Here is a 57671-nt window from a genome sequence, read left to right on the forward strand (position 1 = left end):
GCGCGGCCACGGCGGCAGCAACCCAGGGCCGGCGGTGAGGTGCTCGGCGACCACCGGCAGTGCGGGGTCGCCGAGCAGACCGTCGGCGAGCTCCGCCGCCGCGATACCGGAGCCGAGAAACGCCGCCAGCTCGGCCCCCGCGGACGTCCCAACGATCATGTCGGCCGACCTGGCGTCCCAGCCCAGCTCGCGTTCGGCCACGATCAGCGCGCCCACAGTCCAGGCGAAACCGACCGGCCCTCCACATCCCAGCACCAATCCACGGCTCATGCTTTCGGATACTAACGGTATTTGGATACTGTGGGAAGGTGAAGGCGGGATTGACGACTAAGCTGTGTGCTGTGCCACGGATGAACCGCGCCGACAGCCAGGCGCTGACCAGGGAGAAGCTCATCGCCACCGCGACCGAGCTGTTCCTGCGCGACGGGTACGCGGCCACGTCGCTGGACAAGCTCGCGGACGAGGCCGGGTACTCCAAGGGCGCGGTGTACTCGAACTTCGCCAACAAGGACGAGGTCTGCCTGGCCGTGGTCGACGCCATCCGGGCGCGTCAGATCGGGCGGATGCTCACGTACATGTCCGGCGCGGACACCCTTGACGGTCTCCTCGACGGTTTCCAACGCTGGGCCGACGTCACCATCGGCGACCAGGCCTGGACCGACTTCGAGGCAGAGTTCGCCACCCGGGCCCGGCACTCCGACCTGGTCCGGCGCGAACTCGCGCAGCGCAACCGCGCTGTCCGCGACGCCGTCGCGAGTCTGCTTGACGTCCACTCCCGCGAGCTCGGCATCGAGCTGCCGATGTCGGCCGCCGACTGCGCGACCGCCGTGCTCAGCCTCGGCGTCGGGCTAGGCGTGCAACGAGCCATCGACCCCGAGATCAGCATCTCTGTACTGCCCGGCGTGATGAGGCTGCTCGCCGGACAGCCAAAATCACGCTGACCCAGGGACTTTGGAGTCTGCGCGGACCGGTCATCACTGTGTGCCTGTTCAGCGACGTTTTGCGTGTGTGGACTCAGCGTCGGCCGGGGCCCGACGGAGCAGCCGCAGTTCGACTGTGCAGTAGGGTTCGCAGTGGTGTGCCGGGAAGTCTGGTCGGCGATTGCTGATGCATGTTCCGACGAAAGGCGCACGGTATGGGCTCCCCGCAAACTGGCCGCGGTGGTAAAAGGGCAGGTTCAGCGGCGGTGTTGATGCATAGCCGGCCGGTGCTGCTATTCGCGTTCGCGTTCGCGGTGATGGCCGATCCGGTGTCGTCGGTGGCTTATGCGATCGAGGCGGCGCTGCGGGCGCTCCACGGCGATCTGGCGTTGCTGCTGCCAACGATGGGCTTGGTCGTCGCGATTGTGGTGCTCGTCATCGTCAACTATCACCAGCTGGTTGCCCGCTATCCGCAAGGCGGCGGCGCCGCGGCGGCCACTGGTGAGGCATTCGGCGAGGGGGCGGCGTTCGTGCCGATCGGTGCGCTGATCGTCGACTTCGTTCTCACCATCGCCATCAGCTCTGCCGCCGGCGCATCAGCGGTCATCGCGTTCGTTCCGGCGCTCGCACCGTGGCGGGTCCTGCTCGCGGTTGCGCTGGTCGCTGTTGTTGCGGCAGGCACCTGGTTCGGGCACCTCGGCCGGACGGTGTTCGCGGTCATGACGGTCGTCTTCATCGCCTTGACCGTGGTGATCTTGGTGTCCGGACTGTTCGTCGCCCCGCAACCAACCGGTGTCACTACTGGAGACCCAGGCCATTCGCCACTGCTAGCGGTCGCGTTGGCGTTTCCGGTCGCGATGGCGCTCGCGACAGGGATCGAGGCCCCGTCATCAGCGATCGCCCAGTTGGGGCAGCTCGACGACCCCGGGCGGCGCAGGTTCGGCCGCGTCACGCTATGGCTGACTCTCGGTGTTGTCGGCACGCTGACATTGGGCCTGACCGCGCAGGCGGTCCGGCTCAGCATCGGTGTTCCACACGAGAACACCACCCAGATCGCCGAACTCGCCCGGGCCGCGGCCTCCGGGCCGGTGTTCGCCGCGTTCCAGCTGGCCACCGCACTGCTGCTGTTGTCAGCGGCCAGCTCCTCCTTCCAGGCCGGACCCGGTCTGTTCAAGGCTCTGGCCCGCCGCACCCATCCCAACGGCCCCAGCACCGGTATCCTGCCCGGCTGGGTCGGCCGGACCAACACCCACCACACCCCGTACTGGGCTGTCGTGGTGTTCGCAGTCGCGGCCGGAATCGTCACCGCCGCAGCCGGAGGCCGCGACCAGCAACTGGTCTTGTTCTACGCCGCCTCGGTGTTCGTCAGCTTCCTGGCCGGCTTGGTCGCAATGGCCCGCTTCTCGCTGCGTGAACGACACCACGGGTTCCTGATCATCAACCTGCTGGGCGCCGTCGCGGTGACCTTCACCCTCGTAGTCAACCTGACCCGAGGAGACCCCATCATCTCCATCGGCGCAGCGCTGGCCATCGCCGCCGGCCTCTACCGTTTGTGGGTCCGATCGGGCAGGCCACGCGGCATCCGCAACATCGCAGCCGAGGCCGAACTCGCGGATTGACCGCCCCCGCTACGGGCGAGTCGGCGGGGTTGGCTGTGACTACCTCAACTTCATCCGCTCACGAGTGCTGGCAAGCACGCTACCGCGGCGGCGGTCCCGCCGTTCCCTCCAGCGAGTGGGCGCACGGCAACAGGATCTGCCGGTCATAATCGCCGTCCGGATCGGTCAGCAGAGTCGTCAACAACCGCACCGCCCGGCGGCCCATCGCGTTCCGCGGAATCCGGAGGGTTGCCCACGGCATCGAGCTGATCTCGTTCTCGTCGTCGACCAGCAGCACGACCGACAGATCGCCAGGCACGCTCAATCCCCGCAGGCTGATCATCGCCGCGAGCACCCGCAGCAGGCTGACCGACTCGACCAGGATCGCCGTCGTTCCAGCTGCCAACGCTTGATCCAGCCAAGCAGTCGTCACCCCGGACGGCTGATCGAACACCGGCGACGGCACCGGCAGATCGAACCGCTCCAGCGCACCAGCGAACCCGGACCACCGATCGACCTGTGGCTCGTCCCGCTCGGCCTCACCGAGGTACGCGAACGCCCGGTGCCCCAACGCCACCAGATCGTCGACGATCTCCCCAGTGGCGGTCCGGTAATCACCCCCCACATAGCTGATCGACGCACCCGGCACCTCCCGATGACCGATGTACACGAACGGATACCCCTCGAACGCGAGCCGCGCGAGATCCTCCCGATCGGCGTGATGACCCAGCAACAGACTCCCGGACGCCTGCCGGAGACGATTCGTGTCGTCCGCGAAGATCCGTCGTACACCGGCCTCGTCGGGAGCGGCCGTGAACAGGACGAGATTGCACCCGTCGACCGCCGCCTGCTCCTCGATCCCGCGCAGGAACTCGAAGTAGTAGTCGCGCGAGCTCGTAGGGAAGATCGGCTCGAACGTGTGCACGCCGAGCAGGTGCGGGCTCGTCCGCGGGACCGCCCGGCGCGGCCCGGTCGGCGCGTACTGCAGTCGCCGCGCCGCATCCATCACCCGTCGCTGCGTCCCCGCGGAGATCCGGCCCAGGTCGGCGGTCCCGTTCATCACCATCGAGACGGTCGACTGCGACACCCCGGCCGCCTTCGCCACGTCCGCCTGCCGTGAAGCCGAGCGCTTCATGCCGCCTCCCCTCTGGGCCACCCAACGATGCCACCTGCTCCGGTCAGTTCGCGCCGGAGGTCGTCGTACGCAACCTCCTGTACGGCGACGCCCGCCGCGACCGCGGACGCCGCCGCGCATCCGGCCGCCTCACCGACGGTCATGAACACAGGCTCCATCCGCACCGAGGAGAACGCCACATGCGACGCCGAAACGGTCGCCGCGACGAGCAGATTCGTGCACTCTTCAGTACGCGGAACGATCGCGCGATACGACACTCCGAACGGCTGGGCCAGCGGTGCCTGCACGTTGCCCTCGTTGCGCGGATGCCCGTCCACGAGCACGCGCTTCGCGTTGTGCGAGTCCATCACGTACGACGCGACCGCGATCGGGTCGGGTACGACGGTCCGCCCGGTCGCCTCGTGTTGCGTGATCACATGCCCGGATACCATCCGCCGACCCTCCCGGATGTAGAGCTGATGCGGCCACTGCGACGTTGCCTCGAACTCACCCGGCGCCAACCCGAACGCACCCGTCGCCTCCCGAACGTCGGCCGGCAACTCGAGCGAGGTCGAGAGGTAGTGCAGAAGGCCGGCCTGGTAACGGACATGGTCCTGGAACAGCGCTTCCCGGCCTACGTAATCGGCCTCCGGCCATTCATCGCTCGCTCCGATGTGGTCGGAGGAGAAGGCGCCGTGGTTGTTCATGTCGAACACGTTCCCATGCACCCGCGTGGTCCGTCCGAACAACTCGTACACGCCGGCGTCGATGTACCGACGCAAAAGCTCGTACCGGGAAGCGTCGTACCCCTCCGGCCGCGGGAACGGCAGCCGACCCGGCCCGTTGGTCACATGCAAGCGGAAGTTGTACGCCTGCACGTGCCGATCGCCGGACCCGATCGGCCCGTGCGGCTCGGCGGAGATCCCCGGCAGCAGCCCACTCGACGGCTGTCCCGGTACGACGTACGGATCGACCGGCCGCTCGAATTGGTGGTTGATGCTCCGCTGCACCCCCGCCAGCGGTTCGCCGTACACGTCGGTCGCCTCACGGCCGACCACGTACGAAACCCCAGCCGCTGCCAGCAGATCCCCTTCGTACGACGCGTCGACGTAAACCTTCCCGCGGTACGTCGATCCGTCGTCGGTGCGGAGCTCCGTGATGCGTCCACCCTGCCGACTCACCTCCAACAGGTGGCGTCGGCGGCGCATTACGACCCCCGCATCGACCAACCAGCGCAGGAAGATCTCCTCAGCCACACCCGCCTCGACCTTCCAGTGCGGACTCGGCGCCTTGTACACGGCCGCGACCTCGGCATAGAACGAGCGCGCCAACCCGCCGACAGTCGCCGGATCGCCCACATCGGTCTCACCCAGGCCGGACGCGGTCATGCCGCCGACCCGGTCGTCGAACGCGAGCAGAACGACACTCAGACCGGCCCGGGCGGCCCGGACCGCGGCAATGACCCCGCCGGAGGTCGCGCCGTACACCACGACGTCGGCGTCCAACTGATCGATTGGTTCGGACACGGGCGGCAGCCGGTGGTAGTGGAGACCTTCGAGAGCTGGCGTCATGCGAACCGTTGTATCACTCGAGCTGCTGATAATCAGCAAATACTTCATAGCGCCGAAATGCTTCTGCAACGAGGTATTGACACGGACCGGCGGTCCGAGCGTACGCTGATCCGCAATTCTCCAAGACAATTATGCTGAAGTATTAGCAGATATGAGGACGGTTCTGTGAGTGATCGTGAGCTGAGCGCCAGCCTCCTGGTGGTGGGCGGCGGCCTGGGCGGTGTCGCGGCGGCCCTGACCGCGGCCAAGCTGGGGCACCAGGTGGTGCTGACCGAGGAGACGAGCTGGCTCGGTGGCCAGCTGACCTCGCAGGCGGTGCCGTCCGACGAGCACCCGTGGATCGAGAGCCGGCACATCTCGTCCGGCTACCGCGAGCTGCGGACCCGGATCCGCGACTACTACCGCCGCAACTATCCGCTGACTCCGGCCGCCGCAGCTGAGCCGAAGCTCAACCCCGGTCTCGGCAACGTCAGCCGCCTCTGCCACGAGCCGCGCGTCGGCGTCGCGGTCATCGACGAACTCCTCGCGCCGTACATCTCCGCAGGCCGGATCATCGTCCTCTACCACCACGTCCCGATCGCAGCGACGACCGACGGCGACCACGTCACCTCCGTCACGCTGGACAACAACGGCAACCTGGTCACCGTGACCGCCCAGCTTATCGTTGACGCAACCGAGCTGGGTGATCTGCTCGAGCTGGCCGGCGTAGAGCACGTGCTCGGAGCCGAAGCGCAGAGCGAGACCGGCGAGCAGTTCGCCGCCGGGACCGCGGACCCGATGGACCAGCAGGCGATCACCTGGTGCTTCCCGCTGGAGTACCGGCCCGGCGAGGACCACACCGTCGACCGGCCGGCGTCCTACACCCACTGGAAGACCCACGTCGACCCGTTCTGGCCGAACCCGCAGCTGTCGTGGCGGAAGATCGACATCCGCACGATGGAGGGCCGGGAGAACCGGATCTTCGAGGTCGACCTGGATCTCCCGTACGCCGCTGACCTGTGGCACTTCCGCCGGATCCGCGCCCGCAGCCAGTTCGACCGGTCCGTGATCGACACCGACATCTCCCTGGTCAACTGGCCGAACGTCGACTACTGGGAGTCCCCGCTGATCGGGCCGGGCACCGACAAAGAGCGTGCGCTCGAGCGCTGTCGTGAGCTGTCCCTCTCCTACCTGCACTGGATGCAGACCGAAGCGCCCAACCACGAAGGCGGCCAGGGATACCCGGGCCTCAAGCTGCGCCCAGACCTCACGGGTACGGCGGACGGCCTGGCCATGGCGCCGTACATCCGCGAATCCCGCCGGATCCGCGCGCGGAAGACGATCCTGGAGCAGCACGTCGCCGTCGTGGACCGCCCCGAAGGCCAAGGCGCCGAGTTCTTCCCCGATGGTGTCGGCGTCGGCCACTACAACATCGACCTGCACCCGAGCACGGCCGGTGTGAACTACGTCAACCTCGAGGTGTACCCGTTCCAGATCCCGCTCGGTGCGCTGATCCCGCAACGGGTCCGTAACCTCCTGCCGGCGAACAAGAACATCGGCACCACCCACCTGACGAATGGTTGCTATCGGCTCCATCCGGTCGAGTGGAGCATCGGCGAGGCCGTCGGCGCGCTCGCGGCCCAGTGCCTGAGCACCAACTCCGAGCCGCACGCCGTCGCCGACGCAGCGCAGCAGACCGAAGATCTGCAGCGCACCCTGACCGGTACTCTCGGCGTGCCGGTGAAGTGGCCGGACGACATCGCCCGCACCCGGCCGTCACAGGCATCCAACCCGACCCCGGTGCATGCCGCACCGGAACGCCGCGTGAAGGCCGGCTGATGGATCACGACTACGACATCATCATCTACGGCGCCTCGCTCGCCGGGATCATGGCCGCCACCAGACTCCGGCTCAGGGGCTATCGCAGCCTCGTGCTCGAGCCGACCGGTCACGTCGGCGGCATCGTCGCCGGCGGCCTGGTGAAGAGCGACACTCCCAACACGATGGCCGCGCTCGCCGGTCTGACCCACAGCCGGTTCTTCCGAGGCATCGCAGCGGCGTACGACGCCGATGGGCGGCCGGACGGACCGCAGTACCGTTTCGAGCCGAAGGTTGCCGAAGGCATCGCCCAGCAGCTCCTCGACGACGCGAAAGCCGTTGTCCTGGCGAACGAACGCATCCACGGCAAGGACGACGTCGAGGTCCGCGGCGACCGGATCCGGGCCGTCCGCACCAGCCACGGCTGGCGACGAGCACGAGCCTTCGTGGACGCGTCGTACGAGGGTGACCTGCTCGCCGCCGCCGGAGTCCCGTACGCCGTCGGTCGCGAGCCGGCCGGCCGGTACGACGAACCCCTCGGCGGATTCCTGCCCGGCCGGGCCTACCGCCGGCGGTCCTTCCGGCCGAACACCTTGTACCCGGTCAGATCCGTGCCGACCGAGAAGGCCGGTGAAGGCGACCTCAAGACCCAGGCGTACAACTTCCGTGGTGTCCTCGACACCGGCCCGGACCGGCTGCCGTTCGAGAAGCCGGACGACTACGACGCCAAGCTCTACACGTACCTCGGCCAGCTGCTCGAGCAGCGTGGCATCCGGGGTCTGTCGGATATCGTCACCCACACCGCTCTGCTGCCGAACGGCAAGTACCAGACCAACCAGGCGCTGTACGTCGGCTTCGACCTTCCGGGTGCGTCCTGGGACTACCCGGACGGCACGTGGCAGCGTCGCGACGAGGTGATCGCGGAGCACGTCCGCTGGCACCGCGGAATGCTCTATTGGCTGGTCAACGATCCTTCCCTGCCGGAGACGTTCCGCGCGGACACCCGGCGGTTCGGACTCCCGCCGGACGAGTTCACCGACAGCCCTTATGGACCGGGGTTTCCGCACGCGCTGTACATCCGGGAGGCGCGCCGGATGATCGGTCAGACCGTGCTCACCCAGCACGATCTCCGCAAGCCCGGCAACACCAAGGCGACGCCGGTCTGCTGCTGGAACTACGGCATCGACTGCCACATCGTCCAGTACTACCCCGAAGGCGACGACACGATCGTCGGCGAGGGAACCGTGACCGGAACCGAGAAGAACGGCCCGGTCGACCTCTACCAGCTCCCCGCCGAGGTCCTCTTCCCGGCCCGCGGTGGGGTCGCGAACCTCGTCGTACCGATCTGTTTCTCGGCCAGTCATGTCGGCTACCTGTCCGCCCGGATGGAGCCGAACTACGGGATGCTCGGCGAGGCCGCGGGAGAGCTGCTGGCTCAGTCGCTGCGGACCGGCCAGGCCGTCCAGGACTACGACTACCCGGCGCTCGCCGCCGCCCTGACCGAGCACGGCAGCGTTCTCAGCCTGCCCGAGCTCCACTGACCCTAGGAGAAAGCCATGCAGTCCAACAGGCGGCAGTTCCTCACGCTGAGCGGCGTCTCGTTGCTCGCGGCAACCTCCGGGACCGTGCTGGCGGGCTGCGGTGGATCCGGCAACCCGGCTTCGACGGCGAAGGCCGCCGCGAAGGCGACGCCGCCCGACTACGTGCCGTACGGCCTGGTCGAGCCCGACCTTCCGGGTACGGCGAAGGGCGTCATGCCCGGCTTCTTCAAGTACCCGCGGAAGCTGGTCGACGCGTACAAGGACAAGCCCGGCGCCGGTGCGGGTGACGTCAAGATCCTCACCAACATGTTCAACCCGGCCCCTCCCGGCGTCGGCAGCAACGCCTACTGGAAGGCGCTGAACGATCGGGTCGGTGCCAACCTCGACATCACGATGACCCCGGCCGCGGACTACGTCAGCAAGCTGTCGACGGTCGTCGCCGGTGGTGACCTGCCGGACATCATGATGATCGCGTCGAAGTTCCCCAACCGCGGCGAGATGCTGAGCAGGCTCTGCGCCGATCTGACCCCGCACCTGTCCGGGGCAGCGATCAAGGACTATCAGTTCCTGGCGAACCTGCCGACCGAGTCGTGGTTCCAGGCGATGTACAAGGGTGGGATCCACGCGATCCCGATCGCGCGGTCGGTGATCGGCACGATCCTGTTCAGCCGCGCCGACCTGATCAAGGCGCGCTCGCTGAACCCGGAGCCGGCCGGCTACGCAGAGTTCGTGGAGCTGGCGAAGGCCCTGACCGATGCCAAGGGCAACCACTGGGCGTTCGGTGCGAGCAAGGGTGTGACCACCTTCATCGGCAACATGCTCGGCGTACCGAATGTCTGGAAGCTCGACGGCGGCAGGTTCGTCTCCGAGCTGGAGGTCCCCGAGCGCAAGGAGGCTGTCGCCCGGACGGCTGAGCTCTACAAGGCCGGCGTCTTCCACCCCGACTCGCTCGGCGGCAAGCTGAACCTGCGCGACCTCTTCGGCAACGGCACGATCGCGCTGAACGCCGACGGGTACGCCGCCTGGGACCTGATGGCCGACACGTACGGCGTCGACGTCGGCGCAATGCCCGTGCCGGGCTTCGACGGTGGCAAGCCCGTGCAGCGAGAGGGCGCCGCGATCTTCGCGCTGACCGCGTTCAAGAAGGCGGACGACGACCGGGTCAAGCAGCTGCTACGGATCTGTGACTGGCTGGCCGCGCCGCTCGGGACCAGCGAGTACATGTTCCGCCGGTTCGGGGTCGAGGGCGTCCACTACACCTGGAAGGACGACAAGCCCGAACGGACGTCTGTCGGCAAGACCCAGGTCAGCCTCCCGCTCGAGTACGTCGCCGACGCGCCGCACGTCTTGGGCCCGTCGAACGAACAGCGTGTCCGGGTGCAACGCGCGTACCAGGAGAAGATCGTCCCGAACCTGCTCGCGAATCCCGGTGCCGCGCTCTACTCCGCGACCTCGATCAGCAAGTCCGACGGGCTGGACAAGCTGATCAACGCCGCCGAGCTCGACATCATCTCCGGCCGCAAGCCGCTGAGCTCGTGGGACGACGCCGTCGCCACCTGGAAGAAGCGCGGCGGCGACAAGATTCGCGAAGAGTACGCGAACCAGTGAGCACCCGTGAACGATCCAGAGTCGACAGGTCGCCCACCTACAACCAGGCGGGCGCGCAGGTCTACGACACCAGCAAATTCAGGAAGCATCCCAAGAAAAACATGCTGTCCGGCTGGGAGAGGTTCCGGCGCGATCGGTTTCTTCTGCTGATCGGACTGCCCGGGATCCTGCTGCTGGTCCTGTTCCACTACATCCCGCTGCTGGGGAACGTGATCGCGTTCAAGGACTACCAGCCGTATCTCGGCATCGCGGAAGCGCCGTGGGCCGGCCTGGACAATTTCCGGGTGGTGATCGACGGCGATCCGGATTTCGTCAACGCACTCGTCAACACACTGGTCATCTCGTCCGTGCAGCTCGTTCTGGTCTTCCCGGTGCCGATCGCGCTCGCCCTCCTGCTCAACTCGCTGCTGAGCGAACGCCTCAAGCGGGTTGCCCAGTCGATCCTCTACCTGCCGCACTTCATGTCCTGGGTGATCGTCGTCGCGATCTTCCAGCACATGCTCGGCAACGCGGGCCTCTACAACACGTGGGCCCGTGCGCACGACCTGCCGCTGCTGCAGATCATCGGCAACCCTGACCTGTTCATCCCGTTGATCACCTCGCAGGTGATCTGGAAGGACGCCGGCTGGAGCACGATCATTTTCCTGGCCGCGATGTCCCGCGTCGACACACAGCTCTACGAATCGGTCGCCGTCGACGGCGGCGGACGCTCGCGGCAGCTCTGGCACGTCACCCTGCCGGCGATCCGCCCAGTGATCGTCCTGCTGCTCATCCTCCGGCTCGGCGATGTCCTGTCGGTCGGGTTCGAGCAGATCTTCCTGCAACAAGGCCCGGTCGGCCTCGATGCCTCGGAGGTGCTCGATACGTACGTCTACAACCACGGCATCGTCGGAGGCGCGTGGGGTGTGGCCGCCGCGGTCGGCCTGGTGAAGGGCCTGATCGGCACGATCCTCGTGCTGAGCGCCAACAAGGTCGCCCATCTGTTCGGCGAGAGAGGGGTGTACGCGAAGTGGTAGCTCTGATCAGCGGTACGGCGCCGCCCAGCAACCCGATGCGTGGCGCGAAGGGCGTCGTCCTGATCTTCGCGTGCGCGCTCGTGCTCGTGCCCTTCCTCGCCGTCATCTCGACCTCACTGGCCGGCCAGCAGCAGATCACCAGTTCCGGCGGGTACGTCCTGTTTCCGCACGATCCGTCGTTCGCGGCGTACGAAGCGATCTTCCGCGGCGGCGTCGTCACGCGGGCGACCATCGTTTCCGTCCTGCTCACCGTCGTCGGGTCCGGACTCTCGATCGTCGTTGTGGTCTCGATCGCGTACTCGCTGTCCAGGCCTGGTTCGTGGGGTCAGCGTCCGTTGCTCTTCCTGGTGTTGTTCACGATGCTGTTCAGCGCCGGCATCATCCCGAACTACCTGCTGATCAAGGAGCTCGGCCTGATCGACTCCTACTGGGCGCTGATCCTGCCCGGTCTGACCAGTGCGTTCCAGATCATCATCGTCCGCGCCTTCTTCCTCGACGTACCGGCCGAGATCATCGACGCCGCGCGGATCGACGGCGCGAACGAGCTGCAGATCCTCACCCGGGTGATGCTGCCGTTGTCGAAGGCGGTTGTCGCCGTCGTCGGCCTGTTCAGCGCGGTCGGCTACTGGAACGCGTACTTCAACGCGATCCTCTACATCAATTCCCCGCAGAAGTGGCCGCTCCAGCTGGTCCTGCGTACGTATGTCGTCGACAACACCTCCGTCGGCGGCGATCTCCCCGGCGAGGTGATGCCGCCGCAGCAGTCGCTGCAGATGGCGATCCTGGTCGTTTCGCTCGTCCCGATCTGCCTGGTCTATCCCTTCCTGCAACGGCACTTCGCCAAGGGCATCGTGCTCGGCGCTGTGAAGGGCTGACCTCCTCCGAGAGAAAGGTCCGCCAAATGCCTTCCGAGGAATCCCCGCAACTCAGCCGTCGAGCCCTGTCCGTCTTCGGTGTCGCCGGTCTCGCCACCGCCGTCGCCGTCCAACCAGCCCAGGCCACCCCCACGAAGCACCTCGCCAGTAGCTCGACCTCAAGTGTTGCGGCCCTCCGAGCCACTCCAGGTACCACCGACGGTGAGCAACTCCTACTCCTCGGCTACTTCGCCGACACCCCAGGCCTGGGCGCCGGCGTCGTCTACTGGGACGCCGACGCCACCGAGCCCGACGACGGCGGCCTGGTCTTCGCCGTCGCCGGTACGACGACCGGCCGGTGGAAACGCCCGTACGCGAACGAGATCGACCTCTCCTGGTACGGCGTCACCGGGGCCGGCACCGTGGACGACTCACCCGCCCTCCAGCGCGCGGTGAACGCGCTCACCCACGGCGGCACGATCACCATCGGCCCAGGCGTCGTACGTCTCGAGCAGACGATCACCGTCACGCGCGTCCCGGTGATCTTCAAGGGCGCCGGTGCGAGCGACGAGTTCGGGTCCGGTACCCAGATCCTGCTCGCGACCGGGACACTCGACGGCTTTGTCCTCTCCGGAGTGCACGGCGGTGGCTTCCGCGACCTGCAGATGCACGGCGAGAGCCTGACCGGCGGCGCGATGATCCGGACCCAGATGGAAGGGGCTATCGGCAACTATCTGCTGTCGTTCTCCGACTGCCGGTTCATGGACGGCTACAACGGCGTCATCCTGCGCAGCGCCAACACGGTCCGCTTCCGCAACTGCGTCTGGAACGGATTCACCGGCCAGCAAGTGATCCTGCTCAACGGCCAGAACGACGTGTCCCGCGCCGATCCCGTCGAGTTCGTCCAGTGCGCGGTCGCCGCCGGTACGGCAAACCCCACGGTCGACAATGTGGTGATCGACGGTCAGGGCGGCTCCATCAAGTTCATCGCGACCGCGATCCTGTTCGGTCACCACGGGATCTGGATGCGCAACACCACCGGAGCGGCCGGCCCGAAGTTCCTGTACTTCGAAGGCGGTGGGTTCGAGAACGGTCACGGCGTACCGGTGCTGCTCGAAGCGGGTGCGCAGGCTCAGTTCATCAACACCTACATCTCGGCCGACAACGAGTCGGACGCGATCCGGGTGAGCTCCGGATTCATCGGTACGGCGACGTTCGCGAACTCGGTCATCCGCGGCTGCGGCCGGCACGGGATCGACATCGGTTCGACCCGGATCACGGTCACCGGCTGCCTGATCGGCAACAACGGCCGGCTGGCGCATCCGTCGTTCTCGCAGCCGATCACCGCGGTTGCGTCCTCGGCGGCCGGCGTCCGGATCACCACCGCCGCCCCGCACACGTGGGAGACCGACGATCGCGTGACGCTGCAGGCCGTCGGAGGAGCCGTCGAGCTCAACGCGGCCTGGCCGATCGCGGTGGTGAATGCGACGTCGTTCGACCTGGTGGGGGCGTCGCTCGCACATCCGTGGACGTCTGGCGGTCTCGTGTTCCGCAACGGGTCGGGTATCAACATCCGGCCGACGGCCAGTCGGCTGGTGATCACCGGGAACGCGATCGGTGGACTCTCCGAAGGCACCAACCGGCAGGAGTACGGGATCGTCAACCGGAGTGGCGACGTACTTGCCGCTAACAACGAACTCACCGGCAACATCACCGGTCCGTACCTGACCTACCTCCCGGCCCGCTTCACCAACAACAAGGGCGTCGAGCAGACCGACGGATGGCTCACGCTGCGTCTCCCGGATGCGGTGACCGACGGCGCGTACGACTTCAGCGACCTCTTGTACGTCGACGGTCGCCCCATCCTGGTCACCCGGATCGCACGATCGGTCGGCGCCGGATCCTGCAAGGTCCGACTCGAGACGAACGGCAATCCGATCGGGGGTACGGCCATCGCCGTCTCCACCACGGCACAAGCGACCAAGCTGGCCGCGCCCATCAGTGTCGACGGGACGGCCGCGCCGGTGCGGCTGCAGGTCCGCGTCAGCGAAGCCGCAGCCGCAGCCGGTCTGTCGGTCCAGTTCGGCTATCAGATCCAGGCCTGATCTGCCTCAGTAGCCGGTGACGTCGGGCCAGCCGAGCGGGATCCGGAACGGATGGCTGGCCACTGCGAGCGTGTACGGCGTGACCGTCTACTGATCCGAACCGGTTGGCCGAGTCGGCGGCAACCTTTTTGCCTTGGGTGGCAACTGGGGTGTGGACGTCGACTCGATCAACCGGACGGATGGGTATGAGGACAACGAAACACGGCGCGGAGCAGGGGCCGAAAACGCAGTGGCAGTACGTCGGTATTCCGGTGGCTCTGCTGGCCGTCGGCGTAGCGGTCTGCCTGGTCGCCGTCTTCCTCACCAAGGCCGACGCCGAGCCCCGGCGTACCGCCGGCGGGTCCGTCGCGGCTGCCAAGGGCGGCGTCCCGCTCGAATCCGGCTCTCCGGACGCGACGGCCGACGCCACCACCGCGCCGACACAGCCGCCGGTCACGAGCCCCTCGCCATCACGCCGTACGCCGACACCTTCGGCCGCCGCCAAGCCGCCCGCGGCCAAGCGCACCGCGCCCGTGACTTCCAGCACACCGCGCACGCAGAGCACACCAAGCAGGGAGTCGGCTGGGGCAGCAGGATCCTTGGCCGGGCGGATCAAGCCTGGCGTTCGGTACGACGGTGTCGCGACCGCCTACGAGGCAGGTGACGGTAATGGCGCCTGCCTCTTCGGCCCGTCCGGCGGCGACCTGATGATCGCGGCGATGAACCACACCGACTACGAGTCGGCCAAGGCCTGTGGGGCGTACGTACAGGTCCGCGCCGCCAACGGGGCCTCCATCACGGTACGGATCGTCAACGACTGCCCGTTGCCCTGCGCGCCCGGGCAACTCGACCTCAGCCAACAGGCCTTCGCCAAGCTCGCCAAGCTCTCCGTCGGCCGGCTCCCGATCACCTGGAAGCTGCTGAGCCCTGCCGCAGCCGGCACGATCTCCATCCGCTACAAGGATGGATCCAGCCAGTACTGGTGCGGCATCCAGGCGATCGGTCACCGCAACCCGTTGGCCACGCTCGAGGTCGAGACCGCCAAGGGCTGGCGAAAGCTGCAGCGCACCGGCTACAACTACTTCCTCTCCCCCGACGGCAGCGGCTGCGGCAAAGCGATCAGGATCACCGACATCTATGGTGAGCGGCTGACCATCCGCGGGATCGCGCTCAGACCCGAGGTCGCACAGCCGACCCGGGTCCAGTTCGCCCGGCATTGAGCGCTGTTACGCTCGGGCCGATTGTTAACGCGCACATCGCAGGGAGAGGGCAACCGCGGGAGATGCTCCTCGACGACGCGCCGGCGGAGTTCCACGACTTCTTCGAACGCCACCACGCTGAACTCGCTCGCCTCGCCCACCTGCTGACCGGCGAGAAGGACGCGGCCGACGACCTCGCCGCCGATGCGCTGGTCGCCCTGTGGCAACGCTGGGACCGGTTGCGGGCGGCGCACCACCCGGTCGCCTACGCCCGCGGCGTCGTGGCCAACCTGGCGCGGGAACGGATCCGGAGTACGGTCCGGGAGCGACGGCGGGTTGCGCTGTTCTGGTCACGGAGTACGGAAGTAGTGGACGGGCCGGACACCGCGGTCGTGCTGGACGTCCGGGCCGCACTCACCCGGTTGCCGTTCCGTAAGCGGGCGTGTGTGGTCCTGCGGCACGCCTTCGACCTGTCGGAGAAGGACACCGCCGCCGCGCTGGGCATCTCGGTCGGTACGGTGAAAAGCCAGACCTCGAAGGGGATGGCCGAGCTGGAACGGTTGCTCGGCGCAACAACAGCCGGCGAACTAGCGGCGGGAAGGAGGAACCTGTGAACGAAGAGCTCAGCCGACGGCTACGCGAGGCCGCCGAGGCCCACGAGCCCAACCGCGCAAGGATCCTGGCGCGCGTCGAGCGCGGCGCGGCCGACCCCACCGTCCGGCACCGCAGGCCTTCGATCGCGAGGTCATGGCCGAAGGCGGCGATCGTCGGCCTCGTCGCCACCGCCACTCTGGCAACCGGTGGTCTCGCTGTTGCCGCCATCGGCGGAGTTCCGTTGCTGCCGGCCCCCGCGCCCACTCGCGCACTCCCGCCCCCGACCGCCACCTCCACTCCGACGCCATCGGCCCGCGCCACCAGCACTACCCCGGCCACCAACCCACCCACCTCCCCGCGCAGCTCGCGCCCGACTCCGCCTGCCACCAGCCGGTTCCAGAACGGGCCGCTGTGGTCCCAGGGCTCGATAGACGCAGACAGCAACGCCTTCTGGGCCGAGAGCAAGCTGACTCTCAAGACGAACCAGCCGCTCACCTCGCTCACCGTGGAACTGCGCATTGCCCAGACCGGCGGCGTACAGATGACCGGCAACTGGCGGACCCTGCCGAGCGAGTTCTTCACCGTCACTGTCCAGCAGTCCGGCGGTGCACTGCTCTACCGCTGGGTCCTCAACCCAGGTCGCACTGTGCCGGTCGGACAGCACGTGTTCGCCGCGCAGTACAACCACGCCACTGGCGTCCGTAAGGCCAAGGGTGACGGCTACGAGGTCCACGCCCAGAGCAAAGGCGGCTCCAGCACGGTCTCAGGAGGATTCACTCCGCCCCGATGAGCGCGTAGGGAGCAAGGTCGGCCGACAGATCCGCGGTGTTCCAGTACTGCGGCTTCATGACGTAGACCAGATCCGGCTCGTCACCGCCATCCTGGACGGGGTGGCGATCCAGACGACCGCGGCGCTCGGAGTCGGCACCGACGCGCAGGGCGAGTTGCTCGATCGGGCGACCGCCGTGGTGATAGAACTCGCCAGCGGACGACGCTGACCAGTCGTCTCCTCCTCTTCCCCGAAGTGAGTGCTGCACCCGCCGATGACGTCTGCCCTCCGTCCTTTCGCCCTGCTCGTCTCCCTCGTTCTCCTCACTGGCTGCACCGCCCTCGAACCGCAACCGGCCGAGCCCGCCGGTGCTTCGGCCAGCTCGATCCGGGCCGAACTCGCCACCCTCAAAGTCGTCGCGAGCCGGCCGAAGGTGAAGGGCTACGAGCGCGAGTGCGGCAAGAAAGGCTCCTGCTCCTTCGGTCAGGCCTGGTCCGACGATCACGCCGGCGCGGGAGGTCACGATGGTTGCGACACCCGGAACAACGTCCTCGCCCTGCAGTTGACCGACGTGACCTACAAGCCGGGCACGCGGCAATGCGTGGTGATGTCCGGCAAGTTGCTGGATCCCTACACCGGCCGGGTGATCAGCTTCAGTAAGGCAGCGGCCAGCAAGGTCCAGATCGACCACATCTACCCGCTGTCCCGCGCCTGGGATCTCGGCGCCTCGACCTGGCCCAAGCAACGCCGAGTCGATTTCGCGAACGACATCACCGACAACCTGCTCGCCGTCGACGGCTCCACGAACGCCAGCAAGTCCGACCAGGGCCCAGGCGAATGGCTACCGCTCAACAAGTCCTTTCGCTGCACGTATGTAGCCCGCTACCTGCACGTCGCCGCGAAGTACAAGCTCCCGATCACCCGCGACGACCAGCAGGCAGCCCTGACCCTCTCCCGCACCTGCTAGTGCTCAGGGGCTGACGAGCGTGAGGTGGACCGAGGAGCCGGCCGGGAGGTTGGGGTGGATGGTGAGCTTGCCGCCGGCCGCTTCGGCGCAGCGGCGGGCGATGTCCAGACCGAGGCCGGTCGACCCTCGGTCGGAGCGGCCTCGTTCGCCCGCTCCGAGAGGGATGCCGGGACCTTCGTCCGCGACGACGATCAGTACGCCGGGATTGCCGCCGACCTGCTGCCTGGTCAGGATGATCCGGGCCGGCGTTCCGTCGGGGGTGTGCGCAACCACGTTCTCGACGAGGGCGTCCAGAGCCGCGCCGAGGTCCTCAGCCGATGATCGAACGTCGGCCGGCGGCGATGGGAGGTCGAGAGTGAGCTCCCGGCCCTGGTCCTCGAACAGCGGTTCCCAGAAGGCCGCCCGTTCCCGGGTGACCGCCACGGCATCGCAATGCGGGACGCGGCCTTCACGTTGGGGCCTCCGGGCCGCGGAGATCACGGCGGTGAGGGTGCGTTCAAGACTGTTGACCTGAACGTTCAGCTCCTCGGCGCGCTCGCGATCCGGGAGCGCCTCGACCTGGAGGCGGAGCGCGGTCAACGGCGTCCGGAGCCGGTGCGACAGGTCAGCGACGGCTTCGCGTTCGACCGCGATCACCTCGTCGATGCGGTCGGCCAGGCCGTTGAGGGCGGCACCGACCTGGGCGACTTCGGCCGGCCCGGTGGTGGGTGCCCGGGCGTCGACGTCGCCCTTGGCGAGGCGTTCCGCAGTACGGGCTGTTTCTTCCAGTGGCCGGGCGAGGCGGCGGGAGACGATTTCGGCGCCGACGATGCTGAGGATCAGGACGCCGAGACTGGCCGCGAGCAGGATCAGGAGCTGCGGGACCAAGCCGTCGTACAACTCGTCGGCGGTCAGGAACAGGCAGACCGACGCGGGTCCGTGCATGGTGTTGACGGAGACGTCGGTCGCCATCCCGCCACCGGCCTTGCGGAAGGACGCGTCCGAGACCTTCGGGCCCTTCTTGTCGTCACCGTCGCCGTCGTCCGGCCCGCCCCCGACCTGTTGAGGAGTCGGTACGCCGCCCGGTGGCTGCTCGCCCAGCGTCGAACCGTCGGGCAGCCGGACCGAGATCCGGCCGGGTCCCTGGCTGGCGATGCTTTCCAGGTAGGTCTTGATGTCGTCCGGCGTGTGGTTCTTCTCGCCCACGTAGTACGCGACCGCCTCCGCGCGGTACCGGGCGTTCTTCAGCGACTCGTCGGAGGCGGCGCTGCGCATCAGCAAGGTCAGCGGGATCGCGAACGCGAGCACCACCAGCGTGGTCATCCCGACCGAGAGGAACATGATCCGGCGGCGCATCGTCAGGCCTCCGCGAGCTTCACGCCGACGCCGCGGACGCTGTGCAGGAAGCGCGGCGCGGCTGCGGTCTCACCGAGCTTGCGGCGCAACCAGGACAGGTGGACGTCGACGGTCCGATCGCCGCCTCCCCACGGGAGTCCCCAGACCTCGGCGAGTAGTTCGCGCTTGGTGACAACCGCACCGGGGCGTCTTGCCAACGCGACGAGAAGGTCGAATTCCTTGCGGGTCAGGTCGACCGGCTTCCCGTCGACGGTGACCTCGCGGCTGCGCGGGTCGATCGACAACCCGCCCAGGGTCAGCGCGGCAGCCTCCTGCTGATCGGCGGCGCCGCGTCGCAGTACGGCACGAATACGCGCGTCGATCTGGGCCGAGCTGAACGGCTTGATCACATAGTCGTCCGCGCCCGCGTCGAGCAGCCGCACCATGCTGGCGTCGTCGTCGCGAGCGGTCGCCACGATGACCGGTACGTCGCTGACGGCGCGGACCATGGCGAGCACGTCGCGCCCGTCGAGATCGGGCAGACCGAGATCGAGCAGCATCACGTCCGGGCGGTCGCGGGCGACCGAGGCGACCCCGTCGGCGCCGGCCGCCAGCGCCGTGACGACATGCCCGGCCGCCGTCAGGGACTTCCCCAACGAGGTCCGGATCGCATCGTCGTCCTCCACCAGCAGCACCCGCGCCATGGGACGAGCGTAGACGCAGAGGCACAGCCCGTACGGCGTACGCGGCCCCGGCGGTGGTTCAGGTCTCCAGGGCGGGTTCGGGTGCGCGGAGGCCGGTGGCGCGCAGTTCGAGGTCGGCGAGCTGGGCGATGATCGTGGAGTTGCCCTCGCGCCAGGCGGTGACCGGGTCGTCGGAGATCTTCGCGAGTTTGTGCATCGGCTGGTTCGCCATCGCCCGGAGTGCGAACAGCTCCAGATCGGCCGCGTTGTCGATGAACTTCCGCGCCGCGGTCGCCCGTCGCGAGAACCGGATCCGCCGCGGCAACCAGATCAGCAACGCGAAGAACACCGGCAAACCGATCGTCACGCCGGCCAGCAGGTACGCCAGCTGCTCCACCGCGTGCGCCTGGTCCCGCCCCGCCTCGGCCAGCCGCGCCGCCGCGCTCGCAGCCCCGTCGACCGGCGCCCGCAACTGATCCCCCACCAGCGGCACCTTGCCCACCGGCCCGGACAGGTTGTGCAGCTCCCCCGACAGCCCGTCGCCGGCCTCAGCAGCCTTCCGCCCCGGATACCCCAACGCATTGGTGATCTTGAAAACCGTCAGCCCCAACGCAGTACAGAACGCGATCCAGGCCACCAGCATCAAGTCCCCGAACACCTGCCCAAACCGCTGCGCCCCAACATCGGAGTAGAGCTTCACGTCCGCTTCCCTTCTCAACCGGTCCGGACCGTCCAGAGCCCCGTGTCGGAGTTACCTCAGCAAGCCTGGTGCCCCACTCGCTCCCTCGCGACACTACTCACTCCCGCCGCTTCGGAGAGCTACGCTCGGCGTGTGTTCGGGGTCGAGGTCAGCGGGGTGTTCGACGGGGTTGCGTACTCCGGCGGCGGGGCTGTTGTGGTGGTTGAGGGTGAGCGGGTTGTCGAGGTGCTGCCGGGTGGGGCGGAGGTGGCGTGCGAAGTCGTCAGATATCCGGGGGCGACGTTGCTTCCTGGGCTGATCGACGTACATGTTCATCTGTGTTGTGACGGCGGGCCTGGGGCGCTGGATCGGATTCCTGAGTGCAGCGATGGCGAGATGGTGGCGGTGATCGAGAACTCGCTCGCGGCTCAACTCGCTGCCGGAGTGACGGCTGTGCGGGACCTTGGGGATCGGTCGTGGGCTGTGGTCGATTGGCAGGATCGGGCTGACGTGTACCCGACGGTCGTGGCGAGTGGGCCGCCGATCACGACTCCGCTGGGGCACTGCTGGAACATGGGTGGCGCGGTGTCCGGGCTCGACGAGTTGCGGCGGGCGGTGGACGAGCGGGCCCACCGCGGCGCCGATCTGGTGAAGATCATGGCGAGCGGCGGAGTGAACACCCCTGGCACGGATCCGGCGGCGGTGCAGTTCAGCGCCGAAGAACTGACGGCAGTCGTCAGCGAGGCTCGGGCGGTCGGGCTGCCGGTCGTCGCGCACGCACACTCCCTGCAGTCCATCAAGAACGCTCTCGCAGCAGGTGTCGACGGCATCGAGCACTGCTCGTTCCTGACCGGGGACAGCATCGACGTCGCCGAGAGGGTGGTCGGCGAACTCGTCTCATCCCGTACGACGGTCTGCCCGACCCTCGGCATCAAACCGGGCGCGGTCCCACCACCCGCAGTACAGGAAATGCTCCGCCGGACCGGTACCGATCTCGAGAGCCGCAACCGCCTCGCCGCGAAGCTCCATCACGCCGGCGTACGCCTCGTCTCAGGCTCCGACGGCGGCATCAGCCCCGGCAAACCCCACGGCCTCCTCCCCGAATCCGTCATCGCCATGGTCAACGGCGGCATACCAACCCCCGCCGCCCTCGCCTCAGCCACATCCCTCGCCGCAGCAACCTGCGGCCTGGGCGAAACCCACGGCCGCATCCTCCCCACCTACACCGCCAACTTCCTCCTCGTCCCCGGCAACCCCCTGGCCGACATCACCACCCTCCGCACTCCCCTGGCGATCTACCTCCGCGGCCGCCTCGTGTGACGTTCTGGCGGGTAGCTTGTCGGATTCGGGGTTGGCTGTTCGTGGCAGTGGTGAGACGGGTTTCCGCTCATGACAACTGGAGGCAGTATGCGGTTACTTTTGACGTCCGCTGGGATCAGGAATGCGAGTATCCACAGCTCACTGGTTGAGATGCTGGGCAAACCGATCTCCGAGGCCAACGCGCTCTGTATTCCCACCGGCATGTACGGGCATCCGAGTCTCGGTCCGGGAGAGCGCGCCTGGCGATTCATCAGCGGGCAGGAGCCTGGCTGCCCGATGGTCGAGTTGGGGTGGAAGTCAGTGGGCGTGCTGGAGCTCACCGCGCTGCCGAGCATCGATGAGGAACGCTGGATCCCGCAGGTCCGCGAGGCGGATGTCCTGCTGGTGTCGGGCGGCGACGCGCTGTATCTCTGCCATTGGATGCGGGAGTCCGGGTTCGCGGATCTCATCCCGTCGCTGACTGAGACCGTGTACGTCGGGTTGAGCGCCGGGAGCATGGTGATGACGCCACGCATCGGAACGGACTTCGTCGGCTGGAAGTCACCTGCCGGCGATGACAGCGCGCTCGGGCTGGTCGACTTCTCGATCTTCCCGCATCTCGACCACGAGATGATGCCGGACAACGACCTCGCCAACGCGGAGAAATGGGCGGCCACGCTCACCAACCCGTCGTACGCCATCGACGACGAGACCGCGATCAAGGTCACCGACGGCACCGTCGAGATCATCACGGACGGCCACTGGAAACACTTCCCCGCCTAGACGGCGGGCCCCCGGGCGAGCGTTTGGAACTTCTTGTCCGTGGGCCTGGTTAGGGTGGCGCTGTGGTTGAGTCTGTGGAGCCGTTGAGCTATCACCGGAGCGTGCTGGGGCATGTTCGCCGGGTGGATCAGCGTGCCTGGGAAGCGTTGTTGCCGGGCGCGGGTGACCAACCTGGGTTGGACGACGCATTGCTCCGGCACACCTACAGACTCGATGAGGTCGGGCATCCGGGCTTGCACGCGGCTGGGCGGCGGGCGGCAACGGCGTTGGGAATCGACGTACCGATCGAGTACTACCAAGGCAACGGTTCCGCACCGCCCAACGCGATGTTGGTGCATCAGCTCGGCAAAGCAGTCATTCTCTTCGAAGGGCCGCTGCTCGAACGCCTCGACGACGGCGAGCTGGCCGCGATCTGTGGTCACGAGCTCGCGCACCGACTCCTCTGGACCCTCGACGACGGCGCCTACCTAGCCGTCGACCGGCTGCTCGACGCAGCTGCCGGGGATGCTCGTACGCCGGCGCAGTACCTGGAGACCCGACGGCGTTGGGTGATGGCGTCGGAGTTGTTCGCCGACCGCGGCGCGCTGGCCGCCTGCGGAGACCTCCGTACGACGGTGCGCGCGCTCCTCAAGACCCAGACCGGCCTGGCGAGCGTCGACCCCGAGGCGTATCTGCGGCAGGCCGACGAGCTCGATCTGAGCACCGGGAGCCGCGGGACGAGTCACCCCGAAGGTGTCGCCCGAGCGTGGGCGCTGAAGAACTGGCTGGCCGGAGAGGACGTCGAGATCCTGCTGACCGGCCCGCTCGATGTGGATGCGGTCGACGTGCTCGATGCCGCGCTGTTGCGGGAGTTGAGCATGGACTTCGCGGCTCAGATCGCTCAGACCGAAGGGCTGCGGACGGACACGGTGGCGACGTTCGCGGCCGGGTTCGCGGATCCACCCGGGCCTCTCGGCGTACCGGGTGGGGCGGTGGCCAGATTCGACGAGCCGCTCGCGGTGCGGCCGGTCGACGGGGCGCCGATGCCGCGGCCGAGGTCGTTGACCCCGGCGACCAAGCAGTACCTGTGCTATCTGCTGCTCGACCTGGCGACGGCCGACCCGGAGACCGGCGACGCCGGGTTGATCGCGTCGATGGCGATCGCCCGGAAGGCAGGCCTCACGCCGTACGACGATCTCGCCGACGACGAACTCGGCTGGTCCGACAAACGCCGAGCCCAACTGACCGCCGCCGCAAAGGCGCTCCCATGATCCCCCCGGACCAGAACCCCACAGCCGCTACGCCGGAGGGCGTGCAGGATCGTGCTCGCGGCGCGCGGGAGCTTGTTGCCTTGGCCGTGTCCCGCGATGGGTTGGGGAGCGACGCGTTGCTTGCTGCGGTGTTGCCGTTGTTTCATGCGACGGCCGATGTGCACGAGCGCGGCCTGGTTGCCCCGTTGCGGGGGCTCGACCGGCTGACTGTCGACGACCACAGCCGGCTCGGCTTCGCACCGGAGTACGCGTCGCGTCCGACCATCGCGACGAGCGAGATCGAGGCTCGCGAGGGGCATCGGGGCGGCGCGGTCGACGTGATCGCGCATCGGCAGCACGAGCTGGACCTTGGCGAGGACGGCGGCCGGCTTCGCAGTCAGGTGACCGATCCGGTGCCGGAGGCAATAACAGCGCCCGTTCTGGTGCCCGGCTGGCAGAGTTGGGAGCACGTCGTCGGGCATCACGACCAGCTGACCGACATCTTCAGCCTCGGCCAACTGCTGATCGGTCTCGGCTGCGGTCTCGATTTCGATCACGCCGAGGACGTCGCCGAGCTGATCGATGCCCGCGGCAACTTCTACTCGCTCGACTCGGGCCTGCACCCGGTGATCCTGTCCGTCGCGGCGCAGATGGCCGAGCCGGACCGGCATCATCGCGCCCAGGATCTGCGCTCGCTGATCGACCAGCTCGAGAACTATCGCGACCAGCCGCTCGATTTCGACGTCATCGCGATCACCACCGGCGCCGCGGACCGACGTGCGGCCGTACTGCGCGCCCTCCGCGACCGCCTGTTCGATCTCTCCCGCCGCAATCGCCTGGTCAACTTCCGGCACACCGCGCAGACCGTCAACCTCACCGAGGTCTCGGTCCCGCTGATGCTCGACATCCGCACGATCCGCCCCGAGCAACTCTTCAGCTGGAACAACGATCTCGCCGCGCGACTCGTCAGCGGCTCGGCACAGTCGCTCGGGAAATGGATCCGGTACGACGAGGCGCCGTACGCCGCGGCCGCGTTGGACAAGCTGATCTCGACGGCGCGCCGCGACCGCGCGGAGTACGGGCAGGATCAGCTGCGACTCGTGCCGGCCTTCCTGCGCTGGCACGATCTCAAGAACGATCCGGAGACCAGGCTGGCCTCGCCGCTCGTGCTGGTGAAGGTGGAGCTGACGAAGAAGCGCGGCGTACGCGACTCGTACACGCTGCGGATCACCGACCCGATCGCGGAGGTCAACCCGACTCTGCGGCACCACCTGCGTCAGCTGTACGGGATCAATCTGCCAGAGAGTGTGGATCTGGCCGAGCCGGGCGCCATCGCCGTACTGCACGACCGGCTGACCAAGGAGATCCAGGCGTCCGAGCCGGGGCTGCAGCTTCATCTGCGCGAGAAGCCGCGGATCGATCTTGTCCGGCAGCGGGCGATGGTGAAGCTGCGGAACTACCGTCGCCGGCAGCACGGCAATACGGCGAACGAGTTCGGTGGGCGGCACTACGCGTACTCGTACCGGCGGTCCGATTACGAGCCGCTCGGTGTGCAGATCTTCCGGAACCAGCTGGCGGTGCAGGAGTTGCCGTTGAGCATCGCGCTCGGTGCCGAGCCTGCGCCGCGGCGGCCGGAGGTGCTCGAGACGGATACATACTCGATCGAGACCGATGGCGGGCCGTACTCGTGGGACGTCGATCTCTGCGCTGTCGCGCTGGCGAACTTCAACTACCGCACACTCGGACTGGTTCGCGACTACGACGAACTGCTGGAGACGGAGCGATCTTGCCCGTCATTCGAGCAGCTGTTCTCTGATCGGCCGCGGCCGCTGAGTACTGAGCCGCCGGAGTTGCCTGTGGCGTCTCGGCATCTGGTGGTGCCTGCCGACGGTTCGCAGGTGGCGGCGGTCGCGCGGGCGCAGCGTGGCGAGAGCTTCGTGATCCAAGGGCCGCCGGGGACAGGGAAGTCGCAGACAATCACGAACATGATCGCCGACTTCGTCGCGCGCGGGCAGCGGGTGCTGTTCGTCTGCCAGAAGCGGGCTGCCCTCGACGTCGTGCATGCCCGGCTGGCGAGCCGCCACCTGGACGGCCTCTGCACCCTGATCCACGATTCCCAAGCCGACAAGAAGTCCTTCATCCACGGCCTCCGCGACACCTACGAGACCTGGCTCCCCACCTCAGACAACACAGAACCCCTATCCGCACGCCGCAACGCTCTAATCACCCGCGTAGACCAACTACTAGCCACGGTCGCCGCCTTCGAAGCCCTCCTGGACGAGACGCAACCGGACGCTGGTGCGCCCACCTTGCGCGTGGTTGTTGGGCGATTGGCGGAGTTGCGGGATTCGCGGTGGGGTGAAGGGCTGTCGGTGGTGGAGCGGCAGCTGGTTCCTTCGGTTGGGGACTGGTGGGCTGGTCGGGCGGTTGTCGAGCGTCTTGGTCAGGCGTTGGCGACGGCTGATCCTTCGAGTGGTGGGGTGGTGGCTCGGCATCCACTAGGGTTGCTCGCTCCTGAGGTTTGGATGTCCGAGGCTCCTGATGTCGAGATTCCGGTTCGGGCGGGTGAGGTCGAGCGGCGGTGGGATGCCGTCTCGGCGGCGCTTCGGGCAGTTGGAGTTGAAGAGGAGGTCGACCACCACTCGTTGAACTGGGTGCGTGGCGTCGCCGGCCTGGTCGCGACTCTGTTGCCGTTGGTCGAGCGCGGGCTCGGGAACGCGATCGAGCCGAGGTCGGCTGCCGGGGTGAAGTTGCGGGAGGCTGTCGAACGGCAGCAGGAGTTGACCAACGCCGAGCGGAATGCGTGGGCTGCAGCCGCAGGATGGCAGGAACCCTTGTCACCGGCCGATGCACGGTCGGCGTTAACAGTTGCTCAGGGCAAGGAAGGCGGCGTGTTCTCCTTCCTCAGCGGCGACTGGCGGAAGGTGAAAAAGCTGGTCCGCTCCCGGCATGATTCATCCGGGCGAGCCGTTCAGCCGTCGGTAACAGAGCTACTCACGAATCTGGTCGCGGCGCACGAGGCGAGTGCCGCAACCACGCAGTACGGAATCGAATCCGAACGCGTGTGGGGCACGAGCGACCCAGGTAGCCTCACCAAAAGCCTGCAGGGCTTGAGAAGCAATCCCGAACTCGCCCCCTGGCGCAAAGCCCTCGCCACAGCCGGGGACGAGCCTGAGCAAACCGGCGCCACTCCCACCCGAGACGACAACGCGCCGCGCGGCGCCACACCCACCGAGGAGGAGATCGAGCGCGTCGCCACACCCGCCCGGGACGGCGGCGACGACGTCGACGAGGCGGTTGCACGGTGGGCTGAAGTGGCTCGGGCGGCGGGTGACGCCGAGGGGGCCAGCTGGGGCTTTCTGGAGGGGTGGGACTCGGGGCTGACGTTGGGGGACGTGCGGGAGATTTCTGCGGCGGTGGGGTCGGAGCGGATGGTTCCGGTGATCCGGGCGGTGGCGCCGGCGATGCGGGAGCTGATCGAAGGATCCGGGCCGGTGGCGACCGCGGTGCGGAAGTTGACGGCGACACCTCAGCAACTGGAGTACGCCGTGTGTGCTGCGCGGTGGGAGCGGGCTCGGGCGACTGGGGCGCGGTTGTCGTCGGCGCAGCTGGACGACGTGGTCGGTGAGTTGAGTCTGGTGTACGACGAACTGGCGACCGTCAACGCTGACGTGGTGGTGGCCGGCGTGCGGCGGCGGTTCTTGGAGGAGGTCGCGCATTCCGAGCTGAGTGTGACCGGGATGTCCGCCGAGGATCGGGCGCGGAAGAAGACGTTCGCGGCCGGGCGGCGCGAGCTGGAGCACGAGTTCGGGAAGGTGATGCGGTACAAGTCGATCCGCGAGCTCGCCTCGGGCGCGCCCGGTTCGGTGGTGTCGCTGTTGCGGCCGGTCTGGCTGATGAGCCCGTCGTCGGTGTCGGACACCTTGCCGCTCGACGCGACGTTCGACGTGGTGATCTACGACGAGGCGAGCCAGATCCCGATCGAGGAAGCGATCCCGGCGCTGCACCGGGCGCCGCAGGTGATCGTGGTCGGCGACCAGATGCAGTTGCCGCCGACGCAGTACTTCCGCGTCACGACGCCCGATCCGGATGACACCGACGACGACTCGGTCGGGATCGCGTTGACCGACGACAGCTTCCTCGCGATCAGCGCGTTGCGGTTGGCGTCGACGATGCTGACCTGGCACTACCGGAGCCGGTCGGAGGCGCTGATCTCGTTCAGCAACGCGGCTTTCTACCAAGGCCGGCTGGCGACGATCCCGGATCGCCTGCCCGCCGTACCGGCGCCGCCGTGGACCGTGCAGGCCGGTGCTCCGGTCGCCGCGGAGATCGCAGACGGCGTACTGGCCGGCAGCATCACGTCGGTGCGGGTCGTCGACGGTAGTTACGTACGGCGTACGAATCCCGCGGAGGCAGCCTGGATCGCCGGGTTGGTGCGCGAACTGCTCGGACGCGAGACCGGGAAGAGCATCGGGATCGTCGCGTTCTCCGAGGCGCAGCAGGGTGAGATCGAGCGCGCGCTGGACGAACTGGGCGAGCAGGATCCGGAGTTCGGGGCGCGGTACGAGGCGGAGCAGCTCCGGACCCGCGACGACCAGGATGCCGGGTTGTTCGTGAAGAACCTGGAGAACGTGCAGGGCGACGAGCGCGACATCGTCATCATGAGCGTCTGCTACGCCGCCGGGCCGGACGGGCGGATGCTGATGAACTTCGGCCCGATCAACACCTCGGGCGGTGAGAAGCGGCTGAACGTCATCTTCAGCCGCGCCCGCGAGCACATGGTGATCGTCTCCAGCATCGAGCCCGAGGCAATCACCAACACCTACAACGACGGCGCCAACACGCTTCGCCGCTTCCTCACGTACGCCGACGCCGTCTCCCAGGCCAACCCCGAAGCGACACGAGCAGCCCTTGCCCCGTACGCCGTCAGTCGCCCGAGCACCCGGTCCGCGGCGACCCAGCAGCGCTCCGCCGTCATCGAGCAACTGGCAGAGGCACTGCGCGAGCGCGGAGTCGTCGTCGAAACCGAGGTCGGCGAATCAGTCTTCCGCTGCGACCTGGCACTCCGCCTCCCCGGCGACGAGGGCCACCGCATCGCAGTACTGGTAGACACCCCCGACCGCGTGGCCAGCGACACCCTGCTGGAACGGCTCACCACCCACCCCCGAGCCCTCACCACCGGCGGCTGGCAGGTCCACCACATCCTCACCACCGACTGGACCGACTCCCCCACTACGGTCCTCACCCACCTGACCGACACCCTCCACCGCCCCACCGACAGCTAGAGCGAGGTGCGGAGGTGCCAGAGGTGGGGGTAGTAGCGGAGGTCCAGGCGGGAGCGGAGGTAGCCGGCGCCTGAGGAGCCGCCGGTGCCAGGCTTGGTGCCGATCATGCGCTCGACCATGACGACGTGCCGCGCGCGCCAGGCGGCAGCCAGTTCGTCGTGCTGGAGGAGGGCTTCGGCGAGTTCCCAGATCGCGCCGTACTGACCGCGATCCCCAGCCACCGTCTGCAGCGCGTTGTAGAGCTCGTCATCCGAGGCAGTGGTGAATCCGGCCTTCTCGAGCACGACCAGGAAGGCGTCCCAGAGCGTCGGCTCGTCGAGGCGACGCTGGAGACGGACCTTCTCGTCCTCGCTCAGACCACGGAACCGCTTCACGAAGGACGGGTCCTTGGCCGCCGAGAGGAACTCGATCTCCCGGAACTGCACCGACTGGAACCCGCTCGCCGGCGACAGCCGGTGCCGGAACTCGCCGAAGTCCTGCGGTGTCATCGTCTCCAGGATGTCGACCTGCTGGGTCAGCGTCCGCTCGATCGTGTGCACCCGGCGGAGCAGATGCTGGGCGAGCCAGAGTTCGCCGGACAGCATCGCGTCGCGGGACGCGGTCATCTCATGCAGCACCTGCTTGAACCACAGCTCGTACACCTGGTGAATGGTGATGAACAGCAGTTCGTCATGCGCCGGCGGATCGGATTCGAGACGCTGCTGATCGAGCAGCTGCTCCAGCCGCAGGTAACTACCGTAGGTGAGCCGGCCGCCCTCCTCGCCGAAGTTCACATCGACGCCGTCCCACCGCCCGGTCACGGTCTCGCTGCTGTCCTGGGCGCCGTCTGCCTCACTCGTACTGGTCACGAGGCCGAGAATAACCTTCCTCACGCAGAGTAGTCGCTCACTGCGAAAATCTGGATTTGGTGACCGCAGGTGAAGTCGCTCGTTGTTTCGGAAGAGAGTTTGGACGACTGTCAAGGAGCGGCGACCGCGCAATGAGCACCACCAGAACCCTGCAACGGCGACGCCCAGCCGCACACGCACAGACCACTGCACCAGCCCAACCAACTCATGCCTCAACCCACACACCTGCGCACGCGCCCACCTCGGCGCCCGCACCGATCAGCCCCGCTGACGTCGAAGCAGCACTGCTCGACAACTATCCGGACCTGGTCCGCCTGGCGTACGCGAACCTGCCCGCCAGACTCCCCCGGCACCACCGCGTCCTCGCGGCACACACCGTGGTCCAGCACGCACTCCAAGGCCACGACCTGCTGAAGGTGACGGATGCCAAAGCGTTCGTCCGCGATCGCGTCCAAGAGGATGCGATCGAACAAGCACAAGCCCGTACGCCGTTACGCGGCAAACCCCAGGCCTGGGCCCTCCACCTCCTAGCCCTCACCGAGCCAAGCGGCGTCGCGTTCGACCCGTGCTCGCTCAAGCCCGCCTGTCGCACTGAACTACTTCAGCGCAACGCCCGTGCCGCCAACCTGGTGATTGTCGTGACCACCCTGCTGGCGCTCGGCATCCTGACCTCACTCCTCATCAACAGGTGAAGCGGGCCGCCGCCCAGTCCGCGTGATCCGAACCATTCCCGTCACCACCATCACTCACCACCAGCTGCACCTGTGCCTGCCCGGCTAGCGCAGCCGACAGATTCGCACCCGCACCACCACCGGTCATCCGCGGCGTGGAAGCCAGTACGACGCCATCCGCGCGCACCTCGAATGCCACGCTCCCCGACCCACCGACCTCGGCATCCAGCCCGACCGTCGCCTCGAAGCGGGTGCACCCGCTCGGCACGTCCAGCGTGATCACCGAATTCGCGTGTGCCCCGAAACCCTTCGCATAGGTCGTCCCACCAATGCGCAGCGGACCACCATCACCACCGACATCCTCACCATTGCTGGTATCCCGCTCAACCGGACCCCACCCATTCGTCGGCGTCCCCACGAACGGCAGGTCACTAGCCCACCGCTGCCCAGGAGCCAACGGCAACTCCACCCGCGCCGTAGCCCCGACAACACCCTGATCCGAGGTAGTCGTCGCCACCAGGTCATAACTACCGAAGCCAGCAGTGAGCGCCGGAGTCACCGTGAAGGTCGCCGTCTTCGTCTCCTGAGCAGCAACATCGCCCAACGACACCGAGGCCGGCTCGACCTTCCAACCGTCCGGCACAGCCAAGGCGACGGCAGTGTTCCGCACGGGGAGGGCGCACTCGCCCGTCACCTTCACCTGGACCGTCAAAGGCTCACCCTGCTTGGCGTCACCCTGCGGCTGCAGCACGGTAGTCGGGTCGCAAGCAGGTTCCCCAGACACTGCAGGAGCACCCGTCACAGCTTCCGCGGACGACATCGGTCGCAGCGTCACGGCGTACGAGCGTGGTTGGTTCGGGTCGATCTTGTACGGCGCCTGTACTCCGTTCGGCGTCTCGCCCATCCCGGTCTCAGCGTCCTCGACATGCAGCGTCGTCCAGCCCTTGTTGCGCACAAGCGGTCGCTGGAAGTCGTACTCCGCACGATCCAGTGCGTCGTACTGCGTGACGCTCACGTCAACAGTGTCTCCCTTGGCCGCAGCCACCAGTACGCCGTTGCGCGAGTCGGTCAGACTCGTCCAGCGGGTGTCGGTGTGGTTGCCATAAGCCTGCGGCCGCGAGTAGCGCACGTACTGGTCTTCCACACTGCTCCGGTAGACCCCGACTCGAGTCCCAGAAGCCCGGTCGCTGTAGCTCTCCTCAGGACCGCGGCCGTAGTACGCGAAGCGGTTGAGGGAGTCCGGCACCTGCAGTGAGAAGCCGACGCGAGGCAGGTACGGCAGGCTGCTCAACTTGCTGCCGTGCGGTGTCACCTGATGCGCAAGCGTGATCGCCCCGGCCGCGTCGATGGTGTAGGTCATCGTCTGGTCGAACGAGAGCTCGTCCGCGTGCCCAGGAGCCGAGACCTTGCTCGGTACGACGACTTGGACCCGCCCGTCGGTCAAGGTCGAGGTGGTGACCGTACCGCGGGTCGTCTGGAGCCGGTCGAGACCGATCGCGTTCCAGACCTGCCGATCGGCCGTTCCCCAGTCGTAGGTCTCGTTCGACGTCGGCGGACGCCAGACATCCAGCTCCGGTCCGCGCTTCAGCAACTCCTTGCCGCGCGCAACCAGTGACGTCAACGCACCTTGATCGAAGGTGTAGCGGAAGTCGCGCCCCGAGACTATCAACTTGGAGGTGCCGGACATCGCGACCTTGCCTGTAGCCGGACGAGCCCCAACGCCCGCGACGACCGTTCCGCCCAAGCGGAGCTGATCCCGTTGAAGAACTGCATTGCCGGCAACTGCCTCAAGAGAGAGGAATCGCTCGAGCGATCGAGGGTTGTCCGCTGCAACCGGCAACGTGACAACGCGAGAGCTGTCAGGTGGCAAGGTCAGCGGCACCGATCCCTGCCGGATCACCGCATCGGCCTGCCGCACAGCCCAGCGCAGATCGAACGTCAAAGGCGCGAACTGCTGCTCGTTCCTCACTGTCACAACACCAGGCGAGGCAGAACTGAACCGCAAAGGCGACTGCGACCAAGCCATCTCAGCGGTCTCCGGCTGCAGATACCGATCGGTCCCGACCAGACCATCCGTCCCGGACAGACTGATCCCAAGACTCTGGAACCGCCCCGCGTCGACGACGTTCTCGAAGTCCAGCGCCAGCACAGCCTCCGACCGAAGATCCACCCCGGACGCCACCTCGGCCGAACTCATTGCCTTGGGCAAGATCCTGATCTGGTCGAACGTCCCGTGCGCAAGCCGGCCCCGAACCTGATCCTGCTGCGTCTGCGCATTACGCCCGACATTCACCTCCCACAGCCCCGGCTCGAGCTTGCCCGTCACCGCGGTCCGCGCGACCTCGGCCCCGTCGACGTACAAGACCAGCGCCGACCCGTCGTACGTGCCGGTGACCCGATGCCACCGACCAACCCAGTCGGCCGGAACAGCAGCCATGATCGCCTTCTCCTGACCGGCCGCAGTCACCCTGAACTCGAGCGTGGACGCGGACGGCATCTGCAACGCGTACTGCTGTCCCTTCGTGAGAATCGGGAACGATCCAGTCCAAGCGCCTGGTTCAACCCATGCATCAAGGGTTAAGCCATCGGTCACATCAAGGGATGGATCACGGAAGACATCCACGAAGTCGTCCAGGCTGGACAACACGAGGCCGTTTCCCCGATGCCCAGACCCGATAGCAGGCTTTCCGACAAAGAAGGCCTGCGTCTGACGCGGCGACGAGTCGGGCGTGAGCTTCAAGGGTTGCGCAAGATTCTGCTCGGCCCAGTCCCAGATGAAGCCACCCTGCATCGACGGGTACTTGCGAGCCAGCGCCCAGAACTGGTCGAAGTTCCCGAGACCGTTGCCCATGGCATGGGCATACTCACCCATCACGATCGGCTTCGTGAACGTCTTCGCCTTGTTCTCCAGCGAAGCCGGAGTCGGATAGCGCGGCCCCGCGACATCGGCGTACGGCGCATCACCGTCCGGACTGTTGGACTGGTGGTAGAGCAGCCGCGTCGGCTCGTTGGCGTCAGCCCACGAGGCCATCGCGTAGTGCGCCGTCCCGAGACCGGCCTCGTTGCCCGTATCCCAGAACACGACGCTCGGATGATTCTTGTCCCGCTCGACCAGCGCGACGAACCGGTCGTGGTACGCCGCCTGCCACTCCGGCTTGGACGCCAGGCAGACCGACGGACACGACTCGTGCGCATGCGTCTCGATGTCGACCTCGTCGTCGATCAGCAGCCCATAGCGATCGGCCAGCTCGTACCAGTACGGGTCGCTCTCGTAGTGCGACGTACGGACCGCGTTGACGTGCAGCTTCTTCATCAGCTGGACGTCCTTCTCCATCGCTGCATGGGTGATGTGCCGCCCGGTGTCCGGATCGGTCTCGGACCGGTTCACACCGCGGAACAGGATCCGCTTGCCGTTCAGCAGGATCTGCTTGTCGCGGACCTCGATCTCGCGGAAACCGACCTTCTGGCTGGTCCGGTGGACCACCTGGCCGGACGGATCCTTCAAGGCGAGAACCAAGCTGTAGAGCGTCGGAGTCTCGTCCGACCACTTCGAAGGGTTGCTGACCACGCCACTCAGCCGAGAGCCCGCCGCACCGGTCAACTTCGTCACCACCTGCCCGCGCGGATCACGCAGTACGGCGCTGACCTCGTAGCCCGCGCCCGCCCCCTCGACCGATGCGTCGACAGCAAGCGTCGCGTCGCGATAGTCCGCATCGAGATCCGTGGTGACATAGGCGTCCTGGATCCTTGCCTCCGGCACCGAGTACGAGAAGACGTCGCGGAAGATCCCGGCGTACCGCCACTGGTCGTAGTCCTCCAGGTAGGACCCGGATCCCCACCGATGCACCTGCACCGCAAGGGTGTTCCGGCCCGGTTTCACCGCAGAGGTGATGTCGAACTCGGCCGGACTGTAGCCACCCTGGTCGTAGCCGATGTACCGACCGTTGACCCAGACGAAATAGCCGCTAGTGACACCTTCAAAGCGGACCAATTGCCGCCGGCCATTCTCACTAGCCGGGATGTCGAAGCTCTTCAAGTAGGCACCGGTCGGATTCACATCGCGCGGTACGCGAGGCGGCGCATCCGGCCAGACCTCCTCGGGGATGTTGCGGAACATCGGGTGATCGAGGAAGTCGCTCTGCCAGGTATGCGGGACCTGCACCGTCGACCAGCCCGACGTGTCGAACCCCGGCTCCTGATACCCGGCCGGCACCAACCCCGGCGTATCCACCAGCTTGAACTTCCACGCCCCGTCCAACGACCGCACGTACCGAGAATCACCGGCCCGTACTGCGGACGCGTCGTCGGCGTACGGCCAGAGTCTGCTGTGCGGCGCGACCTGGCCTTCGGCGACCATGCCGGGGTTCTCCAGGTACGCGTAGACGTCGCTCGGTCCGTCGACCGCGGCGGCCCGGCCGGGGAGTACCGCGGTCAGCACGCCGGCCAGTCCGCAGGTGAGCAGGAGCGCCAGCACTTGCACGACGGGCCAGCGGAAAGAAGGGCGGAAAGACATGCAGCTCTCCTCACGATCGAACACAATCAATCAGCGGTGGGCTCGCGCCGCACGCTAGAGCGCGCGCGACGACCCGGTCAAGAGGTCGGATGTCCCACGTTTTCCCACATTTTCGCTCACCCGACGTATTGACCCCCTCACAGACCGCGCCCTACCTTCGATGGAAGCGCTCTCTTCCTACCGCCCCAGGGAGATCCATCATGATCGCCGGACTCGTCACGACTGCCCTGCTGACAGCGATGTCACTTCCTGCGGGAGCGCCACCACCTCCAGCCTCCTCCACTCCGGCGGTGCCGATGAGCGCTCAGGCCACCATCTGCAACAAGTACTGCGACGCCCGCGATCCGGCGCTGTCCCCTGGCGACCGGAGCCCGGTCAGCGCGACGATCTTCGGCCGGACGCTCCGGCTGCACTTCGACGACACCGACGCGATGGGCTGGGCCTCGATCGAGAACGGCAGCCCCGGCGACGAGGTCTGGCTGGACCGCTCGATGGACGGCGGCCGGACCTGGTCGGGTGGCAGCCGGCTCGGCAACACCGCGATCCCGTCCGGCCAGACCGGCTGGCGCACCCAGATGTTCAACGTCGACGACTGGAACAACCTCGGCGTCGGCGCCCTCCGCGCCTGCGGCAAGGCCGGCGACCGGCCAGACATCGTCTGTACTGCGTGGGCCCGGACCACCTGGAACGCGTGGGACCGGCGTACGGCGACGGCGACCGCGCAGATGCAGTACTACAACCTCTCGACCGGGAAGTTCGACACCACCGGCTGGTGGAACAGCGCCAACGCGCTGAACGCGATCATCGACAACGCGCGGATCTCCGGGATGAACAGCTACAAGTACGCGATCGGCAAGACGTACGACCTGAACGTGAACGCCGCGGAAGGACAATTCCGCAACGACTACATCGACGACACCGGCTGGTGGGGTCTCGCGTGGATCGCTGCGTATGACTACACCGGTGAGGCCCGCTACTTGCAGACCGCGAGAGCCGACGCAGACCACATGGCGGCGTACTGGGACAACACCTGCGGCGGTGGGGTCTGGTGGAGCGAGGCGAAGACGTACAAGAACGCGATCTCCAACTCGCTCTACATCCAGCTCAGCGCGGCCCTCCACAACCGCATCTCGGGCGACACGACCTATCTCCAGCGAGCGCAGAACGGCTGGACGTGGTTCCAGCAGACCGGCATGATCAACAGCTCGCATCTGGTCAACGACGGCATCAATCTGTCCACCTGCAAGAACAACGGCGACACCGCCTGGACCTACAACCAGGGCGTCCTCCTCGGCGCACTCACCGAGTTGTCCAAGGCAACTGGCAACAGTTCCTACCTCACAACGGCTCGGCAGATCGCAGACGCCGCTACGACTTCTTCCAGCCTCAACACCGCCGACGGAATCCTCCGGGAGCCCTGCGAATCCGGTGACTGCGGCGGCGACGGTCCGACCTTCAAGGGCGCCCACGTCCGCGGCCTCGGCAAGCTGAACGCCGCACTGTCCGACCACCCCTACACGACCTATCTGCGCCGCAACGCCGACCGCGCCTTCGCCTCCGACCGAACGGCGATGGACCAGTACGGCCTCCGCTGGTACGGCCCGATCGACAAACTCGACGCGGCCCGCCAGCAGAGCGCTCTCGACCTGATGAATGCCGCCTCATGAAGCGGGTCGCCGTAGTCCTTACCTTGATAGCTGGGCTTCTAGCCACGACCGCACCCACGGCTCAGGCCGTGCCGGCCGTCAAGACGTTGCGGGTGATGCCGCTCGGCGACTCGATCACCGCCGGCGTCGGCAGCCCGACCTCGTCCTCCTACCGCCGCCCGCTCGCTCAACTCGTGAGCGGCCAGTCCCGGTACGCCGTCAACTTCGTCGGCTCCCAGGCCTCCGGCAATCTCGCGGATCTCTCGAACGAAGGCCACAGTGGCTGGATCATCGACCAGGTCCGCGCCGAGATCGACGGCTGGCTGGCCGGCGTACGGCCGGACGTCGTCACGCTTCACCTCGGCATCAACGACTTGAACCGCAACGTCGACGTACCGAACGCCCCGGCGCGCTTCAAGGGCCTGGTCGATCGCATCGTCGCCGACAAGCCCGGCGTGACCGTGCTCGTCCTCGGCCTGATCCCGACCACCCCCGGGCTCGAGTCCAAGGTCGCCACCTTCAACGCCGCGATCAAGGCCGCGCTGACCAACCCCAAGACCCGGTACGTCGAACCGCCGGCGCTCACCTCCGCCGAGATGGCCGACGGGCTGCATCCGAACGACGCCGGGTTCCAGCGGATGGCCCAGGCCTTCTACCCGGCCTTGGACCGCGCGTACTCCGACGGCGTGATTGCCGCTTCGCCTGCACTCAATGCAGGCAACGAAGCCGGTGGATCGGGCAAGGTGCGCTGGGCCGATTTCGACGGCGACGGGCGGATGGACTACCTCGCGGTCGCGAGCAACGGCGCAGTACAGGCGTTTCTCAACCGGGGCGGCGACGGTCGCGGCGGCTGGTCGGTGCTCGGCCAAGTGGCGACGGGCGTGACGACCGACGGGACACGGGTCCGATTCGCTGACTTCGATGGCGACAGCCGGGCTGACTATTTGGTGATCAACGCGAACGGCTCAGTCTCGGCGTGGTTGAACCGTGGCGGAGACGGTCGTGGTGGCTGGTCGTCGATCGGCCAGATCGCGTCAGGTGTGACCACAGACCAGAGCTCTGTGCGCTTTGCCGACTTCGACGGGGACGGCAAGGCTGACTATCTGACGATCGCGGCCGGCGGCGCCGTTCAGGTCTGGTTGAACCGTGGCGTGAACAGCTGGTCGGCTCTCGGTCAGGTGGCGACCGGTACTACGACCGACCGCGCGGCAGTGCGGTTCGCCGATCTCGACGGAGATACCCGGGCGGACTACAGCACGATCGCGGCCGACGGATCGGTGCAGAGCTACCTGAATCGTGGTGGCGACGGCCGCGGCGGCTGGCTGCTGCTGGGTAAGGTCGCGACCGGACTCACCACGACCGCCAACCGGGTCTCGTTCAGCGACTTCACCGGCGACGGCAACGCCGACTACGCGATGGTCGATCTGACGACGAACGCGGCAACCGTCTACTCCTGGGCAGGCGGCGACGGTCATGGCGGCTGGATCAGCCTGGGCCAGGTCGCCACCGGCGTACAGGCCGGGTGATCGGGATGCGCCGCTGGCTGATCCTCGTGATTTCCTTGCTGCTGGCAACTGCTGCGCTACCGGCGACAGCGGTCACCCCCAAGCCGCCTCGGTTGAGTACGCCGTGGACGAGTCAGGTCTCGACGACCAATCCGCTGCCGGAGTATCCGCGGCCGCAGTTGACCCGCACGCAGTGGCAGAGCCTCAACGGTGCTTGGCAGTTCGCGCCGACGGCGAACCTCGACACTCCGCCGATCGGGAGGAATCTCAGTGAGGAGATCCTGGTCCCGTATCCGATCGAGTCGGCGCTGTCCGGCATCCAACGGCACGAGGAGCGGATGTACTACCGGCGGACGTTCGCCGTGCCCGCGAGTTGGTCCGGGCAGCACGTCCAGCTCAACTTCGGCGCCGTCATGTGGCAGTCGAAGGTCTGGGTCAACGGGACGCTCCTCGGCACTCACGAGGGCGGGTACGACGGCTTCTCGTACGACGTGACGTCGGCGCTCAGGGCCGGTGCGAACGAGATCATCGTCGGCGTCTGGGCTCCGGTCGACACCCAGGACATCCCTCTCGGCAAGCAACGACTGAACCGCGGTGGCATCTGGTACACCCCGTCGTCGGGCATCTGGCAGACGGTCTGGCTGGAACCGACTGCGGCCACTCGCATCACCCGGCTCGACGCCACTCCGAACGTCGCTGGAGGCGGCCTCGACCTCGTCGTACAAGGATCTTCTCCTGGGCAGGCGGTGCATGCGCAGGTGTTGTCCGGCGGTCAGGTGGTCGGCGAGGCCGACGGCACGACGGGCACGAGCTTCCGGGTGCCGGTGCCGAATGCGCACCTTTGGTCTCCTGATGATCCGTTCCTCTACGACCTGAAGGTGACGCTCGGCAGCGACGCCGTCGGCGGGTACTTCGGGATGCGGTCAATCGGCAAGGCGATGCTGGGCGGCGTACTGCGGCCGACGCTCAACGGGAAGTTCGTCTTCCAGCTGGGGACGTTGGATCAGGGCTATTGGCCCGATGGGCTTTACACGGCACCGACCGATGACGCGCTGCGGTTCGATCTCGAGCAGCAGAAGGCGCTCGGGTTCAACATGGTTCGCAAGCACATCAAGGTCGAGTCGGATCGCTGGTTCTATTGGGCCGACAAACTCGGCCTGATGGTCTGGCAGGACATGCCCGCGCTGGTGGCCGGCCGGAACGCCTCGGCGACCGGCGAGGCGCGGTACGAGACCGAGCTGCGGCGAATGGTCGACAACCACAAGGGCATCACGTCGATCGTGCAGTGGATCCCGTTCAACGAAGGCTGGGGCGAGTTCCGGGCCGGCCGGATCACGGATCTGGTGAAGTCGCTGGATCCTTCGCGGCTGGTCAACCACAACTCGGGCTCCAACTGCTGCGACTCCGATCCCGACCCGGGCAGCGGCGACATCATCGACGACCACATGTACGTCGGTCCGGCGGTCGCTCGTGCTCCTTCGGCGACTCGGGTCCTGCAGCTTGGCGAGTTCGGCGGACTCGGGCTGCATGTGCCTGGGCATGAATGGTCGACCGGCGACACCTTCGCCTACGAGATGCTCCCGACGCCGGAGGCGTTGACGAATCGCTATGTGCAGATCGCCGATCAGCTGCCCGACCTGATCATCGGGTCCGGGTTGTCCGGCTCGGTCTACACAGAACCGACCGATGTCGAGGACGAGATCAACGGGTTCTTCACCTACGACCGGCAGGTTCGGAAGATGGACTTCGCGCGGGTGCGGGCGGTGAACCTGCGCGTGCTGGCCGCGGCGAGTGGGACCAAGCTGCCTACCGGGAAGCTAGTCTCGTTCCGGGTCACCACGCCGAACTACACGAATCGCTATCTGCGGCACGTCGACGGCGTCGCTGCGACCGAAGTGATCGATGCTGGAAGCAACCAAACTCTCAAGCAGGACGGGAGTTTCTGGGTGCGGAGTGGACTGTCCAACAGCAGTTGCTATTCCTTCGAGTCGCGCAACTTCCCCGGGCAGTATCTGCGTCAGCGAGATCTTCGGGTCTACAAGGAAGCCAACTCCGGCGGGTCTTTCGCGGCCGATGCGACCTTCTGCACTCGTTCGGGTCTGAGTGGCGGCGGTACGTCGTTGGAGTCGGCGGCCCGGCCCGGGTATTTCCTGCGGCATCGCAACTCGGAGGTCTGGCTGGACGCCGATGCGGGTGGTTCCTTCCGTGATGACGCGACTTGGAATCTGGTTCCCGCTTGGTGGAAGAGCGGTGCAGACCTCGCCGTCGGCCAGACGCGGACGTTCCGCGTCTCCACGCCCGGCTACACCAACCGGGTGCTGCGCCACCAGAACGGCCTCGCCCGGACCGACGTCATCGACGCCGGGAGCGCCCTTGGTGATCGCCAGGACGCGAGCTTCGTGGTCAGACCCGGTCTCGCCGAGAGCAGCTGCTACTCACTCGAGTCGGTCAACTTCCCTGGTCAATACCTCCGGCACAGCAACTACCGTTTGCAGAAGGCCGCGAGCGACGGGACGACAACCTTCCAGAAGGACGCCACCTTCTGCGCGCAACCACCACACGCTGGCGGAGCCGGCAACATCTCACTCCAGTCCTTCAACTACCCCACGTACTACGTGCGGCATTCCAACGAACTCGTCTACATCGCCACCGCCGGCGGCCCGAACCCCTGGGACAGCACCACCACCTACGACGCCGACACCACATGGACAAACCAGCCCGCCCTCGGAGGCTGATCATGAAACGACTGTTGATCGCAGTTCCGGGTGACGGCCACTTTGACGCCGACCGCACCACAGGCCGCGTACGCCGTACCGGCGACTGTTGATGCGACCGTGTGCTCGCTTTCGTGCGACACCCTCGATCCGTCGCGGCACAGGAAGACAAGTTTCCCGTGCCGGAGAAGGTGATCAACGGGTGGCGGGTCGTGCTGCGCCTGTCCGACAAGGACGGGATGGCCTGGGGCAGCATCGACAACGGTTCTCCCAACGATGCTGTCTGGCTGGATCGCAGTTGGGACGGCGGCGCGACGCCCGTCGCGTACCGACGGACATGAGGTGTCCGCCTGACTTCCTCTGCCCCACGCTCGCCACCGGGCCGGCAAGCTCTTCCCGAGCCACACCTCATGTCCGTCAGTACGCCCCTCGGCCGCGCCGGGCGAACCAACAGTTCCGAGGGTGTCCCGATCGACAGGATCAATGCGCCAAACCGCCCTCCACCCCAGCCCAGCTGACCCCGAACCCCAGCACCCGACACCAATTGATCCTGTCGATCGGAACCATCCACCTCCTGACACCCATAGAAACGGCCGGGGTCAGCTCTGAGGTTCTGGCAGTTGGCCGTGGAGTTCTCCGTGACCCGACTGGATCAGGTGGGCGATCTGCTGGAGGGTTTCCAGCGGGGTGAGGGTCGAGTTGTCGAGGGATGCCGACCACGGGGAACGCTTCGCTCGTTGGTGGTGGAGGTCGTTCAGGAGATGGGCTGGGGATCGATCTTCGTCGTTGGCCGTTCGGTGGAGAACCGCTTCTTCGGAGGGGTTCAGGGTGATGTGGAAGACGCGGCCCAGGCGTAGGAGGTCGGGATGACCGGGTTGAGGTCGATGGCGTCATAGATGGCGTTGCCTGCGATGAGGACGGTTTCGTAGCTCGCCTCGACGAAGGACTGGGTGAGGTGGACGCACTGGCGTAGTACGAGTGCCGTGCGGGCGTCGTCGTACGGGAGGTCCCAGCGGGGGTCGACCATGAGGAACAAGGCGGCTGACGTAGTTTGCGGGTATGGCGGTTCGGCGGGAGACCTCATCGTGTTGAAGGGGAACTTCGAGAGGGTGTTGGCGTGGTTCGAGGCGGCCGGGGTGCCGGCCGCCTCGGACACTTGGTTCTGGATGACTACTTGTCGAGGGTGGGGTCGGTGAGAAGGGTGAGGATTTGCTCCTTGGTGATTCCGCCGGCCGGGAATTTGTTGCCGGGGTAGAGGATTCGGACGAAGGCAGAATCGCCGTCAGGCTGGCGGAAGGTGCCACCCATCACGTACTTCGGGCCGCCGCCGAACTTCATCGCCATCTCGCCGTACTGGACCTGTTGGCCATTGGGCGCCTGCATCGGCACGCAGGTCGTCAGGATCGAGAGCTGGTCGGGGCATTTGCTGACCCCGACCGAGGAGTCGGTGCCGACCTCGACCGATGCCGTCACGCCCGCCTTGCGCCAGGTCATCAGCAGCGAGCCCTGCTCCGTGACGACCTCGGTCCGATCATCGGTGACGGTGCCGCCGAGCGCTCGGACTGCGGCCGCATGCATCTCCTGCTTCGACGGCAGATAGCCCTTCAGCGCGTTCTCGTGGGACTGCTCGTTCTTGGTCAGCTTCGGCAGGTCGAGCCGGCTGTCCTGGACGAGATCCAGCAGCATCTGGTCGGTGATGCCCATGTCATGCACCGGGATCTCGGTGTTGTTGCCGAACAGCGTGGCGACCTCGACGCTGATCCATTCGCCGTCCGGCTGCTGGTAGAGCACCTGGGCGGCGTCGCCCTTGCGACCGAGCTGCGCCGTCCGGCCGTTCGGCAACTGGACCGTGTGGCAGGTCAGCGGGGTGTCGTAGGAGAAGCCACACTTCTGCGGCGTCCTGTTCTTCGGTTCGATGCCCAGCGCAACGTATCCTTCGGCGCCCGGCTGGCCGGGCATCCGCCAGCCGATCCGGTTGCCGCCGCTCAGGATGGTGCCGAGCTGCCGGTCGACCCGGAAGCCGCCGGAGCTGAAGTCCAGATGCACCTTCCGCGGATCGAGATGGGCATAGATCGCCGCGTTCAGGTTCCGGACGAAGACCGCGTCCCCGCCGGTGCCTTCGACGGGGTCGGCAGGGACCGGCTTGTCGCCGGTGGTGTCCGGCCCGGGGCCGATGCTGGTCGGCGAAGTGGTCGTCGACGACTGGCCCGCGACCGGGCCGCCGTCCGGCAGCGGGCCGGCGTTCGGCGTCAGCCAGCCGGCCATCCCGACACCAATGACGGCGACAGCCGCCACCGCGCCCGTCACGCCACCGCCGGCCAGGAGCTTGCGGCGGCGGAGTCGGCGGCGGCCGCCGGCCAGGTCTTCGGCGAGGGCTCTGGGGAGTAGGTCGTCCTGGGCTGCGGCGGCGGTCGTAAGGCGGTCGCGCAGCAGGTCTTCGTCGATCATCGGTCGGTTCCTCCTAGGGCTCCGAACTGCGGAGCCAGCAAGTCATTGAGGCGCGCCAGGGCGCGCGAGCTCTGGCTTTTCACGGTGCCGGGGCTGCACTGCAGGTCGCCCGCGGTCTCTTCGACGGACAGGCCGAGGAAGTGCCTGAGGACGACCACCCGGCGCTGGCCGAGCGGCAACTGCGCCAGTGCGTCCATCAGCGCTGTTCTGTCCTCGACGCCGGGGCCCGGTACGACGGGTGGTTCCACGCCGTCCAGCCCGGCTTCCTCGCGTCGCCACGGGCGCCGCGATTCGTCGATCCCGGAGTTCACCAGGATCCGGCGGGCATAGGCATCCACGTTGCCGGCCCGCTGCACCCGCGGCCAGGCGACGTACAACTTCAGCAACGCGGTCTGGACCAGGTCCTCGGCCTTGTGCACGTCTCCGCAGAGCAGGTACGCCACCCGCCGGAGCTGGGTTCTTCGCTGTACGACGTACTCGCTGAACTGCTCGTCGCGTCCCGATGCCGCCATCCGCTGTCCCCCTCGATCGTCCCGTCACCGATGAATACGGGACTCCCGGGCGAGAGGTTGTCAGGCTCTCACAACCAAGTTCCAGCGAGACGATAGATCAGATCTATCTAGCCTCGCAGAGAAATGGCTCCGTTTGATCTTCCCAAAGTTGAGCGCACATGTCAGAGTGACGCCGTCGATTGACCTGATCTATCCATCCAGATAGGTGCCGCCATGCCGCGTTCCGCCCGTCGGCTTCTCGCCGTCCTGGCCAGCCTCGCGCTGCCCGCAGTCCTGCTCCCCGCCACCTCGCAGGCGGCGACCGTCACCACCCTGTACGCCGCTCCGTCGGGCGGCCCGGGTTCGGGGACTCTGGCCCGGCCGTTCGGTTCGCTCGAGCAGGCCCGCGACCAGGTCCGCAAGCTCACGAAGAACCAGCGCGCCGACATCCGCGTAGTACTGCTGGCTGGTGACTACCAACGCACCAGCACCTTTCAACTGACCAGCGCCGACTCAGGTCGCAACGGGCACCAGGTGATCTACCAAGCGGCACCAGGCGCCAAGGTCACCATCAATGGCGGCAGAACAGTCACCGGCTGGACGCTCTCCGACCCGGTGAAGAACATCTACAAGGCACACGTCGGCGCGATCGACTTCCGTCAGCTGTACGTGAATGGCGAACGCCAGCAGCGCGCACGTGGCCCGGAGAACCCGCCCGGCTGGTCGAAGACCTCCACCGGCTACACCGACAGCACACAGAGCATGGTCGGCTGGAAGAACCAAGGTGACATCGAGGTCGACAGCCGCTGGGGCTGGATGCACTACCGCTGCCCGGTGCAGTCCGTCGAAGGCACCAAGGTCACCATGCAGCAGCCCTGCTACTGGAACGCCAACCTGCACAAGGGCGAGGAGATCCAGAACCCGACCTGGATCGAGAACGCCTACGAGCTACTGGACTCGCCCGGCGAGTGGTACCTCGACAAAAGCTCCGGTGACGTCTACTACCTCCCTCAACCCGGCCAGAGCCCTACCACCGCAACGGTCGTGGTACCGCAGGTGCAGGACCTGGTAGACGTCACCGGGACCCTCACCGACCCGGTGCAGAACATCCGGTTCGACGGCATCACGTTCTCCTACTCGACCTGGCTCGACCCGAGCAGTGACGACGGGATGGTCGAAGGCCAGGCAGGCTTCCGGATCGTCGGCACCGGTCACCCGGACTTCGACGAAACCCGGCTGACCTGGCTGAAGACACCCGGCGCGGTGAACACCGGCTACAGCCGGAACATCTCCTTCACCGGCAGCACCTTCACCCATCTCGGCGCGGTCGGGCTGAACCTGAACACCGGTTCGCAGGGCACCACGATCCGCGGCAACATCTTCCGCGACGTCGCCGCGACCGGGATCCAGGTCGGTGGCACCGACATCATCGACCACCATCCCGACGACGTACGCGCCATCACCAAGGACAATCTGGTCAGCAACAACCTGATCACCAAGGCCGCGGCCGACTACTCCGGCTCGCTGGCGATCGTGGCCGGCTACACCGAGCACACCGTGATCGAGCACAACAAGATCTACGACCTGCCGTACTCCGGGATCTCGGTCGGCTGGGGCTGGGGCAACACCGATCCGGGCGGCGACACGAACTACCCGGGCAACTTCGGCATCCCGATCTACGACACCCCGACCACCTCGAAGAACAACGTCATCCGGGACAACGCGATCAGCGACATCATGAAGCACCAGGCCGACGGCGGCGCCATCTACACCCTCGGCATGCAGCCCGGAAGTGTTGTCACCGGCAACTACATCAAGGACACCCCGAGCCCGGCGTACGGCGCGATCTACCACGACGAAGGCAGTCGCTACTTCACCACGACCCAGAACGCGTTGTGCAACATCCAGGGCCTCTGGCTGTTCCTCAACCACGGCCTGAACATCGATGCCCAGCGCAACTTCACCACCCAGCCGCGCTCCGCGACCCAGGCCAACACGATCGACTCCACGATCGCCAACAACCCGGTCGTCCCGAGCTGCGACCAGCTCCCGGCGTCGATCGTCAACAACGCCGGCCTCCAACCGGCGTACAGGTATCTCGACCCGCAACCGACTCCGACCGACCGGATGGCACCGACCGCCCCTGGTAAGCCGGTCGTCCGGACAAACTTCCCCACCATCGCCGACCTGACCTGGCCCGCGTCGACCGACCAGACCGGCGTCACCGGCTACTCGGTCTATGCGAACGGCAAGCTGGTGAGCGCATCCCAAACCACATCAGCACGAGTCACCGGCCTGACATCCGGCCAGTCCTACACCTTCACCGTCACGGCTCGCGATGCGGCCGGCAACGAATCCTGCCTCAGCTCAGCCGTCACCGCCACCATGCCGTCCAGCGAAGACATTGCCCTAGGCAAGCAGGTGACAGTCTCGTCGTACTCCGAACCGAACGTCCCCTCGCTCGCGGTCGATGGCAAGCTGTCCACCCGATGGGCGCAGGGTCTCGGCCTTCCGGACCCCTCCTGGTTGCAGGTGGATCTCGGCGCGCAGTACGACCTCACCGGCGTAATCACGACCTTCGAGTTGAGCAACGGCTATCGCTACAAGCTCGATGTCTCGTCCGACGGAAGCGACTGGATCACCTTCGAGGACCACACGGCCGCGGCGACGACACAGTCGGACAACTACGCCTCGGTCCCCGGATCCGTTCGCGGCCGCTATCTCCGGCTGACCGTCGTCGGCTCGAACTTCAACGGCGGCAGCATCTACGAGATCGAGGCATACGGAAAGCTCGCGACAATCACATCCGACGAGCAACCGCCGGCCGCGCTCCCGAAGCCGACGGTGAACGTCCTGCTCCCGACGACGCTCGACCTCAGCTGGCCGACCGGCACCGACAACGTCGGCGTGACCAGCTATGTCGTCTACCAAGACGGCCAGAAGATCGCGACGACTCCGCTGAACCAGCTCCGGGTCGACGGCCTGAGCGCCGGTTCCAGCCACAGCTTCACCGTCGTCGCCCGAGACGCCAACCTCAACGCAGCACCGGCGAGCCCGGCAGCGGAGGTCACCATGCCCGCCGAGACCGGGCTGGCGGTCGGCAAACCGGTGACGGTCTCCTCGTACTCCGAACCGAACGTTCCGGCCCTCGGCGTCGACGGCGACCTGACCACCCGGTGGGCGCAAGGGCTCGGGCTGCCGGACCCCTCCTGGTTCCAGGTGGACCTCGGTGCGCCGACCTCGGTGAAGAGCATCGTGACGAACTTCGAGCTGACCAACGGCTACAAGTACAAGCTGGAGTACTCGCTCGACGGGAGCTCGTGGTCGATGTTCGACGACCACACCGCGGTCGCCACGAGTGTCCGCCGCAACCCGTCGATCCGGACGGTACCGGTGCAGGCGAGATATGTTCGGCTGACCGTCGTCGGCTCGAACTTCAACGGTGGCAGCATCTACGAACTCCAGGTCTACGGCGGTTTCTGAAATGGCAGGCGCATGAACGACGCACAGGGGTACCGGCCGGGGTACGAGGTGGTGGCCGAGCAACTGCTCGGGTACATCGCCGAGCAGGGACTCCGGCCGGGCGACCGGCTACCGACCGAGAAGGGGCTGGCCGAGACCCTCGGCACCGGCCGGTCGGTGACGCGCGAGGCGATCAAGGTGCTCGCGGCCGTCGGGCGGGTCGCCGTACGGAAGGGCGCCGGGATCTATGTGTCCGTGCCCTCCAACCCGGAGGCGGACAGCCAGGTCGGGTACTTCCGGCCGACCGACCTGGCACATGTCGCGATGCTGTTCGATCACCGGCGGCTGATCGAGGCGGAGTCCGCCAGGCTCGCCGCGACGCTCGCCCGGCCCGCTCAGGTCCGCGCGATCCGGGATGCGGCCGATGCGTCGGTCGACGCACAGCACGATCACGCCGCCTTCCGGCAGCAGGACAGGTTGTTCCACGATGCGGTAGCCGAAGCATCAGGCAACGTGTTCCTGCAGTCCGCGGTCACGTCGTTGCGGGACTTCAAGGAGCAGTCCGACCGGCTGCTGTTCGCCGGCGGACTGCCCGGCTCGCTGGAGGTCGCCGCGCAGCAACACGTGCACATTGCCGAAGCGATCGCGGCCGGCGACCCGGACAAGGCCGGTACGGCGATGATCCAGCACATCGACACCACCCAGTCCCAGTTCGAGCAGCGCATCCACGATCGGTTGAAGGCGGCACCGCAGTGAGCTTGATCGACCGTGTCGAGGTGGAACTCGTCGAGATCCCGGCGATGCACCCGTTCCGGTGGCGCGACGGGCTGCCCGGATCGGAACCGGCGCTGCAGGGCGGCGTACTGAAAATCACCACTCGCGACGGGATCGTCGGCCGCGCGTCGACACCGCGTGGGGTGATCGCCAAGGATCTGGTCGAGCGCCGGGTGCGCGACGACCTGATCGGCCAGAACGCCTTGCATCGTGAGTGGTTGTGGCACCGGATGTGGGAGCTCGACCGGATCGAGGAGTTCCCGCTGTACTTCCTCGGGCTGGTCGACATCGCCCTGTGGGATATCGCCGGCCAACTCGCCGGGTTGCCGGTGCACACGCTGCTCGGAACGTATCGGACCGCGATTCCGGCGTACGCGTCGACTGTCACCTATGACTCGATCGACGAGTATCTGGACATCGCGGATCAGTGCCTGGAACGCGGGTTCACGGCGATCAAGCTGCACGCTTGGGGCGACGTACGCCGGGATAGCCTGCTGTGCAAGCGATTGCGGGAGCATGTCGGCGACGACGTGGAGTTGATGTACGACGGGTCGGCCGGCTTCGACCTGCCCGACGCGATCCAGCTCGGCAAGGTGCTGACGGACCTCGGGTTCCGTTGGTACGAGGAACCGATGCGCGAGTTCAACATCACCAGTCATCGCTGGCTGGCCGAGCGCGTCGGCGTACCGCTGCTCGTCGGTGAGACGAGCGACGGGGCGCACTTCAACACCGCCGACTTCATCCAGGCGGGCTCCGCGACGTACGTGCGCACCTCGTCGGGACTGAAGGGCGGCATCACCGGTGCGCTGCGGATCGCCCACCTGGCCGAGAGTTTCGGCCTGCGCGCCGAGGTGCACGGGATGGGCATCCCGAACCAGCACCTCTGCATGGCGATCCCGAACACCACGTACTACGAGGCGCTCGTCTGGGGGAACCCGATCATCACCGACGACGCCGTCGGCAAGGACGGAATGCTCCGCGCCGCCGAGGCGCCCGGTCTGTCACCGGCGGTCTCACCCGGCGAAATCCACTCCACCGTCGGCTAGGCAGCGAGTATTGTGGAGGCACACCTCCGTTTATGCCTAGAGGAGTTCCCCCGCAGATGAAGTACGTGAAGCTCGGCAACACCGGCCTGGACGTCTCCCCGATCTGTCTGGGATGCATGACGTACGGCGAACCGTCGCGCGGCAACCAGCCGTGGAGCCTGCCCGAGGAGGCCAGCCGGACCGGCATCAAGCAGGCGCTCGACGCCGGGATCAACTTCTTCGACACCGCGAACGTCTACTCGGACGGTTCCAGCGAGGAGATCCTCGGCCGGGCCCTGAACGACTTCGCCGATCGCGATGATGTCGTGGTCGCCACCAAGGTCAACGGCACGATGCGGCCCGGTCGCCCGAACGGCGGCGGCCTGTCCCGCAAGGCGATCCTGTCCGAACTGGATGCGAGTCTCACCCGGCTCGGGATGGACTACGTCGATCTCTACCAGATCCACCGGCTCGACCGCACGGTGCCGATGGAGGAGATCCTGGAGACGCTCGACCACGTCGTACGGGCCGGGAAGGTGCGCTACATCGGTGCTTCGTCGATGTATGCGTGGGAGTTCTCGAAGGCGCTGCACCTGCAGAAGGCCAACGGGTGGGCGCGATTCGTGACGATGCAGAACCACTACAACCTGCTCAACCGCGAGGAGGAGCGGGAGATGCTGCCGCTCTGCGTGGACGAGGGCATCGGTGTGATTCCGTGGAGCCCGCTGGCCCGCGGCCGGCTGACCCGCGACTGGACCGACGCGAGTACCAACCGGTCAACCGGCGACGAGCGCTCGCAGTCGCTGTACGGGCAGAACTCCAGCGACCCGGAGATCGTCGACGCCGTCGCCTCGGTCGCCGCCGACCGTGGCGTCCCGCGTGCCCAGGTCGCCCTCGCCTGGGTCTCCAAGCACCCGGCCGTCTCCGCCCCCATCATCGGCGCCACCAAACCCGAACACCTCGACGACGCCATCGCCTCCCTCGACATCCACCTCACCGAAGAAGAGATCGTCCGCCTCGAAGCCCCCTACACCCCGCACGCCATCGCGATCTAGCTTGGCAACCCACGCTTTCCTCCCTTCCCTTTCTTCTCTCACTTCCTCGGAGTGACCAGCCTCCACCACGCTTTCCTTCCTTCCCCTTCTTCTCTCACTTCCTCGGGGTGACCAGCCTCCACCACGCTTTCCTTCCTTCCCCTTCTTCTCTCACTTCCTCGGGGTGACCAGTCGGTAATGTCATGATGTGCGGCATGGAGCTGAAGATGTCGGCGTCGTACGACGCGACCCCTGAGGAAGTATTCGCCATCGTCACCGACGCCACCTTTCGCGAGCAGGCCTGCGAGAAGACCAAGGCGCTCTCGTACGACGTGAAGGTGACGCAGTCCGGCGGTGACACGATCGTCCGGGTGCAGCGCGAGATGCCGTCGGACGACGTACCGGACATCGCCCGGAAGTTCGTCGGCGGAACACTCACCGTCGTGCAGACCGAGACCTGGCACCCGGCGAACGCGGACGGGTCCCGCAATGCCGACGTGAAGGGCGAGATCGCCAACACGCCGGTGACCCTGAAGGGCACCGCGACGATCGGCTCCACCGGCGGCGAGACGGTGCAGGCGATCGACCTCGACGTGAAGGTGTCGGTGCCGCTGATCGGCCGCAAGATCGAGCCGTTCGTCGTCGAGGCGATCCGCAAGGGCCTGCAGAAGGAGCACGAGCTCGGCCGCGACTGGCACGACGGCACCAACTGAGTCACCGTGTCGTTGCACGGCGTACGCGTCCTCCGGTGGCACTCTGAAGAGAACGAGTAGCCACCGGAGGGAGCCTGCTGTGCGGAAACGCCGGACCATCGCGCGCTCGGAAGATACCCAGTACTGCGTGTTCTGCGACGACGTGATGCTCTTCGAGCGGGTCGAAGCGGCCGATCACCCGGTGGACGATCCCGCCGGCGAGTGGATCTGTGTCGCCTGCGGGAGCGCCCTGCTGATCGGCCCGGCGCAGCAGCACCTCCACCACACCGCCTGACCCGTTACGTCCGAAGAACCGGAGGGACGTCTTCTCCACTTCTTCGGACGCAAGCCGTAGTTACAGCGGCGGGCCGAAGCCGCAGAGGACCGAGTGGGCGTGCGCCGGGTCCAGGGCGTTCGCGACCAGTTGGGCGACGCTCGGGTCGAAGGCGAGGCCGACGTGGCCGACCGGGTCGAGCGGGCAGGAGTCCTGGACGAACTCGTTCCTCACCCCGGTCTCCCGGATGAACGACGTCTCGTGCGGCGTCACCAGGAGGTCGGCGCGGGACGCGATCACCGTGTACTTCACCCCCGGCTGGGCGATCGGGCCGGCGGTCAGCTTCTGCACCTCGGACCCGCCGACGATGATCTGGTCGCAGGCCGGACAGCCGAAGTCCCGTAGTACCTGGTCGACCAGTGGGCGCAGGCCGAGGTAGTCACCGACGCTGACCAGCCCGCCGAACGTCGTACCGTGCGTCGGCGGAGCCAGCGCGATCACCTTCGCGACCTTGCCGGCGTACCCGCGGACCTTCGGGCCGTAGATGCTGTGGAAGCCACCCTCCGAATGCCCGACGATGTCCACCTTGGCGGCGCCGGTCGCGGTCCGGACCCGGTCGATGAAGGCCTCGATCTCGGCCGCCGACTGGATGATCGAGACGGTGCCGCCGACCGGAATGGCCGGAGTCGCCTGGCCGTAGGTCAAGGTGAAGGCGCAGTAGCCCTTGGCCGCGAGGAACGGGCCGAGGTAGGAGTAGTTGCCAGGCCCGTTGCCGCCCAGGCCGTGCAGCAGGACCAGCGGTTCCGGGTGCGCGGCGGACGGCTTGCAGGACCAGTCGTCGAAGCCGGACGAGGGCGCGGCTGCTGTTGCGGACTGGGCGGCCGACGCCGCCGTGGCTGAGGTGGCGAGCATCGCGGCGGCCACGAAGGCCACGGCGGCTCGCCTGAGGAGTGTGCTCATGACGGCTCCCGGTTCGGTGACATAAGGTCGGCCTGTCGTGCCATAGGGTAACGGCAGGATGACCGACAGTTGAGCACGAGTTCGTGTTACGAACAAGAGCTCGTGTTCATAACAGACCGATTGGTTACCGGGCGTCGTCGCCGGGTAACGTGCACGCATGGGGCGACTTATCAGAGGACTGGACGCGGACGAGCGCCGAGCGGAGCGCCGCGAGCAACTCCTCGACACCGCGCTCGACCTGTTCGCGGCCAACGGGTACATCAACACGACGATCGAGCAGATCTGCAGTACGGCGTTCGTCGGGACGAAGAGCTTCTACGAGGTCTTCGAGAACCGCGAAGCCTGCTACCTCGCCCTGTTGCAGCGCACGTCCGAGCGGCTCGAGGCCGACATGATGGCGGTCGCGCAGTCCGGCGTCGGGAACGAGAAGCAGGCGGTGCCCGCGCTGATCGCCGCCTTCGCACACGCACTGGTGGACGATCCGCGGGTCGCCAAGGTGACGTTCGGGATCGCCGCCGGGATCTCCGCGACGGTCGAACGCCAGCGCCGGACGAACCGGCGCTGGGCAGCTGGTTTCCTGGAAGGGATCTGGGACCGGTACGACGAGGTGCCGGCGAAGGACCCCGCCGACAAGCGGATGCGGCACGCGGTCGCGATCGGACTTGTCGGCGGTCTCTTCGACCTGATCTCGGACTGGCTACTGGACGCGAACCTCAAGTCAGCCGATGAGCTCGAGATCCTCATCGACGACATGACCACCTTCTACATAGTCGTCCGCCGAGGCCTCGGCCCCCGCTGAACCACAAAAGCAAGAGAAAAGAAGCTTGTTCAGAAGCTTTAGGCAAGAAAAAGACACAAGCAACAGAAAAAGACAAGAAATAGAATGGCGGGGTGCCTGGCCGGCGCGGCCTGCCGGTGCGGCCGTTGCGTGGTCGATGGCGACCAACAGATGCCTGAGTACGGCGTACAGCGGGAGCCTGAGAGAAGTCGGCCGTTGAGCGTTTGATCAGAACACGCATCCACCTACCACCGACCAGATGCCTAGGGCCGTCCTAGACAGCAACCATCAGTTCATTACGAGATACCAGTTCTTCGCTCGCGGCCATATAAGCGTTCCGAGCTGGTCCCGCAGACAGCAGCCGGCGCCCACGCGGACGCCGACCTTCGTCTGTATTTCTCTTTTCTTTTTGGTTTTCTGTTCAGCTAGCGTGGGGTTTTCAGCCCTGGTGGGGGTAGCGGTAGTCGGTGGGAGGTGTGAAGGTCTCCTTGATCGAGCGGGGGCTGGCCCAGCGGATCAGGTTCCACATCGAGCCGGCCTTGTCGTTCGTACCGCTGGCACGGGAGCCACCGAACGGCTGCTGCCCGACGACCGCACCAGTCGGCTTGTCGTTGACGTAGAAGTTTCCCGCCGCGAACCGCAGGAACTCACTCGCCTCCGCAACCGCGTGCCGGTCCTGGGCGATGACCGCACCAGTCAGCCCGTACGGCGCCGCGCTCTCCATCTGCTGCAGCACCTTCGAGTAGTCCCCGTCCTCGTAGACGTGCACCGCCAGGATCGGCCCGAAGTACTCGGTCGTGAAGATCTCGTCCGTCGGGTCATCGGAGACGAGCAGCGTCGGGCGAACGAAGTACCCCTGGCTGTCGTCGTACGTCCCGCCCGCCAGTACCTCGATCGAGTCGGTCTGCTGAGCCCGGTCGAGCGCGTCCTTGTGCTTCGCGAACGCCCGGTCGTCGATCACCGCACCGATGAAGTTCGACAGATCCGCGACGTCGCCCATCGTCAGCGAGTCGGTCTCCGCCGCGATGTCGTCGCGGATCTTGTTCCAGACCGACTTCGCGACGTACGCGCGACTCGCGGCCGAACACTTCTGGCCCTGGTACTCGAACGCGCCGCGGACCATCGCGGTCTTCACGACTGCCGGGTCGGCCGACGGGTGCGCCAGGATGAAGTCCTTGCCACCGGTCTCACCAACGAGCCGCGGGTAGGTCTTGTACGACGCGATGTTGGCGCCGACCGTGCCCCAGAGCGACTGGAACGTCTTCGTCGAGCCGGTGAAGTGGATCCCCGCCAGATCCGGGTGGGTCAGCGCGGCCTTGCTGACCTCGATGCCGTGCCCGGTGACCAGGTTGATCACGCCGGCCGGCAGCCCGGCCGCCTCGAACAGCCGCATCGTCCAGTGCGCCGCGAACTGCTGCGTCGGGGACGCCTTCCAGACCACGGTGTTGCCCATCAGCGCCGGAGCGGTCGGCAGGTTACCTGCGATCGCGGTGAAGTTGAACGGGGTGATCGCGTAGACGAAGCCCTCGAGCGGGCGGTAGTCGGTGCGGTTCCAGATCCCCGGCGAGGAGATCGGCTGGTCGTTGATGATGGTCCGCGCGAACGCGACGTTGAAGCGCAGGAAGTCGATCAGCTCGCAGGCCGCGTCGATCTCGGCCTGCTGGACCGTCTTCGACTGGCCGAGCATGGTGGCCGCGTTCAACGTGTCCCGCCACGGGCCGGCCAGCAGGTCGGCCGCCTTGAGAAAGATCGCCGCCCGGTCGTCGAAGGACAGCGACCGCCAGGCCGACGCCGCCGCCAGCGCCGCGTCCACGGCCGCCTGGCCGTCGGCCTCGGTCGCGTCACCCAGGGTGCCGAGCACGTGGGCGTGCTTGTGCGGCTGGACCACGTCGATCCGCGCGCCGCCGCCGAGCCGCTGCTCGCCACCGATCGTGCAGGTCAGGTCGATCGCACCGGCCGCGTTGAACTCCTTGACCTTCGCCTCCAGGCTCGCCCGCTCGGGCGAACCAGGCGCGTAGCCACGGACGGTCTCGTTGACAGGGGTCGGGACGGCGGTTACGGCATCCATGGGTGTGCGGTGCTCCTGGGTCGGCTCGACTGGATCTCAGCTGGCGCCTTTCATGGTGCCATGTCCAACCCAATACCACGAACCTGACAGGTCTGCTCGGCAACCGGGTGGCTCAGGTCACCTTCACGGTCCCGCTGATGGGATGAACCTGATCGTCAGATTGCAGGTCGTCAGCGCCTTGCTGATCGAGAACTCCGGCACCCAACTGCCCGCCGACGGGGTGAAGGAAGTCGGTCCGACGGCGTTGCCGAGGAAGCGTGGCGGCGGGACGAAAGCCGAGTTCGGCCGGATCCGGGCGACGTTGTCCGGCGCGACCCAGCCCAAGGTCTCGTCGTGCACGTCGAACGTGGCGTTGGTCTTGACCGGACCGACCACACCGGTCGCCGTCGTACCGAGCCGCAGCACCTTGAGAGTCCCTTGCTCGCGGTAGTTGCTGGTGCCGCGGACGCAGGTCGACCAGGCCACGTAGTCGTCATGCACGGCGACCGTCATTCACAGAGGGTCCACCGGCGGGCCTTCACCTGGACGAGCGCATTGCTGGACAGCCCCCCATCGACTGATCAGGAGGGGCGGTAGTAGCTCACGTAGGGGCCGCAGGTGGGGGTGGAGGTCGAGGTTGCATAGATGCAGACCGTGACCCTGATCCGGGCGATGCGGTAGGTCAGCCCGCTGGGGAAGGAGAAGCCGCGCTTGGTGGCGGTTCCAGAGACCGTCCGGCCCTGCGACTCGACCCTTGTCGGGTCGTCTGCGATGAAGGCATCGAACACCGCCTGCACGATGTAGCTGGTGTTGGCGGGCTTGAACACACTTCCGCTGATCGTGGGCTGGCCCAGCGTGTTCCAGGTGATCGTGCCGTAGGTGTAGTCGGTGGGATGGCACGACCCGGTCATGTTCTTGCACACAAAGAAGTCCTGCGTCGGTCCGGCCGCGCTCGCCGGTCCGGCCAAGATCGCCACACCGAGCGGCGCGAGCGCAGCAACCGCCAGCGCCGACACCTTCTGGGAAAGCCTCAACTGCTCGTCCTTTCGGCTCGTCGAGGCTCGAACGTAGCCAGCCGTTCCGGCCAGGTCGAGGTTCCTGGCCGGAATTGCTGCTAGTTGCAAGAGGTCAGGCTGACTTTTTGGCTGCCTTCTTTGCTGCGGTCTTCTTGGCGGGGGCCTTTTTGGCGGCCGCCTTCTTCGCGGGGGTTTTGGCGGCGGTCTTCTTGGCTGCGGGCTTTTCGTCTTCGGTGGAGCCCTTGCCACCGCCGCCGGTGCCGCCGCCGGCCCGGCGGGCCTTGGCGGCTTCGACGGAGGCGCGGAGGGCGGCTACCAGGTCGACGACCTCGGCGCCTTCGGGCTCTTCCTCGTCCGACTCGGGGATCGGGACGCCGGCGGCCTTGGCCTCGACGACCTGTTCGAGGGCGGTGCGGTACTCGTCGTGGTACTGGTCGGGGTCGAACTCGCCGCGCAGGGTGTCGATGTACGACTCGGCCATCGCCTTCTCCTGCTTGCGGATCTCGACATCCTCCGCCGGAGCCGCGAACGAGGAGTCGCGGACCTCGTCCGGCCAGAGCATCACCTGGAGGACGAGCACGTTGTCGTGCGTGCGGAGCAGGCCGAGCGACTCGCGGGAGCGCAGCGCCACCTTGACCAGCGCATACAGCTCGGAGCCTTCGAGGGCATCGCGGAGCAGCACATACGGCTTGGCACCCGGGCCGCCGTCGGCAGCCAGATAGTACGACTTGCCCAGGTAGAGCGGGTCGACCTGGTCGGCCGGCACGAACTCGAGGACGTCGATGACCTTCTTGCTGGACAGCGGCAGGTCGGCGAAGTCCTCCGGCTCGAGCACCACCATCCGGCCGTCGGCCATCTCGTAGCCCTTGCCGATGTCGGAGTACGGCACCTCCTCGCCGTCGATCGAGCAGATCCGCTTGTACCGGATCCGGCCGCCATCGGCGACGTGCACCTGGCGGAACGAGATGTCCTTCTCCTCGGTCGCGGAGAACACCTTGATCGGGATCGTCACCATCCCGAACGAGATGGCCCCCTTCCAGATCGCCTGCATCGCCATCAGCTCCTTAGTTCTTCAAGCCTTCAGCCCGCCCGGTCCCTCCGCGGCCAGCAGATCGGGGATCTCCTGGGTCGCGTACCACAGCAGGTCTTCACCTTCGCACGAGTCGAGGGCGAAGACAGCCTCGTCGTGGTCCGGATTCGCGGTATCGCCCTGGGCCACCGCCCAGCTCGCCGCGGCCTTGCCGACCACCTCGGCGGCCGACTCGGCGTCCAGATGCACCGCCGCCACCGCCGTCCAGGGGATCACCACGTGCAACTCCAGCCGGGCGTCGCCCAGCTGGACCGTCCCGTCGGCCGGCGGCACCGCGGACACCTCACAGGCCACCACGACCCGCCTGCGCGGCGCGGCCGGGTCGGCAGCGAGCAGTCCCACCGATGCCCGGGCAGCCTGCGCCATCGCGGCGTACTCGAGCTCCTCGTCGTCGCTGACCGCGAACCACTCCCGCAGCGCCGGCGTCACGGCGTACGCGGTCAGCGGTGCCGGGCCGAGCTCTCCCGCGTGGCAGGCGAGATCGAGGAGGGGGAACGTGCTCGGGATGTAGATCCTCATGAGTCTGCCTTCTTCGGAGCGCGAGGTTTCTTCCGGCCGCGGGACGCACGGCTCCGGCTCCCCTTGGTGGTGTCCAGCAGCTCTTCCAGCGCATCGGTGACGCACTGGGCGAACACGACGAGATCCGGCATCGCGGTCCGGTCCGCGTTCAGCCCGAACGAGACCTTGCCGTCGTACGACGTGACACCCACCGACAACCCTTGTCCCGGCATCAGCGGCACCACCGGGTACGACGCCAGCATCGGCGCGCCCTGGGCGTA

Annotated in this window: 45 protein-coding genes and 1 pseudogene (1 of these 46 running past the window's edge); 28 read left to right on the plus strand and 18 right to left on the minus strand. The window is 67.0% G+C overall.

From position 1 onward, the window contains the following. Nucleotides 1-270, minus strand: a pseudogene (locus ABZ004_RS34255) (patatin); the annotation flags it as partial. 80 nt (nucleotides 271-350) lie between these two features. Here ABZ004_RS34255 and ABZ004_RS34260 point away from each other — a divergent pair. Both ABZ004_RS34260 and ABZ004_RS34265 read left to right on the plus strand, forming a co-directional pair. After that, nucleotides 351-941: a TetR/AcrR family transcriptional regulator gene (locus ABZ004_RS34260; RefSeq protein ID WP_355685642.1), complete on the plus strand. Its 591-nt coding sequence runs from the start codon at nucleotides 351-353 to the stop codon at nucleotides 939-941. A 266-nt stretch (nucleotides 942-1207) separates the two neighbouring features. Beyond that, complete coding sequence (locus tag ABZ004_RS34265; RefSeq protein WP_355685541.1) at nucleotides 1208-2539, plus strand: hypothetical protein; 1332 nt, start codon at nucleotides 1208-1210, stop codon at nucleotides 2537-2539. A gap of 79 nt (nucleotides 2540-2618) precedes the next feature. On the opposite strand, the gene ABZ004_RS34270 is transcribed toward ABZ004_RS34265, so the two are convergent. Next, nucleotides 2619-3653, minus strand: a complete 1035-nt coding sequence (locus tag ABZ004_RS34270; RefSeq protein WP_355685543.1) for a LacI family DNA-binding transcriptional regulator — start codon at nucleotides 3651-3653, stop codon at nucleotides 2619-2621. Beyond that, nucleotides 3650-5203 carry an FAD-dependent oxidoreductase gene (locus ABZ004_RS34275; RefSeq protein WP_355685545.1) on the minus strand — a complete coding sequence of 518 codons (1554 nt, stop codon included), beginning with the start codon at nucleotides 5201-5203 and terminating at the stop codon, nucleotides 3650-3652. The genes ABZ004_RS34270 and ABZ004_RS34275 overlap by 4 nt, the downstream gene beginning before the upstream one ends. Nucleotides 5204-5368: 165 nt before the next feature. Here ABZ004_RS34275 and ABZ004_RS34280 point away from each other — a divergent pair, with 165 nt between their 5' ends. The 10 genes from ABZ004_RS34280 to ABZ004_RS34325 all read left to right on the plus strand — a co-directional run bounded on the left by ABZ004_RS34280 (nucleotide 5369) and on the right by ABZ004_RS34325 (nucleotide 17632). Next, entirely contained in the window at nucleotides 5369-7021 is a 1653-nt protein-coding gene (locus ABZ004_RS34280) for an FAD-dependent oxidoreductase (protein ID WP_355685546.1), read from the plus strand. Beyond that, on the plus strand, nucleotides 7021-8541 hold the full coding sequence (locus ABZ004_RS34285; protein WP_355685548.1) for an FAD-dependent oxidoreductase: 1521 nt from the start codon (nucleotides 7021-7023) through the stop codon (nucleotides 8539-8541). The genes ABZ004_RS34280 and ABZ004_RS34285 overlap by 1 nt, the downstream gene beginning before the upstream one ends. Nucleotides 8542-8556: 15 nt before the next feature. Then, nucleotides 8557-10149 carry an extracellular solute-binding protein gene (locus ABZ004_RS34290; RefSeq protein WP_355685549.1) on the plus strand — a complete coding sequence of 531 codons (1593 nt, stop codon included), beginning with the start codon at nucleotides 8557-8559 and terminating at the stop codon, nucleotides 10147-10149. Next, complete coding sequence (locus ABZ004_RS34295) at nucleotides 10146-11165, plus strand: ABC transporter permease subunit (protein ID WP_355685551.1); 1020 nt, start codon at nucleotides 10146-10148, stop codon at nucleotides 11163-11165. The genes ABZ004_RS34290 and ABZ004_RS34295 overlap by 4 nt, the downstream gene beginning before the upstream one ends. Next, the gene (locus tag ABZ004_RS34300) at nucleotides 11159-12040 is read left to right on the plus strand and encodes a carbohydrate ABC transporter permease (protein WP_355685553.1); all 882 of its coding nucleotides are present in this window, start codon (nucleotides 11159-11161) and stop codon (nucleotides 12038-12040) included. The genes ABZ004_RS34295 and ABZ004_RS34300 overlap by 7 nt, the downstream gene beginning before the upstream one ends. Nucleotides 12041-12066: 26 nt before the next feature. Then, nucleotides 12067-14124, plus strand: coding sequence for a hypothetical protein (locus tag ABZ004_RS34305; protein ID WP_355685554.1), 2058 nt, complete (start codon nucleotides 12067-12069; stop codon nucleotides 14122-14124). Nucleotides 14125-14309: 185 nt separating this feature from the next. Beyond that, nucleotides 14310-15323, plus strand: coding sequence for an expansin EXLX1 family cellulose-binding protein (locus ABZ004_RS34310; RefSeq protein WP_355685555.1), 1014 nt, complete (start codon nucleotides 14310-14312; stop codon nucleotides 15321-15323). 62 nt (nucleotides 15324-15385) lie between these two features. Beyond that, the gene (locus tag ABZ004_RS34315; RefSeq protein WP_355685557.1) at nucleotides 15386-15916 is read left to right on the plus strand and encodes a SigE family RNA polymerase sigma factor; all 531 of its coding nucleotides are present in this window, start codon (nucleotides 15386-15388) and stop codon (nucleotides 15914-15916) included. Continuing rightward, nucleotides 15913-16686 (plus strand): hypothetical protein, encoded by a 774-nt coding sequence (locus ABZ004_RS34320; RefSeq protein ID WP_355685559.1) that lies wholly within the window; start codon nucleotides 15913-15915, stop codon nucleotides 16684-16686. Before ABZ004_RS34315 ends, ABZ004_RS34320 begins: the two co-directional genes overlap by 4 nt. A gap of 253 nt (nucleotides 16687-16939) precedes the next feature. Further along, a complete protein-coding gene (locus ABZ004_RS34325; protein ID WP_355685561.1) occupies nucleotides 16940-17632 on the plus strand; it encodes an HNH endonuclease family protein in 693 nt (230 codons plus the stop codon). A 3-nt stretch (nucleotides 17633-17635) separates the two neighbouring features. Here the strand turns inward: ABZ004_RS34325 and ABZ004_RS34330 are convergent, their stop codons facing one another. From ABZ004_RS34330 to ABZ004_RS34340, 3 genes are read right to left on the minus strand one after another with little or no spacing between them, the layout of a single operon-like run. Continuing rightward, a complete protein-coding gene (locus tag ABZ004_RS34330; protein ID WP_355685562.1) occupies nucleotides 17636-18967 on the minus strand; it encodes a HAMP domain-containing sensor histidine kinase in 1332 nt (443 codons plus the stop codon). 2 nt (nucleotides 18968-18969) lie between these two features. Beyond that, a complete protein-coding gene (locus tag ABZ004_RS34335; protein ID WP_355685564.1) occupies nucleotides 18970-19650 on the minus strand; it encodes a response regulator transcription factor in 681 nt (226 codons plus the stop codon). A 58-nt stretch (nucleotides 19651-19708) separates the two neighbouring features. Next, nucleotides 19709-20329: a hypothetical protein gene (locus ABZ004_RS34340; RefSeq protein WP_355685566.1), complete on the minus strand. Its 621-nt coding sequence runs from the start codon at nucleotides 20327-20329 to the stop codon at nucleotides 19709-19711. A 132-nt stretch (nucleotides 20330-20461) separates the two neighbouring features. Between ABZ004_RS34340 and ABZ004_RS34345 the strand changes: the two genes are divergently transcribed. The 4 genes from ABZ004_RS34345 to ABZ004_RS34360 all read left to right on the plus strand — a co-directional run bounded on the left by ABZ004_RS34345 (nucleotide 20462) and on the right by ABZ004_RS34360 (nucleotide 28904). Next, entirely contained in the window at nucleotides 20462-21628 is a 1167-nt protein-coding gene (locus ABZ004_RS34345) for an amidohydrolase family protein (protein WP_355685568.1), read from the plus strand. Between the two features lie 150 nt (nucleotides 21629-21778). Then, nucleotides 21779-22390 (plus strand): Type 1 glutamine amidotransferase-like domain-containing protein, encoded by a 612-nt coding sequence (locus tag ABZ004_RS34350; protein ID WP_355685569.1) that lies wholly within the window; start codon nucleotides 21779-21781, stop codon nucleotides 22388-22390. A 62-nt stretch (nucleotides 22391-22452) separates the two neighbouring features. After that, complete coding sequence (locus tag ABZ004_RS34355) at nucleotides 22453-23640, plus strand: M48 family metalloprotease (RefSeq protein WP_355685570.1); 1188 nt, start codon at nucleotides 22453-22455, stop codon at nucleotides 23638-23640. Further along, nucleotides 23637-28904, plus strand: coding sequence for an AAA domain-containing protein (locus ABZ004_RS34360; RefSeq protein ID WP_355685572.1), 5268 nt, complete (start codon nucleotides 23637-23639; stop codon nucleotides 28902-28904). Before ABZ004_RS34355 ends, ABZ004_RS34360 begins: the two co-directional genes overlap by 4 nt. Here ABZ004_RS34360 and ABZ004_RS34365 read toward each other — a convergent pair. Next, nucleotides 28901-29752, minus strand: coding sequence for a tryptophan 2,3-dioxygenase family protein (locus ABZ004_RS34365; RefSeq protein WP_355685573.1), 852 nt, complete (start codon nucleotides 29750-29752; stop codon nucleotides 28901-28903). The two genes, ABZ004_RS34360 and ABZ004_RS34365, sit on opposite strands and share 4 nt — an antisense overlap. 131 nt (nucleotides 29753-29883) lie before the next feature. On the opposite strand from ABZ004_RS34365, the gene ABZ004_RS34370 reads away from it, so the two are divergent. Beyond that, nucleotides 29884-30444 (plus strand): hypothetical protein, encoded by a 561-nt coding sequence (locus ABZ004_RS34370; RefSeq protein ID WP_355685574.1) that lies wholly within the window; start codon nucleotides 29884-29886, stop codon nucleotides 30442-30444. On the opposite strand, the gene ABZ004_RS34375 is transcribed toward ABZ004_RS34370, so the two are convergent. Beyond that, nucleotides 30434-34936: a glycoside hydrolase family 2 TIM barrel-domain containing protein gene (locus ABZ004_RS34375; protein ID WP_355685576.1), complete on the minus strand. Its 4503-nt coding sequence runs from the start codon at nucleotides 34934-34936 to the stop codon at nucleotides 30434-30436. The two genes, ABZ004_RS34370 and ABZ004_RS34375, sit on opposite strands and share 11 nt — an antisense overlap. A gap of 200 nt (nucleotides 34937-35136) precedes the next feature. Between ABZ004_RS34375 and ABZ004_RS34380 the strand changes: the two genes are divergently transcribed. The 4 genes from ABZ004_RS34380 (at nucleotide 35137) to ABZ004_RS34395 (ending at nucleotide 41142) form a co-directional block, all read left to right on the plus strand. Continuing rightward, complete coding sequence (locus ABZ004_RS34380; protein ID WP_355685578.1) at nucleotides 35137-36603, plus strand: glycoside hydrolase family 76 protein; 1467 nt, start codon at nucleotides 35137-35139, stop codon at nucleotides 36601-36603. Further along, nucleotides 36600-38108, plus strand: coding sequence for an FG-GAP-like repeat-containing protein (locus ABZ004_RS34385; RefSeq protein ID WP_355685580.1), 1509 nt, complete (start codon nucleotides 36600-36602; stop codon nucleotides 38106-38108). The genes ABZ004_RS34380 and ABZ004_RS34385 overlap by 4 nt, the downstream gene beginning before the upstream one ends. A gap of 5 nt (nucleotides 38109-38113) precedes the next feature. After that, complete coding sequence (locus ABZ004_RS34390; RefSeq protein WP_355685581.1) at nucleotides 38114-40822, plus strand: AbfB domain-containing protein; 2709 nt, start codon at nucleotides 38114-38116, stop codon at nucleotides 40820-40822. Nucleotides 40823-40980: 158 nt separating this feature from the next. Further along, complete coding sequence (locus ABZ004_RS34395) at nucleotides 40981-41142, plus strand: hypothetical protein (RefSeq protein WP_355685583.1); 162 nt, start codon at nucleotides 40981-40983, stop codon at nucleotides 41140-41142. 482 nt (nucleotides 41143-41624) lie between these two features. Here ABZ004_RS34395 and ABZ004_RS34400 read toward each other — a convergent pair whose 3' ends face one another. Genes ABZ004_RS34400 through ABZ004_RS34410 form a run of 3 tightly spaced genes read right to left on the minus strand, consistent with a single transcriptional unit; the run spans nucleotide 41625 to nucleotide 43761 of the window. After that, the gene (locus tag ABZ004_RS34400) at nucleotides 41625-41957 is read right to left on the minus strand and encodes a hypothetical protein (RefSeq protein ID WP_355685584.1); all 333 of its coding nucleotides are present in this window, start codon (nucleotides 41955-41957) and stop codon (nucleotides 41625-41627) included. Nucleotides 41958-41971: 14 nt separating this feature from the next. Next, the gene (locus ABZ004_RS34405) at nucleotides 41972-43249 is read right to left on the minus strand and encodes a hypothetical protein (protein WP_355685586.1); all 1278 of its coding nucleotides are present in this window, start codon (nucleotides 43247-43249) and stop codon (nucleotides 41972-41974) included. Beyond that, a complete protein-coding gene (locus ABZ004_RS34410; RefSeq protein ID WP_355685587.1) occupies nucleotides 43246-43761 on the minus strand; it encodes a SigE family RNA polymerase sigma factor in 516 nt (171 codons plus the stop codon). Before ABZ004_RS34410 ends, ABZ004_RS34405 begins: the two co-directional genes overlap by 4 nt. Before the next feature lie 213 nt (nucleotides 43762-43974). Here ABZ004_RS34410 and ABZ004_RS34415 point away from each other — a divergent pair, with 213 nt between their 5' ends. From ABZ004_RS34415 to ABZ004_RS34440, 6 genes are all read left to right on the plus strand, one after another. After that, the gene (locus tag ABZ004_RS34415) at nucleotides 43975-47223 is read left to right on the plus strand and encodes a discoidin domain-containing protein (RefSeq protein ID WP_355685589.1); all 3249 of its coding nucleotides are present in this window, start codon (nucleotides 43975-43977) and stop codon (nucleotides 47221-47223) included. A gap of 12 nt (nucleotides 47224-47235) precedes the next feature. Further along, entirely contained in the window at nucleotides 47236-47958 is a 723-nt protein-coding gene (locus ABZ004_RS34420; RefSeq protein ID WP_355685591.1) for a FadR/GntR family transcriptional regulator, read from the plus strand. After that, nucleotides 47955-49022 (plus strand): enolase C-terminal domain-like protein, encoded by a 1068-nt coding sequence (locus ABZ004_RS34425; RefSeq protein ID WP_355685593.1) that lies wholly within the window; start codon nucleotides 47955-47957, stop codon nucleotides 49020-49022. The genes ABZ004_RS34420 and ABZ004_RS34425 overlap by 4 nt, the downstream gene beginning before the upstream one ends. A gap of 56 nt (nucleotides 49023-49078) precedes the next feature. Beyond that, entirely contained in the window at nucleotides 49079-50056 is a 978-nt protein-coding gene (locus tag ABZ004_RS34430; RefSeq protein ID WP_355685595.1) for an aldo/keto reductase, read from the plus strand. A 194-nt stretch (nucleotides 50057-50250) separates the two neighbouring features. Continuing rightward, nucleotides 50251-50748 carry a DUF2505 domain-containing protein gene (locus ABZ004_RS34435; protein ID WP_355685596.1) on the plus strand — a complete coding sequence of 166 codons (498 nt, stop codon included), beginning with the start codon at nucleotides 50251-50253 and terminating at the stop codon, nucleotides 50746-50748. 79 nt (nucleotides 50749-50827) lie between these two features. After that, entirely contained in the window at nucleotides 50828-51022 is a 195-nt protein-coding gene (locus ABZ004_RS34440; RefSeq protein WP_355685598.1) for a hypothetical protein, read from the plus strand. A 60-nt stretch (nucleotides 51023-51082) separates the two neighbouring features. On the opposite strand, the gene ABZ004_RS34445 is transcribed toward ABZ004_RS34440, so the two are convergent. After that, on the minus strand, nucleotides 51083-51961 hold the full coding sequence (locus ABZ004_RS34445) for an alpha/beta fold hydrolase (RefSeq protein WP_355685600.1): 879 nt from the start codon (nucleotides 51959-51961) through the stop codon (nucleotides 51083-51085). Nucleotides 51962-52118: 157 nt separating this feature from the next. Here ABZ004_RS34445 and ABZ004_RS34450 point away from each other — a divergent pair, with 157 nt between their 5' ends. Then, nucleotides 52119-52760, plus strand: coding sequence for a TetR/AcrR family transcriptional regulator (locus ABZ004_RS34450; protein WP_355685602.1), 642 nt, complete (start codon nucleotides 52119-52121; stop codon nucleotides 52758-52760). Nucleotides 52761-53178: 418 nt separating this feature from the next. Here the strand turns inward: ABZ004_RS34450 and pruA are convergent, their stop codons facing one another. From pruA to ABZ004_RS34480, 6 genes are all read right to left on the minus strand, one after another. Continuing rightward, the gene (gene pruA, locus ABZ004_RS34455; protein ID WP_355685604.1) at nucleotides 53179-54807 is read right to left on the minus strand and encodes an L-glutamate gamma-semialdehyde dehydrogenase; all 1629 of its coding nucleotides are present in this window, start codon (nucleotides 54805-54807) and stop codon (nucleotides 53179-53181) included. 123 nt (nucleotides 54808-54930) lie between these two features. After that, the gene (locus tag ABZ004_RS34460; protein WP_355685605.1) at nucleotides 54931-55299 is read right to left on the minus strand and encodes a hypothetical protein; all 369 of its coding nucleotides are present in this window, start codon (nucleotides 55297-55299) and stop codon (nucleotides 54931-54933) included. A 68-nt stretch (nucleotides 55300-55367) separates the two neighbouring features. After that, complete coding sequence (locus ABZ004_RS34465) at nucleotides 55368-55820, minus strand: hypothetical protein (RefSeq protein ID WP_355685607.1); 453 nt, start codon at nucleotides 55818-55820, stop codon at nucleotides 55368-55370. Nucleotides 55821-55914: 94 nt separating this feature from the next. Next, the gene (locus ABZ004_RS34470) at nucleotides 55915-56859 is read right to left on the minus strand and encodes a Ku protein (protein WP_355685609.1); all 945 of its coding nucleotides are present in this window, start codon (nucleotides 56857-56859) and stop codon (nucleotides 55915-55917) included. A 15-nt stretch (nucleotides 56860-56874) separates the two neighbouring features. Continuing rightward, on the minus strand, nucleotides 56875-57411 hold the full coding sequence (locus ABZ004_RS34475) for a hypothetical protein (protein WP_355685610.1): 537 nt from the start codon (nucleotides 57409-57411) through the stop codon (nucleotides 56875-56877). Next, nucleotides 57408-57671, minus strand: partial view of a wax ester/triacylglycerol synthase family O-acyltransferase gene (locus ABZ004_RS34480; RefSeq protein WP_355685612.1) — the end only. 1200 nt of this gene lie beyond the right edge of the window; the window shows 264 of its 1464 coding nt (coding positions 1201-1464); the start codon falls outside the window, past its right edge; its stop codon occupies nucleotides 57408-57410. Before ABZ004_RS34480 ends, ABZ004_RS34475 begins: the two co-directional genes overlap by 4 nt.

Source organism: Kribbella sp. NPDC006257 (assembly GCF_040613535.1).
Lineage (GTDB): Bacteria > Actinomycetota > Actinomycetes > Propionibacteriales > Kribbellaceae > Kribbella.

Excerpts from the sequence above, each read along its gene's own strand:
- ABZ004_RS34260 (WP_355685642.1), top strand. The coding sequence starts at position 351 with ATGAACCGCGCCGACAGCCAGGCGCTGACCAGGGAGAAGCTCATCGCC.
- ABZ004_RS34270 (WP_355685543.1), bottom strand. The coding sequence starts at position 3,653 with ATGAAGCGCTCGGCTTCACGGCAGGCGGACGTGGCGAAGGCGGCCGGG.
- ABZ004_RS34275 (WP_355685545.1), bottom strand. The coding sequence starts at position 5,203 with ATGACGCCAGCTCTCGAAGGTCTCCACTACCACCGGCTGCCGCCCGTG.
- ABZ004_RS34285 (WP_355685548.1), top strand. The coding sequence starts at position 7,021 with ATGGATCACGACTACGACATCATCATCTACGGCGCCTCGCTCGCCGGG.
- ABZ004_RS34290 (WP_355685549.1), top strand. The coding sequence starts at position 8,557 with ATGCAGTCCAACAGGCGGCAGTTCCTCACGCTGAGCGGCGTCTCGTTG.
- ABZ004_RS34305 (WP_355685554.1), top strand. The coding sequence starts at position 12,067 with ATGCCTTCCGAGGAATCCCCGCAACTCAGCCGTCGAGCCCTGTCCGTC.
- ABZ004_RS34310 (WP_355685555.1), top strand. The coding sequence starts at position 14,310 with ATGAGGACAACGAAACACGGCGCGGAGCAGGGGCCGAAAACGCAGTGG.
- ABZ004_RS34315 (WP_355685557.1), top strand. The coding sequence starts at position 15,386 with ATGCTCCTCGACGACGCGCCGGCGGAGTTCCACGACTTCTTCGAACGC.
- ABZ004_RS34325 (WP_355685561.1), top strand. The coding sequence starts at position 16,940 with ATGACGTCTGCCCTCCGTCCTTTCGCCCTGCTCGTCTCCCTCGTTCTC.
- ABZ004_RS34330 (WP_355685562.1), bottom strand. The coding sequence starts at position 18,967 with ATGCGCCGCCGGATCATGTTCCTCTCGGTCGGGATGACCACGCTGGTG.
- ABZ004_RS34335 (WP_355685564.1), bottom strand. The coding sequence starts at position 19,650 with ATGGCGCGGGTGCTGCTGGTGGAGGACGACGATGCGATCCGGACCTCG.
- ABZ004_RS34350 (WP_355685569.1), top strand. The coding sequence starts at position 21,779 with ATGCTGGGCAAACCGATCTCCGAGGCCAACGCGCTCTGTATTCCCACC.
- ABZ004_RS34360 (WP_355685572.1), top strand. The coding sequence starts at position 23,637 with ATGATCCCCCCGGACCAGAACCCCACAGCCGCTACGCCGGAGGGCGTG.
- ABZ004_RS34370 (WP_355685574.1), top strand. The coding sequence starts at position 29,884 with ATGAGCACCACCAGAACCCTGCAACGGCGACGCCCAGCCGCACACGCA.
- ABZ004_RS34375 (WP_355685576.1), bottom strand. The coding sequence starts at position 34,936 with ATGTCTTTCCGCCCTTCTTTCCGCTGGCCCGTCGTGCAAGTGCTGGCG.
- ABZ004_RS34380 (WP_355685578.1), top strand. The coding sequence starts at position 35,137 with ATGATCGCCGGACTCGTCACGACTGCCCTGCTGACAGCGATGTCACTT.
- ABZ004_RS34385 (WP_355685580.1), top strand. The coding sequence starts at position 36,600 with ATGAAGCGGGTCGCCGTAGTCCTTACCTTGATAGCTGGGCTTCTAGCC.
- ABZ004_RS34390 (WP_355685581.1), top strand. The coding sequence starts at position 38,114 with ATGCGCCGCTGGCTGATCCTCGTGATTTCCTTGCTGCTGGCAACTGCT.
- ABZ004_RS34405 (WP_355685586.1), bottom strand. The coding sequence starts at position 43,249 with ATGATCGACGAAGACCTGCTGCGCGACCGCCTTACGACCGCCGCCGCA.
- ABZ004_RS34410 (WP_355685587.1), bottom strand. The coding sequence starts at position 43,761 with ATGGCGGCATCGGGACGCGACGAGCAGTTCAGCGAGTACGTCGTACAG.
- ABZ004_RS34415 (WP_355685589.1), top strand. The coding sequence starts at position 43,975 with ATGCCGCGTTCCGCCCGTCGGCTTCTCGCCGTCCTGGCCAGCCTCGCG.
- ABZ004_RS34420 (WP_355685591.1), top strand. The coding sequence starts at position 47,236 with ATGAACGACGCACAGGGGTACCGGCCGGGGTACGAGGTGGTGGCCGAG.
- ABZ004_RS34430 (WP_355685595.1), top strand. The coding sequence starts at position 49,079 with ATGAAGTACGTGAAGCTCGGCAACACCGGCCTGGACGTCTCCCCGATC.
- ABZ004_RS34435 (WP_355685596.1), top strand. The coding sequence starts at position 50,251 with ATGGAGCTGAAGATGTCGGCGTCGTACGACGCGACCCCTGAGGAAGTA.
- ABZ004_RS34445 (WP_355685600.1), bottom strand. The coding sequence starts at position 51,961 with ATGAGCACACTCCTCAGGCGAGCCGCCGTGGCCTTCGTGGCCGCCGCG.
- ABZ004_RS34450 (WP_355685602.1), top strand. The coding sequence starts at position 52,119 with ATGGGGCGACTTATCAGAGGACTGGACGCGGACGAGCGCCGAGCGGAG.
- pruA (WP_355685604.1), bottom strand. The coding sequence starts at position 54,807 with ATGGATGCCGTAACCGCCGTCCCGACCCCTGTCAACGAGACCGTCCGT.
- ABZ004_RS34460 (WP_355685605.1), bottom strand. The coding sequence starts at position 55,299 with ATGACGGTCGCCGTGCATGACGACTACGTGGCCTGGTCGACCTGCGTC.
- ABZ004_RS34470 (WP_355685609.1), bottom strand. The coding sequence starts at position 56,859 with ATGGCGATGCAGGCGATCTGGAAGGGGGCCATCTCGTTCGGGATGGTG.
- ABZ004_RS34475 (WP_355685610.1), bottom strand. The coding sequence starts at position 57,411 with ATGAGGATCTACATCCCGAGCACGTTCCCCCTCCTCGATCTCGCCTGC.